The organism is Leifsonia sp. NPDC058194 (genome assembly GCF_042883605.1).
GTDB lineage: Bacteria > Actinomycetota > Actinomycetes > Actinomycetales > Microbacteriaceae > Leifsonia.
On record NZ_JBHVVL010000001.1, the window covers coordinates 1,357,743 to 1,408,475 of the forward strand.

Annotated in this window: 48 protein-coding genes (1 of these 48 cut by a window edge); 23 read left to right on the plus strand and 25 right to left on the minus strand. The window is 71.1% G+C overall.

What is annotated here, in order from left to right; all coding sequences use genetic code 11:
- The 4 genes from ACFVU2_RS06535 to ACFVU2_RS06550 form a co-directional block, all read left to right on the plus strand.
- Window positions 1-1,115 carry the 3' portion of a glycoside hydrolase family 26 protein gene (locus ACFVU2_RS06535; RefSeq protein WP_387872288.1) on the plus strand. Its footprint begins 367 nt before the window's first position, so the window shows 1,115 of its 1,482 coding nt (coding positions 368-1,482); its start codon lies off the left edge, out of view; the stop codon is at window positions 1,113-1,115.
- Between the two features lie 29 nt (window positions 1,116-1,144).
- On the plus strand, window positions 1,145-2,548 hold the full coding sequence (locus ACFVU2_RS06540; RefSeq protein WP_387872290.1) for a UDP-glucose dehydrogenase family protein: 1,404 nt from the start codon (window positions 1,145-1,147) through the stop codon (window positions 2,546-2,548).
- Between the two features lie 37 nt (window positions 2,549-2,585).
- The gene (galU, locus tag ACFVU2_RS06545; protein ID WP_387872292.1) at window positions 2,586-3,623 is read left to right on the plus strand and encodes a UTP--glucose-1-phosphate uridylyltransferase GalU; all 1,038 of its coding nucleotides are present in this window, start codon (window positions 2,586-2,588) and stop codon (window positions 3,621-3,623) included.
- A 161-nt stretch (window positions 3,624-3,784) separates the two neighbouring features.
- Window positions 3,785-4,459 carry a DUF6518 family protein gene (locus ACFVU2_RS06550; protein WP_387872293.1) on the plus strand — a complete coding sequence of 225 codons (675 nt, stop codon included), beginning with the start codon at window positions 3,785-3,787 and terminating at the stop codon, window positions 4,457-4,459.
- Window positions 4,460-4,485: 26 nt separating this feature from the next.
- Here ACFVU2_RS06550 and ACFVU2_RS06555 read toward each other — a convergent pair whose 3' ends face one another.
- Window positions 4,486-4,794: a hypothetical protein gene (locus ACFVU2_RS06555; RefSeq protein ID WP_387872295.1), complete on the minus strand. Its 309-nt coding sequence runs from the start codon at window positions 4,792-4,794 to the stop codon at window positions 4,486-4,488.
- Window positions 4,795-4,855: 61 nt separating this feature from the next.
- Here ACFVU2_RS06555 and ACFVU2_RS06560 point away from each other — a divergent pair, with 61 nt between their 5' ends.
- Window positions 4,856-5,686: a GNAT family N-acetyltransferase gene (locus ACFVU2_RS06560; protein ID WP_387872297.1), complete on the plus strand. Its 831-nt coding sequence runs from the start codon at window positions 4,856-4,858 to the stop codon at window positions 5,684-5,686.
- Between the two features lie 7 nt (window positions 5,687-5,693).
- Here the strand turns inward: ACFVU2_RS06560 and ACFVU2_RS06565 are convergent, their stop codons facing one another.
- The gene (locus ACFVU2_RS06565; protein ID WP_387872299.1) at window positions 5,694-6,200 is read right to left on the minus strand and encodes a hypothetical protein; all 507 of its coding nucleotides are present in this window, start codon (window positions 6,198-6,200) and stop codon (window positions 5,694-5,696) included.
- A 54-nt stretch (window positions 6,201-6,254) separates the two neighbouring features.
- Here ACFVU2_RS06565 and ACFVU2_RS06570 point away from each other — a divergent pair, with 54 nt between their 5' ends.
- The gene (locus ACFVU2_RS06570; RefSeq protein WP_387872301.1) at window positions 6,255-6,854 is read left to right on the plus strand and encodes a TetR-like C-terminal domain-containing protein; all 600 of its coding nucleotides are present in this window, start codon (window positions 6,255-6,257) and stop codon (window positions 6,852-6,854) included.
- A gap of 455 nt (window positions 6,855-7,309) precedes the next feature.
- Here ACFVU2_RS06570 and ACFVU2_RS06575 read toward each other — a convergent pair whose 3' ends face one another.
- Genes ACFVU2_RS06575 through ACFVU2_RS06585 form a run of 3 tightly spaced genes read right to left on the minus strand, consistent with a single transcriptional unit; the run spans window position 7,310 to window position 10,505 of the window.
- Window positions 7,310-8,383, minus strand: a complete 1,074-nt coding sequence (locus tag ACFVU2_RS06575) for a threonine aldolase family protein (protein ID WP_387872302.1) — start codon at window positions 8,381-8,383, stop codon at window positions 7,310-7,312.
- A complete protein-coding gene (locus tag ACFVU2_RS06580; protein WP_387872304.1) occupies window positions 8,380-9,063 on the minus strand; it encodes an SDR family oxidoreductase in 684 nt (227 codons plus the stop codon). Before ACFVU2_RS06580 ends, ACFVU2_RS06575 begins: the two co-directional genes overlap by 4 nt.
- Window positions 9,060-10,505, minus strand: a complete 1,446-nt coding sequence (locus ACFVU2_RS06585) for a DUF6421 family protein (protein ID WP_387872306.1) — start codon at window positions 10,503-10,505, stop codon at window positions 9,060-9,062. Before ACFVU2_RS06585 ends, ACFVU2_RS06580 begins: the two co-directional genes overlap by 4 nt.
- A gap of 197 nt (window positions 10,506-10,702) precedes the next feature.
- Here ACFVU2_RS06585 and ACFVU2_RS06590 point away from each other — a divergent pair, with 197 nt between their 5' ends.
- Complete coding sequence (locus ACFVU2_RS06590) at window positions 10,703-11,437, plus strand: DNA alkylation repair protein (protein ID WP_387872308.1); 735 nt, start codon at window positions 10,703-10,705, stop codon at window positions 11,435-11,437.
- A gap of 26 nt (window positions 11,438-11,463) precedes the next feature.
- On the opposite strand, the gene ACFVU2_RS06595 is transcribed toward ACFVU2_RS06590, so the two are convergent.
- Window positions 11,464-12,696, minus strand: coding sequence for an MFS transporter (locus ACFVU2_RS06595; protein WP_387872310.1), 1,233 nt, complete (start codon window positions 12,694-12,696; stop codon window positions 11,464-11,466).
- A 113-nt stretch (window positions 12,697-12,809) separates the two neighbouring features.
- On the opposite strand from ACFVU2_RS06595, the gene ACFVU2_RS06600 reads away from it, so the two are divergent.
- Complete coding sequence (locus ACFVU2_RS06600) at window positions 12,810-13,706, plus strand: SDR family NAD(P)-dependent oxidoreductase (RefSeq protein ID WP_387872312.1); 897 nt, start codon at window positions 12,810-12,812, stop codon at window positions 13,704-13,706.
- Between the two features lie 21 nt (window positions 13,707-13,727).
- Here ACFVU2_RS06600 and ACFVU2_RS06605 read toward each other — a convergent pair whose 3' ends face one another.
- Both ACFVU2_RS06605 and ACFVU2_RS06610 read right to left on the minus strand, forming a co-directional pair.
- Window positions 13,728-14,627, minus strand: a complete 900-nt coding sequence (locus ACFVU2_RS06605; RefSeq protein ID WP_387872313.1) for an arginase family protein — start codon at window positions 14,625-14,627, stop codon at window positions 13,728-13,730.
- A gap of 46 nt (window positions 14,628-14,673) precedes the next feature.
- Window positions 14,674-15,261 carry a TetR/AcrR family transcriptional regulator gene (locus tag ACFVU2_RS06610; protein WP_387872315.1) on the minus strand — a complete coding sequence of 196 codons (588 nt, stop codon included), beginning with the start codon at window positions 15,259-15,261 and terminating at the stop codon, window positions 14,674-14,676.
- Window positions 15,262-15,379: 118 nt separating this feature from the next.
- Between ACFVU2_RS06610 and ACFVU2_RS06615 the strand changes: the two genes are divergently transcribed.
- Together ACFVU2_RS06615 and ACFVU2_RS06620 are read left to right on the plus strand one after the other, a co-directional pair.
- Window positions 15,380-16,174: an SDR family NAD(P)-dependent oxidoreductase gene (locus tag ACFVU2_RS06615; protein WP_387872316.1), complete on the plus strand. Its 795-nt coding sequence runs from the start codon at window positions 15,380-15,382 to the stop codon at window positions 16,172-16,174.
- A 101-nt stretch (window positions 16,175-16,275) separates the two neighbouring features.
- Window positions 16,276-17,679, plus strand: a complete 1,404-nt coding sequence (locus ACFVU2_RS06620) for an APC family permease (RefSeq protein ID WP_387872318.1) — start codon at window positions 16,276-16,278, stop codon at window positions 17,677-17,679.
- A 22-nt stretch (window positions 17,680-17,701) separates the two neighbouring features.
- Here ACFVU2_RS06620 and ACFVU2_RS06625 read toward each other — a convergent pair whose 3' ends face one another.
- From ACFVU2_RS06625 to ACFVU2_RS06640, 4 genes are all read right to left on the minus strand, one after another.
- On the minus strand, window positions 17,702-18,622 hold the full coding sequence (locus ACFVU2_RS06625) for an ABC transporter permease (RefSeq protein ID WP_387872319.1): 921 nt from the start codon (window positions 18,620-18,622) through the stop codon (window positions 17,702-17,704).
- A gap of 7 nt (window positions 18,623-18,629) precedes the next feature.
- Window positions 18,630-19,676, minus strand: coding sequence for an aliphatic sulfonate ABC transporter substrate-binding protein (locus tag ACFVU2_RS06630; protein WP_387872321.1), 1,047 nt, complete (start codon window positions 19,674-19,676; stop codon window positions 18,630-18,632).
- A gap of 149 nt (window positions 19,677-19,825) precedes the next feature.
- Window positions 19,826-20,692, minus strand: coding sequence for an ABC transporter ATP-binding protein (locus tag ACFVU2_RS06635; RefSeq protein ID WP_387872323.1), 867 nt, complete (start codon window positions 20,690-20,692; stop codon window positions 19,826-19,828).
- Between the two features lie 94 nt (window positions 20,693-20,786).
- Window positions 20,787-21,635 carry an exodeoxyribonuclease III gene (locus ACFVU2_RS06640; protein ID WP_387872324.1) on the minus strand — a complete coding sequence of 283 codons (849 nt, stop codon included), beginning with the start codon at window positions 21,633-21,635 and terminating at the stop codon, window positions 20,787-20,789.
- Between the two features lie 42 nt (window positions 21,636-21,677).
- Here ACFVU2_RS06640 and pyrE point away from each other — a divergent pair, with 42 nt between their 5' ends.
- Both pyrE and ACFVU2_RS06650 read left to right on the plus strand, forming a co-directional pair.
- A complete protein-coding gene (gene pyrE, locus ACFVU2_RS06645) occupies window positions 21,678-22,226 on the plus strand; it encodes an orotate phosphoribosyltransferase (protein WP_387872326.1) in 549 nt (182 codons plus the stop codon).
- Window positions 22,226-24,532 carry a septum formation family protein gene (locus ACFVU2_RS06650; RefSeq protein WP_387872327.1) on the plus strand — a complete coding sequence of 769 codons (2,307 nt, stop codon included), beginning with the start codon at window positions 22,226-22,228 and terminating at the stop codon, window positions 24,530-24,532. Before pyrE ends, ACFVU2_RS06650 begins: the two co-directional genes overlap by 1 nt.
- Window positions 24,533-24,560: 28 nt before the next feature.
- On the opposite strand, the gene ACFVU2_RS06655 is transcribed toward ACFVU2_RS06650, so the two are convergent.
- Together ACFVU2_RS06655 and ACFVU2_RS06660 are read right to left on the minus strand one after the other, a co-directional pair.
- The gene (locus ACFVU2_RS06655; protein ID WP_387872328.1) at window positions 24,561-25,112 is read right to left on the minus strand and encodes a DUF4303 domain-containing protein; all 552 of its coding nucleotides are present in this window, start codon (window positions 25,110-25,112) and stop codon (window positions 24,561-24,563) included.
- A 4-nt stretch (window positions 25,113-25,116) separates the two neighbouring features.
- Entirely contained in the window at window positions 25,117-25,917 is an 801-nt protein-coding gene (locus tag ACFVU2_RS06660) for an HAD-IIA family hydrolase (protein ID WP_387872330.1), read from the minus strand.
- A gap of 65 nt (window positions 25,918-25,982) precedes the next feature.
- Here ACFVU2_RS06660 and ACFVU2_RS06665 point away from each other — a divergent pair, with 65 nt between their 5' ends.
- Entirely contained in the window at window positions 25,983-26,612 is a 630-nt protein-coding gene (locus tag ACFVU2_RS06665; RefSeq protein WP_387872332.1) for a TrmH family RNA methyltransferase, read from the plus strand.
- Window positions 26,613-26,699: 87 nt separating this feature from the next.
- Here ACFVU2_RS06665 and ACFVU2_RS06670 read toward each other — a convergent pair whose 3' ends face one another.
- The 8 genes from ACFVU2_RS06670 to ACFVU2_RS06705 all read right to left on the minus strand — a co-directional run bounded on the left by ACFVU2_RS06670 (window position 26,700) and on the right by ACFVU2_RS06705 (window position 37,108).
- Complete coding sequence (locus ACFVU2_RS06670) at window positions 26,700-27,122, minus strand: DUF3052 domain-containing protein (protein ID WP_387872333.1); 423 nt, start codon at window positions 27,120-27,122, stop codon at window positions 26,700-26,702.
- Window positions 27,119-27,964, minus strand: a complete 846-nt coding sequence (locus tag ACFVU2_RS06675; protein WP_387872335.1) for a metallophosphoesterase — start codon at window positions 27,962-27,964, stop codon at window positions 27,119-27,121. Before ACFVU2_RS06675 ends, ACFVU2_RS06670 begins: the two co-directional genes overlap by 4 nt.
- Window positions 27,965-28,049: 85 nt before the next feature.
- Window positions 28,050-29,903, minus strand: coding sequence for a YhgE/Pip family protein (locus ACFVU2_RS06680; protein ID WP_387872337.1), 1,854 nt, complete (start codon window positions 29,901-29,903; stop codon window positions 28,050-28,052).
- On the minus strand, window positions 29,900-30,598 hold the full coding sequence (locus tag ACFVU2_RS06685) for a hypothetical protein (protein ID WP_387872339.1): 699 nt from the start codon (window positions 30,596-30,598) through the stop codon (window positions 29,900-29,902). The genes ACFVU2_RS06680 and ACFVU2_RS06685 overlap by 4 nt, the downstream gene beginning before the upstream one ends.
- On the minus strand, window positions 30,595-31,272 hold the full coding sequence (locus ACFVU2_RS06690) for a TetR/AcrR family transcriptional regulator (RefSeq protein WP_387872341.1): 678 nt from the start codon (window positions 31,270-31,272) through the stop codon (window positions 30,595-30,597). The genes ACFVU2_RS06685 and ACFVU2_RS06690 overlap by 4 nt, the downstream gene beginning before the upstream one ends.
- Before the next feature lie 51 nt (window positions 31,273-31,323).
- Complete coding sequence (locus ACFVU2_RS06695; protein WP_387872342.1) at window positions 31,324-33,288, minus strand: YhgE/Pip domain-containing protein; 1,965 nt, start codon at window positions 33,286-33,288, stop codon at window positions 31,324-31,326.
- Window positions 33,285-36,065: an MMPL family transporter gene (locus ACFVU2_RS06700; protein WP_387872344.1), complete on the minus strand. Its 2,781-nt coding sequence runs from the start codon at window positions 36,063-36,065 to the stop codon at window positions 33,285-33,287. The genes ACFVU2_RS06695 and ACFVU2_RS06700 overlap by 4 nt, the downstream gene beginning before the upstream one ends.
- 65 nt (window positions 36,066-36,130) lie before the next feature.
- The gene (locus ACFVU2_RS06705; RefSeq protein ID WP_387872346.1) at window positions 36,131-37,108 is read right to left on the minus strand and encodes a LacI family DNA-binding transcriptional regulator; all 978 of its coding nucleotides are present in this window, start codon (window positions 37,106-37,108) and stop codon (window positions 36,131-36,133) included.
- Window positions 37,109-37,255: 147 nt separating this feature from the next.
- On the opposite strand from ACFVU2_RS06705, the gene ACFVU2_RS06710 reads away from it, so the two are divergent.
- From ACFVU2_RS06710 to ACFVU2_RS06730, 5 genes are all read left to right on the plus strand, one after another.
- Window positions 37,256-38,764, plus strand: coding sequence for an ADP-ribosylglycohydrolase family protein (locus ACFVU2_RS06710; protein ID WP_387872348.1), 1,509 nt, complete (start codon window positions 37,256-37,258; stop codon window positions 38,762-38,764).
- A 50-nt stretch (window positions 38,765-38,814) separates the two neighbouring features.
- Entirely contained in the window at window positions 38,815-40,155 is a 1,341-nt protein-coding gene (locus ACFVU2_RS06715) for an ABC transporter substrate-binding protein (protein WP_387872349.1), read from the plus strand.
- Window positions 40,156-40,215: 60 nt separating this feature from the next.
- A complete protein-coding gene (locus tag ACFVU2_RS06720) occupies window positions 40,216-41,175 on the plus strand; it encodes a carbohydrate ABC transporter permease (protein WP_387872351.1) in 960 nt (319 codons plus the stop codon).
- A gap of 1 nt (window position 41,176) precedes the next feature.
- Window positions 41,177-41,968 carry a carbohydrate ABC transporter permease gene (locus ACFVU2_RS06725; protein WP_387872353.1) on the plus strand — a complete coding sequence of 264 codons (792 nt, stop codon included), beginning with the start codon at window positions 41,177-41,179 and terminating at the stop codon, window positions 41,966-41,968.
- Window positions 41,969-42,083: 115 nt separating this feature from the next.
- Window positions 42,084-43,370 carry an adenylosuccinate synthase gene (locus ACFVU2_RS06730; protein ID WP_387872355.1) on the plus strand — a complete coding sequence of 429 codons (1,287 nt, stop codon included), beginning with the start codon at window positions 42,084-42,086 and terminating at the stop codon, window positions 43,368-43,370.
- Window positions 43,371-43,437: 67 nt separating this feature from the next.
- Here ACFVU2_RS06730 and ACFVU2_RS06735 read toward each other — a convergent pair whose 3' ends face one another.
- Window positions 43,438-44,724, minus strand: a complete 1,287-nt coding sequence (locus tag ACFVU2_RS06735) for a GNAT family N-acetyltransferase (RefSeq protein ID WP_387872357.1) — start codon at window positions 44,722-44,724, stop codon at window positions 43,438-43,440.
- Between the two features lie 129 nt (window positions 44,725-44,853).
- On the opposite strand from ACFVU2_RS06735, the gene ACFVU2_RS06740 reads away from it, so the two are divergent.
- Genes ACFVU2_RS06740 through ACFVU2_RS06755 form a run of 4 tightly spaced genes read left to right on the plus strand, consistent with a single transcriptional unit; the run spans window position 44,854 to window position 48,161 of the window.
- Window positions 44,854-45,576 (plus strand): ABC transporter ATP-binding protein, encoded by a 723-nt coding sequence (locus tag ACFVU2_RS06740; RefSeq protein WP_387872358.1) that lies wholly within the window; start codon window positions 44,854-44,856, stop codon window positions 45,574-45,576.
- Window positions 45,573-46,901, plus strand: coding sequence for a permease (locus tag ACFVU2_RS06745; RefSeq protein ID WP_387872360.1), 1,329 nt, complete (start codon window positions 45,573-45,575; stop codon window positions 46,899-46,901). Before ACFVU2_RS06740 ends, ACFVU2_RS06745 begins: the two co-directional genes overlap by 4 nt.
- 17 nt (window positions 46,902-46,918) lie before the next feature.
- Entirely contained in the window at window positions 46,919-47,233 is a 315-nt protein-coding gene (locus ACFVU2_RS06750) for a chorismate mutase (protein WP_387872362.1), read from the plus strand.
- 7 nt (window positions 47,234-47,240) lie between these two features.
- Window positions 47,241-48,161, plus strand: a complete 921-nt coding sequence (locus ACFVU2_RS06755; RefSeq protein ID WP_387872364.1) for an SDR family NAD(P)-dependent oxidoreductase — start codon at window positions 47,241-47,243, stop codon at window positions 48,159-48,161.
- Between the two features lie 19 nt (window positions 48,162-48,180).
- On the opposite strand, the gene ACFVU2_RS06760 is transcribed toward ACFVU2_RS06755, so the two are convergent.
- Window positions 48,181-48,477, minus strand: a complete 297-nt coding sequence (locus ACFVU2_RS06760; protein ID WP_387872366.1) for a hypothetical protein — start codon at window positions 48,475-48,477, stop codon at window positions 48,181-48,183.
- A gap of 82 nt (window positions 48,478-48,559) precedes the next feature.
- On the opposite strand from ACFVU2_RS06760, the gene ACFVU2_RS06765 reads away from it, so the two are divergent.
- Window positions 48,560-48,979 (plus strand): organic hydroperoxide resistance protein, encoded by a 420-nt coding sequence (locus ACFVU2_RS06765; RefSeq protein WP_387872368.1) that lies wholly within the window; start codon window positions 48,560-48,562, stop codon window positions 48,977-48,979.
- 83 nt (window positions 48,980-49,062) lie between these two features.
- Here ACFVU2_RS06765 and ACFVU2_RS06770 read toward each other — a convergent pair whose 3' ends face one another.
- Window positions 49,063-50,541: a glycosyltransferase gene (locus ACFVU2_RS06770; RefSeq protein WP_387872404.1), complete on the minus strand. Its 1,479-nt coding sequence runs from the start codon at window positions 50,539-50,541 to the stop codon at window positions 49,063-49,065.
- Window positions 50,542-50,733: the final 192 nt, after the last annotated feature.

Here is a 50,733-nt window from a genome sequence, read left to right on the forward strand (position 1 = left end):
ACAGCGTGAAGGCGCAGCTCGCCGCGGCCAACGCCAAGTCGGCAGCGGGCTCGAAGGGCTCCGGCAGCAGCGCCTCGGGCTCGGGCTCCGGCTCGTCCGGCTCCGGAGGGGGCACCACGACGCCGATCACCGCTCCGGCCCGTTCCGACCTCGTCTCGCCGACCAGCCGCTACTACGGCATGTACACCGAGCAGGCCCCGTTCAACTGGGCGACCTTCGACGCCACCAGCGCCAAGGTCGGGGTCGCCCCCAACCTCGTCGGCTACTTCAGCGGCTGGGACGAGACCTTCCGCGCCAACGCGGTGACCCGCGCCTGGGCCCAGGGGCGCATGCCGATGATGACGTGGGAGTCGCGGCCGATCAACGCGGGCAACGACTCCAACGTCGCCCCGGAGTACTCCCTGCCGAAGATCATCGGCGGCGACTTCGATGCCTACCTGCACCAGTACGCCAAGGACATCGTGGCGACCGGGCTGCCTCTCGCGATCCGCCTCGACCACGAGATGAACGGCATCTGGTACCCGTGGTCCGAGACCGACGGGCAGGGCAAGTCGATCAACGGCAACAACGTCGGCGACTACGTGAAGATGTGGCGGCACGTCCACGACATCTTCCAGGCCGAGGGCGCGAACGACCTGGTCATCTGGGTGTGGGCGCCGAACATCGTCAACAACCTGCCCGCCACGCACAAGGTCGACGGCTACCTCGAGAACCTCTATCCCGGCGACGGGTACGTCGACTGGGTCGGGCTCTCCGGCTACCTGCGACCGCCCTACAAGGCCGACAACGACTTCAGCTTCGACTACACGTTCAAGCCCAGCCTCGACAAGCTGCGCGCGATCACGAAGAAGCCCATCATCCTGGCCGAAGTCGGCGCCTCCGAGACCGGAGGCGACAAGCCGAAATGGGTGACGTCGTTCTTCGAGGCGCTCGGCAGACCCGAGAACGACGACATCATCGGCTTCTCCTGGTTCAACCTCGCGATCACCACGTATGTCGAGGGCGTCCGCGCCACCAACGACTGGCGCATCGACTCCCGGGCCGACACCCTCTCGGCGTTCATCGCCGGGCTGACGAGACCGGAAGACCGCTTCACCCTCACCCCGGCACCCTGATCTGCTCCACCGCACCGGAAGGACATGACATGACCACCAGCAAGAAGTCCCCGAAGGAGCAGCCCGCTCCCCGTCTCAGCGTCATCGGCACCGGATACCTCGGCGCCACCCATGCGGCGGCCATGGCCGAGCTCGGCTTCGACGTCATCGGCGTCGACACCGACCCGCACAAGGTCGCCGAGCTGAGGGAGGGCCGCGCGCCCTTCTTCGAGCCCGGGCTGCCCGAGCTGATCCGCTCGAACGTGGCGGCCGGCCGCCTCGCCTTCACGACCGACATCGCCGAGGCCGTCGCCACCGCCGATGTGCACTTCATCTGCGTCGGTACGCCGCAGCAGTCCGGCTCCTTCGCCGCCAACCTCGCCTACGTGGAGGCCGCGGCCCGGGGGATCGCCGAGAACCTCACCCACGACGCCGTGATCGTCGGCAAGTCGACCGTCCCGGTCGGCACCGGGGCGCGACTGCGCGCGATCGTGGCCGAGGCCGCCCCGGCCGGCGTGACGGTCGAGCTCGTCTGGAACCCGGAGTTCCTGCGCGAGGGCAAGGCCGTCGACGACACGCTCCACCCGGACCGCCTGGTCTTCGGCGGCACCACGGAGGCCTCCGAAGCGCTGCTCCGTCGCGTCTACGCCACCCCGATCGCGGAGGGCACCCCGGTGCTCGTCGCCGACCTCCCCACCGCGGAGCTCGTGAAGGTCAGCGCCAACGCGTTCCTCGCGACCAAGATCTCGTTCATCAACGCGATCGCGGAGGTGTGCGACGCCGCCGGTGCGGACGTCTCTCTGCTGGCCGACGCTCTCGGGCACGACAAGCGGATCGGGCGGCAGTTCCTGAACGCGGGGCTCGGCTTCGGCGGAGGCTGCCTCCCGAAGGACATCCGCGCGCTCATGCACCGCTCCAACGAGCTGGGTGCGCACGCCGCAGTCGGTCTGCTGCAGCAGGTCGACGAGATCAACATGGGGCGCCGCCAGCGTGTGATCGACCTGGCGCTGAAGGCTCTCGGCGGTTCGGTGCTCAACCGGCGGATCGGCGTCCTCGGGGCCGCCTTCAAGCCGGAGACCGACGACGTCCGCGACTCGCCCGCGCTGAACGTGGCGGCCGCCTTGCACCTGCGCGGCGCGCAGGTCGTCGTCTACGACCCGCAGGCGCGTCAGACAGCGCAGCGGCTCTTTCCGACTCTCGGATACGCCGATTCGATGGACGACGCCGTCACCGGCGCCGACCTCCTCGTCGTGCTCACCGAGTGGGACGAGTTCACCGGTGCCGACCCGGCGGCTCTGCGCGAGCTGGCCGCCGGCCGCACGGTGATCGACGCCCGCAACTGCCTGGACCCGATCACCTGGTCGGCCGCCGGCTGGGAGGTCCTCGCGATGGGGACCGTGCCGGCGCTCGCCCCGCTGGAGCGCGACCTGGCCGCGCTCGCCCCCGTCCGCTAGTCCCGTCACCCTGCTTCATCCGATCGAAGGAACCGACATGACCAGTTACGTCACCAAGGCCGTGATCCCCGCGGCGGGGCTCGGCACCCGCTTCCTCCCGGCCACCAAGGCCATGCCCAAGGAGATGCTCCCCGTGGTGGACAAGCCGGCCATCCAGTACGTCGTCGAGGAGGCCGTCTCCAGCGGTCTGCACGACGTCCTGCTCATCACCGGCCGCAACAAGAACGCGCTCGAGAACCACTTCGATCGCAACACCGAGCTGGAGGACACGCTCGTCCGCAAGGGCGACACCGACAAGCTCCAGAAGGTGAGCCACTCCACCTCCCTCGCCGACATGCACTACGTGCGCCAGGGCGACCCCAAGGGACTCGGCCACGCCGTGCTGCGCGCCAAGATGCACATCGGTCACGAGCCGTTCGCCGTGCTCCTCGGCGACGACATCATCGACGAGCGCGACCCCCTGCTCGCCCGCATGCTCGAGGTGCAGCACGCGCTCAACACGACCGTCGTCGCGCTCATGGAGGTGCCTCCGGAGTCCATCCACCTCTACGGCGCAGCGGCCGTCGTCGAGACGGACGAGGACGACGTGGTGCGCATCACGGGACTGGTCGAGAAGCCGAGCCGCGAGAACGCTCCGTCCAACTACGCGGTGATCGGCCGCTATGTGCTGCGTCCCGAGATCTTCGACATCCTGGAGAAGACCGAGCCGGGCAAGGGCGGCGAGATCCAGCTGACGGACGCCCTGGAGGGTCTGGCCACGGCTCCGTCCTGGACCGGCGGCGTGCACGGCGTCATCTTCCGCGGGCGTCGCTACGACACCGGTGACCGCCTCGACTACATCAAGGCCATCGTGCAGCTGGCCTCGGCGCGCGAGGACCTCGGCCCGGGCCTCGTGCCGTGGCTGCGGGAGTTCGCCGACTCGATCGCGCCGGTGGCTCCCGTCGAGCCGGTCGCGTCTCCCGTCGCAGCACCCGCCCCCGAGCCCGCCCCCGCGGTGCCCGTCCGGCCCGCTGCCAAGCAGACCAAGCCCGCGCCGAAGCGCGAGCGGGAGCTGCTCCCCGTCGCCGGCGCCTGACCCCCTCCGTCCCGCCGCACCGCAGTCCCGAGCGACTGCGGTGCGGCGGGACGTCCGCGGTGCGGCGCCCGACCGCAGACGTCCCGAACCGCAGCAGTCGCGGGCGGATGTCCGTCGTGAGAGGGACGCGTGAGAGGGAGCCGGGTTCGTAGGGTCGGGGTATGACCAGCGCGACACGGCCGGCGGCGGCCCCGGCTCCGGCTCCGGCTCCCGGTGGATGGTCGCCGTGGATCCGCCGGGCGACGAGCGTCGCGGGAGTCGCGATCGTCTCGCTCCTGGTCGGCGGCCTGACCAGCTTCGGCCAGCAATACCTGCCCTCCTGGTTCTCCTCGCTGGCCAACTCCGCCGGAGGGTGGGCGATGCTCGCGTTCGCGATCGTCTGGCTCAGCCGGGCGGGCCCGGCACTCGGCGCGGTGCTCGGGGCGCTCTCGTTCCTCCTGATGGTCGACGGCTACGGCCTGGTCTCGGCCTGGCGCGGGTACTTCTTCGCGGACCCGTTCTCCAGTGTCTGGACGGCGATCGCCCTCGTCGCCGGACCGGTGCTCGGGGCGTGTGCGGCGCTCGTCCGCCACGGCTCCGGACTCCGGGCGGCGATCGCGGCGGTGCCGCTGTCGGCCGTGCTCCTCGGCGAAGGAGTGTGGGCCCTCCTCCGCATCGCCGGCACCACGAGCCCGGTCTACTGGGTCATCGAGATCGTGCTCTCCGTCGTCGTCGTCGCCGTGGCCATCGGTCGCAACCGCCTCACCGTTCGCCAGGCGGCCGCCGTCGTCGGCGCTTCCCTCGTCGCCGCCGCCGTCTACGCCGCGCTCTGGATGCTCCTCGATACGTGGCGGTGAGCGCGCCGCACGCACGGCCGGACGGCTCAGTCCAAGCCGAGCCGCTTGAGTGTGTGCTTCTCGCTGTGGCCGGCGTCGGTCTCGATCTCGTCGACGGCGATCGGGATGTTCGGGCCGACCGCCAGCCAGACGAAGCCGTCGCGGTGCACGAGCGGCACGAGGTCGGTGGTGCCGTCGCGCAGCAGGGTGCGCACGCGCTTGAGCAGGGCGTAGCCCTCGGAGGGCCGCGTCACGTACGTCTTCCGGCGGTAGTGGACGACGTGCGCGACGGTCTTGGCGCTGAGCCCCGCGACCTCGCTGTCGGGAAGGGGGTCGGCGTGCTGCGTGTCGGTCATGGTGCGGACGGTACGCCGTCCTCGGCCCCGCGGGCAGGGGTGCGCCGGGTAGCGTGATCGGATGGAGCTCCCCCTGCCCGCCGCCCTCGACCGCCTCGCCGACCGGGGCTGGCCGGCCCTCGAGCGCGAGGCGCTCGGGCCGTGGGTGCTGCGGGCGGCCGGTGGTGTCACGAATCGGGCGAACTCCGTGCTCGCGATCGGCGACCCCGACCCCGGCCCCGGCTCCGGCTCCGGTTCCGCCGACATCGCGGAGGCGGTGGATGCGGCCGAGCGCTGGTACGCGATGCGTGCCCTTCCCACGGTCTTCCAGGTGAGCCCCGCAGCGTCCGGCGCGCTGGTCCGCGAGCTCGGCAGGCGCGGCTACCGCGAGCACTCCGAGACCGCCGTCCTGGTGGCGGAGCGTGCCGCCGTGGCCGCGACCCTCGGGGTGTCGGCGTCGGGCCATGCCGCCGACGCCCCGGGTGCCGCCTCCGACGTTTCCGTTGCGACGTCGCCGTCGCGCGGCTGGCTCGACACGTGGTGGGCCGTCGATGGACGCGGCGGCGCAGCGGAGCGCGCCACGGTCGAGGGCATCCTCGCGGGCGGTCCCGCACTGTACGCCTGGGCGGGTGCGAGTGCGGATCCGGATGCCGTCGCACGCCTCGCCCTCGCCGACGACTGGGGCGGCCTCTACGCGGTCGCCACCCTCCCGCGCGCACGCCGGCGCGGCCTCGCCCGCAGGCTGGCGGTCGCGCTCGCCGGAGCCTCGGCATCGGCCGGCGTCGAACGGCTCTGGCTGCAGGTCGTCGCCGCCAACGCCCCGGCGCTCGCCCTGTACGAGGGGCTCGGGTTCACACCGGCCTCGCGCTACTCCTACTGGGAGCAGGCGCGCGGTCGGGAGCAGTGGCGCTGATCCCGCGTCACACCGCCGTCGGCCAGACCCGGTCCTCGCCGTCGGCCACGATCGCGACCGCGATGTTGTCCTCGAAGTCGGAGGCCGCCATGACCTGGTGCACGACCCCCTCCACGCCGAACCGCTCCTGGAACCACGCCGACAGCGGGCGCCCGCGCATGCCGCGCCAGCCGAAGAAGACGTTCTGCTTCTTGTCGCGCGTCTTCCACGCCGCCTTCTCGTCCGCACGGATGAGGTCGCGCGGCAGCTCTGCGATGACGGCGTACGCGATGGCGTCGAAGTCCGGTGTCGTGACAGCCGGATCCCAGTAGAGACCGACGAGCAGCCCCGTCCCGGTCCCGCCGGGCAGGGGGATGGCGCGGTAGGCGAGCACCTGCCGTGACGACGCGCTCTGCCAGAGCTCGTGCGCCCGGGCGGCCTGCTTCTTCGCCCCGAACACCCCGCTCTCGGTGCACAGCTCGAGGAACGCCTCGGGCGTGGTGAGCGAGTCCTGGATGGCGGTGAGATCGGTCATGGGTGTCCCCTCGTGGTCGCATGGATGCGGCATTAACCATACGATAGTCAGGTAATGAGCGACACCTCCCCGCCCCCACTGGGACGCCCGCGCAACGCGGCGATCGACGACGCCCTCCATCGGGCGCTCGAGGAGCTCGTCGCCGAGGCGGGCGTGACGAGTGTCACCGTCCACGACCTGATCGGCCGGGCGGGTGTGACGCGCGACGCCTTCTATCGCCGGTACAACTCGCTCGGGCACTTCCTCGTCGCGGTCGCGACCTCGCGCTATCGCGTCGACCCGTCGGAGGACACGGGGTCGCTGCGCGGCGATCTCCGTGTGGTCGTGGCGGACCAGGCGGCGATGTACACCGACGGCGTCTCGCGCGATCTGCTCCCGCTCCTGCTCGACGCGTGCGCACGCGACCGCGTCGTGGCCGACCTCTTCGAGTCGCGCTTCCTCCGATTGCAGCGCGAGTCGACGGCCCGGGTCATCGAGCGAGCCGTCGAGCGCGGCGAGATCCCGCCCGTGGACGACCTGCCGTACGTGCTCGACCTCGTCTACGGTCCGGCGCTCCTGCGGGCGGCGCTCCCAGGAAACGCCCCGCCCGACGACGCGTTCGTCGATCGCGTCGTGAACACCGTGGCGCGTGAGCTCGGAGCCGCTCCTGCCTGACCGGCGCGCGGCTTAACCCACGATGTCGGGCGGTATGGACACTAGGGTTAGTCCACACTGCCCGACATCGTTTCGGGGTTACGGCCGGTGGAGATTCGGGTTTCCCCGACCGCTTCTGAAGACTAGCGGAAAACGCAGCTTCCATGTGGGTCAAATGGAGGACAATTCTTGTACCCCTCTACCCCAATTCGGGGGAGGCGGCCGGTCGGTGTCGCGCCGGGAGGTTCGGTCGATACGACACCGTTAACCTACGATGCCGGGCGACGCGGAGACTAGGGTTCATTCCACGCTGCCCGGCATTCGCTCGGGGTTACGGCCGGTGGATATTCGGGTTCCCCCGGCCGCAGTTCGAGACTACCCGAACTGTCGGCATAATGGAGGACATTTTTGTACCCCGGCCTCACCCCAGAGCGAGGGGCACCGCTGCGAGGGGCACCGCTGCGAGGGGCACCCGATCAGGCGGCGGAGAGCTCCAGCACGAGGGCGGCGACGAAGTCGTCGATGTCCTGCTCCGAGGTGTCGAACGAGCACATCCAGCGCACCTCGTTGCGGGCCGCATCCCAGTCGTAGAACCGGAAGTGACCGCGCAGCCGGTCGGCGACGCCGGCGGGGAGCGTCGCGAAGACGCCGTTCGCCTGGGTCTCCTGGCTGAAGCCGACGCCCTGGATGCTGCCGTCGGCGATGCCGCGCTCGAGCGCCGTCCGCAGCCGGTTCGCCATCGCGTTCGCGTGTCCCGCCGACCGCAGGTACAGGTCGTCGGAGAGCAGGGCGATGAGCTGGGCGGAGATGAACCGCATCTTCGACGCCAGCTGCATGTTCAGCTTGCGCAGGTAGATCAGGCCCTCGGAGGCATCCGGGTTGAGCACGACCACGGCCTCGCCGTAGAGCATGCCGTTCTTGGTGCCGCCGAAGCTGAGCACGTCGACGCCGGCGTCCGTGGTGAAGGCGCGCAGCGGCACGCCCAGGGTGGCGGCCGCGTTCGAGATGCGGGCGCCGTCCATGTGCAGCTTCATGCCGAGCGCGTGCACGTGGTCGGCGATCGCGCGGATCTCCTCGACGGTGTACGCGGTGCCGAGCTCGGTGGTCTGCGTGATCGACACGACCAGCGGCTGTGCGCGGTGCTCGTCGCCCCAGCCCCACGCCTCGCGATCGATGAGCTCGGGAGTGAGCTTGCCGTCGGGCGTCTCGACCGGGAGCAGCTTGAGGCCGCCCACGCGCTCCGGCGCGCCCGCCTCGTCGGTGTTGATGTGGGCCGTCTTCGCGCACACGACGGCGCCCCAGCGGGGCACCATCGACTGCAGTCCGACGACGTTCGCGCCCGTGCCGTTGAACACCGGGAACACCTGGACGCCCTCGCCGAAGTGCTCGGCGAAGACCTCGTGGAGGCGCTCGGTGTAGACGTCCTCGCCGTAGGCGATCTGGTGGCCCTGGTTGGCCGCCGCGATCGCGTCGAGGATCTCGGGGTGCACGCCCGCGTAGTTGTCGGAGGCGAAGCCGCGCAGGTTCAGATCATGGAGTTGTAGCGTCACCCGTCCATCCTCGCAGGATTCGGGGTGAGCGGGATGCGCGTGCCGTTCACCTCGGCGGCCGGGCTCGCCCAGAGGCGCACGACCTCCTCGCCGAGCTGCTCCTCCAGGCCCGCGAGGGTCTTCACGACGAACACGACCGCGGCCGCGTCGGGCGCCTCCTTGCGGAAGCCCTGGGCGACGGCCCGGGTCCACGCGTCGGCCGCCGCCTTCGCCGCGGCGTAGTTCGCGCCTCCCGCGTACGGAGCATCGACGGCCGTCGACGAGACGATCGCGAGCCGCCCCGCGGGGGAGGCGACCAGGTCGTCGTAGAACACCCGCGTCGTGTTGCGCAGGGTGCGGAAGGAGCGCTCCAGCACATCCCAGTCCTCGTCGGTCTGACCGGCGAGGCCGCCGCCGCCGCGCCAGCCGCCGACGAGGTGGATCAGCCCGTCGATCGCGCCGAACTTGAGGTGGATGCGCATCGCCAGCTCGGCGACGGCGTCCCGGTCGGCCAGGTCGCAGACGCGGGTGTCGACGCCGGGGACCGCCGCGGCCAGCGCCTCCAGCACCTCCTCGCGGGTGCCGACGGCGAGGACCGTCGCGCCCGCCGTCGCCAGCGATCGCGCGACGGCCTCGCCGCTGGTGCTGGTCGCTCCCGCGATCAGCACCAGCCGGCCGTGCAGTGGCAGGGCGTCGGTCACTCGTCGTCCGTCGTGCCGGTGATCCCGGCGGTGGACTCGATGACGGCCGCCATCTTCTTGTTCAGTGCCTCGTAGAACATCGACAGCGGGAACTCGTCGTCCAGCACCGCGTCGGTGTAGCCCTTCGGCGCGCCGGCGAGGGTCTCGTCCGGGAGGCCGCGCGCCCAGTTGGAGGCGGGGTGCGGGGTGAGGGTCTGCGTCAGCATCTCGTACGCGGCGAGCCAGTGCGAGACCTTCGGGCGGTCGATCGACCGCCAGTAGAGCTCGTTGATCTGGTCGCTGAGGGCGACCACCACGTCCGGCACGGCCTCCCAGTCGATGGTGAGCCGGGTGTCCGTCCAGTGCAGCACGTCGTGCTGGTGCATCCACGCGAACAGCAGCTGGCCGCCGAGCCCGTCGTAGTTGCGCACGCGGCTGCCGGTGATCGCGAAGCGGAAGATGCGGTCGAAGATCACCGCGTACTGCACCAGGTGGGCGTGGTCGCGGATGGCGCGCTGCGCGTCCGACAGTTCGGCATCCGGGATCGCCGAGAGGGTCCGCTCCAGGCGCACCGACTCGCGGAACGCGGTCAGGTCGCAGCGCAGCTCCTCCAGGGAGTAGAGGAAGAACGGCATCCGCTGCTTGATCATGAACGGGTCGAACGGCAGGTCGCCGCGCATGTGGCTGCGGTCGTGGATGATGTCCCACATCACGAAGGTCTCCTCCGTGAGGTGCTGGTCGTCCAGCATCGCGGCCGCGTCGGCCGGCAGCTCCAGCTTGGTGATCTCGGCGGCGGCGCGCACCACCCGGCGGTACCGGGCGGCCTCGCGGTCCTGGAAGATGGCGCCCCAGGTGAACTGGGGGATCTCGCGCATGGCGACCGTCTCGGGGAACAGTACGGCCGAGTTGGTGTCGTAGCCGGGCGTGAAGTCGACGAAGCGCAGGGCGACGAAGAGCTTGTTGCCGTATTCGCCGGCCTCCAGCTCCGCCACGAACTCCGGCCAGATGACCTCGACGAGCACCGCCTCCACGAGTCGGTTCGCGCTGCCGTTCTGCGTGTACATCGGGAACACGACCAGGTGGCCGAGTCCGTCGACGCGGTGCTGCTGCGGCTGGAACTCGGTGAGGGCGTCGAGGAAGTCGGGGATGCCGAAGCCGTCGTCCGCCCAGCGGGAGAAGTCCCGCTGCAGCGCAGAGAGGTAGGAGGCGTCGTGCGGGAAGAACGGGGCCAGCTCGCCGACCGACGCGATGAGCGTGGCGACGTGGTTCGCGGCGGCCGGGCGGTCGGACTCCTGCTCGACCGAGCCGTCCTTGACCTGCAGCGCCTGCAGTGCGACGGCGGCATCCTTCAGACGGAGCCACGCGGGATGCGTCGCGACCGCGCGCACGGGGAGGGCGTCCTCGACGACCTCGGGTTCTCCGACAATCGCGTTCTGCGTGTAACCGGTTACGGACTGAGACATGTGACGAACCTCCCGTCATCGTTCGGCCGCGGGCGCGCGGCAGGATCGGACGCGCGAAATCGCGCCCTCACCCGAGCCTAACCGTGGATCGCGGACGTTTCTTTGACCGTTTCGGCAGAAAACTGCGCCACGCGCGGCGATCACGCATGATTCGACACCCGCCGCGCGCAGACCGTGCGTTCGCTAGTGTCGGCGGCATGACGATCGACGCGGCAGCGGTGCAGGAGGCGCTCGCCGCGATCGCCGACCCCGCGGACGCCGTCTTCCTCCAGCGCTTCTTCAAGACCGGCCCGGGCGAGTACGGCGAGGGCGACGTCTTCATCGGTGTGCGCGTGCCGCAGACGCGCGCGGTCGCGAAACGGTTCGAGGGTGTGCCGCTGGAGCAGATCGACGTGCTCCTCGACAGCGCGGTCCACGAGCACCGCCTCGCCGGGCTGATCATCCTGAACCGCGCCTTCGAGCGTGCGAGCCGCCCGCGCGGCCGGGACGACGAGGCGCGCGAGCGCATCGCCTCCTTCTACCTCGCCGCCGTGCGCCGCGGGTGCGTGAACAACTGGGACCTCGTCGACTCGTCCGCCGAGTTCGTGCTCGGCGCCTGGCTGTGGGACCGGTCGCGCGGGGTGCTCGACGAGCTGGCCGCGAGCGACGTGCTGTGGGAACGGCGGGTCGCCGTGCTCTCGACGTTCGCGTTCATCCGTCGTGGCGACGCGTCCACGACGCTCGCGCTGGCCGAGCGCCTGCTCGGCGATCGCGAGGATCTCATGCACAAGGCGGTCGGATGGATGCTGCGGGAGGTCGGCAAACGGGTCGACCGTGCCCTTCTCCTCGGCTTCCTCGACGAGCACGCGGCGCAGATGCCGCGCACGATGCTCTCGTACGCCACCGAGCACCTCGATCCCGAGACGCGTGCCCGCTACCGTGCGGCGCGCTGACCGGCGCCCCGATGGGCGCGTCGCCCCTATTCTCCGGAGGTGACCGGAGCCGGGACCGCGCGCGAGACCCGCGGCCGCAGCGCCGGGGCGCTGATGAACGCGGCCGCCATCAGTGCGACGACGAGCCAGAGCGCGCCGAGCAGGCCCGTGGAGTGCGCGACGAGGCCGAGCACAGGAGGGCCGGCCAGGTTGGCGACGTAGCCGATCGAGGCGACGACGCTCACACGGGCCGCCGCGTTGCCGCCGCCCTCGGCCGCGGCGGACATCCCGAGCGGGAAGCCCATCGAGACGCCCACCGCCCAGAGCACGACGCCGACGAGCACCATCCACAGCTCGCCGCCGAGGATGAAGAGGAGCAGTCCCGCGATCCCCAGCGCCGTCGTCCAGCGGATGGTCGCCACACGCCCCAGCCGGTCGACCACCGGTCCGCCGAAGATGCGCGTCGCAGCCTCGCTCGCGGCGAAGATCGTGAAGAACAGGGCGGCGATGGCGGCGGTCTGCCCGTGGTCGTCCTTCACCGAGAGGGTCAGCCAGGTGTTCGCGGAGCCTTCGCCGAGCTCGACGCCCAGCATGACGACGCCGATCACCAGCAGGCGCACGTCCATCCAGCCGCGCAGCCACTGCTTCACGCGCACCGCGACCGGCGGCCGGGCGGGTGCGTCCGCCGTCTCGGGGGCCGCGGCCGGGATGGCGCGCGCCATCGCCAGGGTCACGACGACGACCACGACGCCCAGCGCCATGAACTGCGAGGAGGGGGCGATGCCGAGGGCGGCGCAGGCTGCTCCGATCCCGGAGCCGATCGCAGCTCCCACGGACCAGGCCGCGTGCATCAACGGCATCAGCGTCTTCGCGGCGGCCTGCTCGATCGCCGCGCCCTCGACGTTGATGAGCACGTCGAGTGTGCCGATGCCGAGTCCGACCGTCACGAAGCCGATCGCGACCAGAGGGATCGACTGCAGGAGGAGCGCCCCGCCGAGGAGCACGAGCGAGCCAGCCACCGTGAGAAGGGCGGTCGACACGGCCCAGCGGCCGCCGAGCCTGCCGAGCAGCGGGGTCGAGATGCCGAGGCCGGCGATCGAGCCGACCGTGGAGCACGCGATGAGCACACCGACAGTGGGGGTGTCGATGTTCAGCTCACGCATCAGCTCGGGCAGCCGCGGTCCCCACGTGGCGATAGTCACGCCGCCGAGCCCGAAGGCGGCGGTGATCGCATTGCGCCAGCGGAGCAGGGTGCGGCGGTCGAGAACGGTCTGCGTCATCACAGGGACCTCGGATCGGGACGGGCGGGCAGAAGGTGAAAACCGACCGTCAGTCGGTGTTCTCGTCGATGGTACACGCCGCACCGGCCCCGCCCGCCTGCGATGATGGACGGATGGCGAGAACGGTTCGAGGCGCACGCGTGCTCATCACCGGGGCCGCGTCCGGGATGGGGCGGCTGTACGCGGAGCGCGCCGTGCGCGAAGGCGCCCGGGCCGTGGTCCTCTGGGATCGCGATGCCGCCGCACTGAACGAGCTCACCGACGCGCTGCGCGCCGAGATCCTCACCGGCCGCACCGCCACGGCGTGGGATGCCCCGCCGCGCTCGCCCTCGTCGTCGGCCGGGCGTCCGGAGACCAGCGTGCACCCGTACGTGCTCGACCTCGGCGAGCTCGGGGCCATCGCGCAGAGCGCTCAGGCCGTGCGCCGAGAGCTCGGCGGCATCGACGTGCTGATCAACAACGCGGGCATCGTGCGCGGCAAGTACTTCTGGGAGCACGACAACGGCGCCGACACCCGCCCCACCATGCAGGTCAACGCGCTGGCGCCGATGTACGTCACCCGCGAGTTCCTGACCGGGATGATTGAGAGCCCCCGCGAGGCGCGCATCGTCAACATCGCCTCTGCCGCCGGCACCCTCTCCAACCCCCGGATGAGCGTCTACGCCGCCAGCAAGTGGGCCGTCATCGGCTGGAGCGACAGCATGCGCCTCGAACTGGAGCAGCAGGGCTTCGGTCACGTCAAGGTGACCACCGTCGCGCCGAGCTACATCGACACCGGGATGTTCGAGGGCGCCCGCGGCCCGCTCCTCACCCCGGTCCTGACTCCCGAGTACGTGGTGGACAAGGTGTGGAAGGCCATGCTCGCCGGCCGCCCGCTGCTCATGCTGCCGTGGTCGGTTGGGTTCGCCCGTCTGCTCAAGGGCGTGCTTCCGACGCGGGCGTGGGATGCCGTGGCCGAACGGCTCGGCGTCTACCACTCGATGGACCTGTTCACGGGGCGGCGGCCGTAGGCACGTGTCAGCGGCGCGCCCTCAGCGCAGCGCGCTCCCGAGTGTGGTGAGCGGCGCCGCGAGCAGGTCGACGAGGGCGCGAGCGCAGCGTCCGTCCGGGTCGAGATCCGGGTCGAAGACCGTGATGGAGGCTCCGATCGCCCGGGGTGCCAGCTCCCGCAGCAGCGCGCCCAGCTCGCCGGTGTCGAGACCGCCCGGGTCCGGGCTGTCGACGGCGGGCATCACGTCCGGGTCGAGGATGTCGACGTCGAGCTGCAGCCAGTATCCGGTACCGGCGACAGCGTGGATCCGTGCGGCCGTCGTCGCGGATGCGGTCTGCCGGGCCTCGCGCGCGGAGACGACCGCGCCGAGCAGGTCGCGGGCCTCCGTCGCGCGCTCGTCGTCGTCCCGGTGGCCCAGGTGGGCCGTGCGTCCGGGGGCGAAGTACGGGCCGAGCCCGCCGATGTCGGCGATGGCCGGCCAGTGCAGCCCGACAGCCACGGCGAGGTCCTCGCCGGCGACGCTGGCGCACGCGCCGCTGTTGCCGGGATGCCGGAAGTCGGTGTGGCCGTCGAGGTGGATGAGGCCGGTGCCGCCGCGGCGGGCGAGGGCGACGCCGATCCCGACGAGCACGCTGCAGTCGCCGCCGACGACGACCGGCGCATCCCCGGCGTCGAGGATCGTGCCCACCCGGCCGGCGAGCCGGAGGGCGTGCGCGACGAGGGCGGACTCGTTGCGCACGCGGCCGGGAGGCCGCGTCGCGTCGTCGTCCACGTAGCGGCCGGGCACGATCGCCCCGGCCTCGCGCGCACCGCCCACCCGCAGCAGTTCGAACAGCCCGGCTTCCCGGAGCGCCTCGGGCGCCTTGGAGGCGCCGGGGACGCTCCCGGGCTGCGGCGGGCGCAGGCCCAGGTTCGTCGGCGCCGAGACGAGAGCGAGCATGTCCGACAGCCTGCCAGGGATGCGGCGGCCGGGCGAGACCTGCGCCTTACCGCGCCGCGATCCCGTTCCACAGCTGGTCGAGCGCGGCCTCCACGACGACGTCGGTCGCGTACTCCTCGAGCATCCCCTGCGAGGCGAGCACGGCGACCCCGTGCATGTGGGCGTGGACGACGACCGCGAAGACGCCGGGGTCGCCCTCCCGCACCTCGCCGGCGGCCTGTGCCTCCGCGATCAGGTCGCGGGCGACGAGCATGCCGCGGTAGCCGGTCTCGCGCAGGAGGTCGCTGGCGGCGTCGTCGTGCTTGGTCGTGTACATCAGCTGGAGGAGCTCGGGCCGGTCGGTGGCGAAGGTGACGTAGGCGCGGGCGGTGCGCTCGAAGCGCTGCCGGAAGTTGCCGGCGCTGCCCGCGGCCTCGGCGAGACGGGCGTTCATCGCCTCGAAGCCGTCGAGCGCGAGGGCGTCGAGCAGGGCCTGCTTGTCGCGGAAGTGCCGCGCCGGAGCGCCGTGGCTGACCCCGAGGTCGCGTGCGACCTGCCGTAGCGACAGTCCGTCGACGCCGACCTCGCGCAGCGCGGTCTCGGCCTGCGCGAGCAGCGCGGTGCGCAGGTTGCCATGGTGGTAGGCCGTGCTCATGGCAGCATCCTATCGCGAAAGTAGACGTTGACAACATTGCTGACAGTGTCTACATTGAAGATCCGGGATGCCGCAGGGGCATCCTGATCGGACAGATAGACGACGGACGGCGGAGACGATGGCCATCGATTTCACGGGGCGCACTGCCCTCATCACCGGGGCGAGCTCGGGACTCGGGGCGGAGTTCGCCCGGCGGCTCGCGGCGCGCGGGTCGGATCTGGTGCTCGTCGCCCGGCGCGGGGAGCTGCTCGAGGCGCAGGCGGCCGAGCTGCGCTCGCTGCACGGCGTGACCGTCACCCCGATCGCGATGGATCTCGCCCGGCCCGGCGTGGGCGCCGAACTCAGGGATCGGCTCGCCGAGCGCTCCATCGCGGTGAGCACCCTGATCAACAACGCGGGCTTCGCGACCTACGGCGCGTTCATCGACGAGGACCCGGACCGGATCGCCGCCGAGATCCAGCTCGACGTCGCGACCCTCGTCGATCTGACGCGCGCGTTCCTGCCCGAGCTGGTCGCCGACGGCACGGGTGCGCTGGTCAATGTCGCGAGCACGGCGGCCTACCAGCCGCTGCCCGGCATGGCCGTCTACGGGGCGAGCAAGGCCTTCGTGCTGTCGTTCACCGAGGCGATCGCCGTCGAGACGAAGTCCTCGGGTGTCAGCGTGCTGGCCCTCAGCCCGGGTGCGACGCGCACCGAGTTCTTCGACGTCGTCGGCACGGAGGCGGCTGCGGTCGGCGGGTACCAGACTCCGGAGCAGGTGATCACCACGGCGCTGAAGGCACTGGACAAGCGGCGCACCCCGGCCTCCGTGGTCTCGGGCCGGGCCAATCGGTTGAGCTCGACGTTCGCCGCACTCGCGCCGCGCTCGCTCGCCGCGGCGACGGCCGGACGGATGCTCGCCTCGGGAGCCTGACCCGATCGAACGGATCACCCCCGAACAGGTGGCAAATCTGAGAGAACTCACATAAAGTCTCCTCTACGCACGACATCGCCGTCGCGACGAAGGGAGCACACGTGAGCGATCCGTCCTGGACCCAGGTGGTCAAGACCGTCGAGCCCGAGCAGCCCGAGCTCAAACGGGCGCTCGGGCCCGGTCTGCTGCTGCTGTTCATCGTCGGCGACATCCTGGGCACGGGGGTGTACGCCCTCACCGGGCAGGTGGCGGCGGAAGTGGGCGGCGCGGCCTGGCTGCCGTTCCTTCTCGCCTTCGGCGTCGCGACGCTCACCGCCTTCTCGTACCTGGAGCTGGTGACCAAGTACCCGCAGGCCGCCGGCGCCGCGCTCTACACGCACAAGGCGTTCGGCATCCACTTCCTGACCTTCATCGTCTGCTTCGTGGTGATGACGTCGGGGATCACCTCGGCGTCGACGGCGTCGCGGGCGTTCGCGGTGAACCTCGGGATCGGGTTCGGCCTCCCGGACGACAACCTCGCGACGATGCTCGTCGCACTCGCCTTCATCATCCTGATCATGCTCGTGAACCTGCGCGGGGTGACGGAGAGCGTGTGGCTCAACGTCGTGCTGACTCTGGTGGAGCTGTCCGGCCTGCTGCTCGTGATCTTCATCGGTCTGTGGGCGGTCTCCGGAGGCAACGCCGACTGGTCGCGGGTGGTCGCGTTCGAGACCCCGGAAGACAAGAACGTGCTGCTCGCGGTGAGTACCGCGACGTCGCTGGCCTTCTTCGCGATGGTCGGTTTCGAGGACTCCGTCAACATGGCGGAGGAGACGAAGAACCCCAGCAGGATCTTCCCGAAGATGATGCTGAGCGGTCTCGGGATCGCCGCGGTGATCTACGTGCTGGTCTCGATCACCGTCGTCGCGCTGGTCCCGATCGGCGAGCTCGCAGGCAGCGAGACGCCGCTGGTGATGGCGGTGGAGGCCGGCGCTCCCGGTTTCCCGATCAACGACCTGCTGCCGTTCATCTCGATGTTCGCCGTCGCCAACACCGCCCTCATCAACATGATGATGGCGAGCCGGCTGCTCTACGGCATGGCCAAGCAGGGGGTGCTCCCGCCGTTCCTGGCGAAGGTGTCACCGAAGCGCCGGACGCCGTGGACGGCCATCCTGTTCACCTCCGCACTCGCGGTGGGGCTCATCGCCTACGTCTCGCTCGACCCGCAGGGGTCGATCGTGGCGCTCCTGGGCGGGACGACCTCGCTACTCCTGCTCGTCGTGTTCGCGGTCGTGAACATCACCGTGCTCGTGCTGCGCCGTCAGCCGGTGGAACACAGGCACTTCCGCACGCCGACGGCACTGCCGGTCATCGGGGCGATCACGTGCCTGTATCTGGTGTTCCCGTGGACGTCGGGACGCCCGGGAGGCCAGTACGGCATCGCCCTGGCTCTGCTCGCGATCGGGGTGCTGCTCTGGGTGATCGAGCGCGTCTACTCGGCGGTGAAGCGCCGCTCGGAGGTGTGAGGCCGCGCGGCCTCCGCGCGGCTCACGCCCAGCGGCGGTTCGCCCAGCGCTCGAAGAGGCCGACAAGGGAGTCGGTCGCCTTGCCGAGCAGGGCGAGCAGGATGATCGCGAGGAAGAGTCGGTCGGTGCGGCCGTTGTTCTGCGAGTCGCTCAGCAGGAACCCGAGGCCCATCGAGGAGGCGATGAGCTCGGCCGCCACGAGGAAGAGCCATGCCTGGGCGAGGGCGAGCCGCAGGCCGGAGATCACCGAGGGCAGCACGAAGGGGAGCTGCACCGTCGTGAACAGGCGCACGCCGTTCAGCCCGAAGGCGCGCCCGGCCTCGACGAGGTGGCGGTCGACGTGCTTCAGCGAGGCCGCGACCGTCGTGTAGACGGGGAAGAAGGCGCCGATGGCGATCAGGATGATCTTGGAGTCCTCGCCGATCTTGAACCAGAGGATCAGCAGCGGCACCCATGCCAGCGACGGCACCGCGCGCACGGCCGCGAGCGTGGAGCTGAACAGGATGTCCGCGAGCCGGGACAGCCCGACCACCGCGCCGAGCAGCAGGCCGAGCGCCGCGCCGCAGGCGAAGCCGATCAGGACGCGCTGCGTCGAGATCGCGATGTAGAGCCCGAGCAGGCCCCGCTGGGCGAGGTCGACCGCTGCCTCCCAGACCATGGCCGGGGACGGCAGCTGCGCGGACGTGAACGCACCGGAGGTGCTGGCGATCTGCCAGACCGCCAGGATGATCGCCGGCAGGACGAGCCCGCCGGTGATCCGCACCCAGCGCCTCGACAGGAACGGGGTGCGCGCGGTGAGCGTGCCATCCTCGGTCACCACCGACGGCCGCGCAGGCGGACGCGGCGTCTCGCGCGCGACCGAGGTCGCACTCCCGACCTCGCCGCCCGGGCCGCCGACCACGATCAGCGGTCCGTCGCCCTCCGGTGCGTTCTGATACGACATGACGGGGTCAGCCTCCGATGGCGCTCGGGTCCGCCTTCTTCGCGAAGGTCGGGTCGAGCAGGCTCTTCAGGGCGGCGTCGATGTTCGACTGGGAGGCCACGTCGCCGGTCTGGACGAAGATCGGGCCCACCTTCTTCAGCACCTTGAGCTGCGCGTCGCCGGGGATCGGCGAGACGTCGAGGTTGGTGCGCTCGGTGATGACGGTCGTGGCGACCGGCAGCGAGATGCTGGCGGCGTCCGCGAGGATCTGCGAGGTCTCGTCCTGGTGCTTCCGGGCCCAGGCACGGGCGTACTCGTAGGTGTTCACGACGGTCTGCGCCACGTCGGGCTTGCTCGACACGAACGACTCGGTGGCGTTGAGGAACCCGTAGGTGTTGAAGTCGACGTTGCGGTAGATCAGCTTCGCGCCCGAGGCCTGCGCGTTCGCCATGATCGGGTCGAGCCCGGCCCACGCGTCGACGGAGCCGTTCTGCAGGGCGGCCCAGCCGTCGGCGTGCTGGAGGTTCTGGATGGTGACGTCGTCGGCCGAGAGCCCGTTGGCCTCCAGCGCCTGCAGCAGGAAGAAGTACGGGTCGGTGCCCTTGGTGGCCGCGACCTGCTTGCCCTTGAGGTCCTTCACGTCGGTGACTGTCGAGTTCGGGCCGACGACGAGCGCCGACCACTCGGGCTGGGAGAAGATGTCGATCGTCTTGATCGCGGAACCGTTCGAGCGGGCGAGGAGTGCCGCCGAGCCAGCGGTCGAGCCGACGTCGATCGCGCCGGAGCGCAGCGCCTCGTTGGCCTTGTTGGAGCCGGCCGACTGCACCCAGTTGACGGTGATGTCCTGCTTGGCGAGGGCCTTCTCGAGCCAGCCCTCCTTCTTGATCACCAGGCTGAGCGGGTTGTAGGTGGCGAAGTCGATGTTGAGCGTTCCGCCCTTCGTGACCGTGCCCGGCGTGCTGCTGGCGGCGGCCCCCGACGCGGAGCCCTCCCCGGCGACGCAGCCCGTGAGCAGCAGGGTCGCCGCTGCGGCGGCGGCCGCGAGGGCCGTGACGATGGTGGGTGTGCGGCGCATGAGGCCTCCTGGTCTGTGGCTCCGTCGAGCCGTGCTGTGTGGGTGCGGTGCTGAGGTGCGATTGCTGCGGTGCGAGTGGTGCGGATGGTGCTGAGTCGAGCCTCCCGTGCGGTGCTGTGCCGCGCGGGCGGGAGGCCGGATCCGTGGAGTCAGACCAGGCTGGCCTCGGCTGTGGAGGACATTCGGCCGTCGGTCGCGGGGGAGTCGTCGTGCGCGTTGCCGTGGAGGTCGATGCCCAGGCCGTCGAGCAGCTCGGCGCGCAGCCCTGCGAGCTCCGCAGATCCGCGATCCCGCGGTCGCGAACCCGGCACGGTCGTGATGCTGCGGATGGTCGCGCCCGCGCGTCCCTCCTCGGCGCCCAGCAGGATGATGCGGTCGGCGAGCTGCAGAGCCTCGTCGACGTCGTGGGTGACGAGGAGGATGGTCGTGGGGGCGGCGGCGTGCACATCGACGAGCAGGTCCTGCATCTTGAGCCGGGTGAGCGCGTCCAGCGCGCCGAACGGCTCGTCGAGCAGCAGGACGCCGGGGTTCCGGGCGAGGGCGCGGGCCAGGGACGCCCGCTGGGCCATCCCTCCCGACACCTCGCGCGGCCGCAGTGCTGCCGAGGCGGACAGTCCGACGAGATCGAGCAGTCGGGCGACACGCTCGCGCCCGGACGCGCGGTCCAGTCCGCGGGGGAGTCCGAGCGCGACGTTGTCGGCGAGCGAGCGCCAGGGCAGGAGTCGCGGCTCCTGGAAGCCGACCGCGCAGCGCGGGTCCACGCCGGCGACGGGCGAGCCGTCGATCAGGGCCGAGCCGGCCGTGGGCCGGTCGAGGCCGCCCGCGATCCGCAGCAGCGTCGACTTGCCGCACCCGCTGGCGCCGAGGATCGCGACGACTTCACCGGCGTCGACGCGCAGCGACACATCACGCAGCACGGGCCGGATCTCGCCCGTGCGGCCGCGGCGCTGAGGGGCCGCGAAGGCGCGACCGACCCCGGCGAACTCGACGGGGTAGGCGGACGATGTCTCGGACATGGTGCTCCGACGCTACCGAAGCGCTCGGGGGCGTGCCCGCGCGATGAAACCTGGCGTAACGAAAGCTTGCCGCCGGCCCTTCGGCCGACCGGCGTCAGCCGAAGATCATCGGCCGGTCCTCGTCCTCGTCGTCACCGGGAGCGTCGGTGAGGTCGACCAGCACCGGCACGTGGTCGCTCGGGGCGTCGCCCTTGCGCTCGTTGCGGTGGATGGAGGCTCCCGCCACCCGGTCGGCGAACGCCTCCGACCCCATGATGAAGTCGATCCGAAGACCCTCGTTGCGCGGGAACCGCAGCTGCTTGTAATCCCAGTACGTGTAGCCCTCAGGCACGAGCGGCCGCACGACGTCGGTGAGTCCCGCCGCCTCGAACGCCGAGAACGCCGTGCGCTCCGGGGGGGAGATGTGGGTCGAGACGCCGGGGATCAGAGTCGGGTCGCCGACATCGGAGTCGAGCGGTGCCACGTTCCAGTCGCCCATCAGGGCGAGCGGGAGGTGCGGGTTCTCGGCCAGCCAGCCGCGGGTGTCCTCCGCCAGCGCGGCGAGCCAGTCGAGCTTGTAGTGGTAGTGCGGGTCGTCCAGCGCCCGTCCGTTGGGCACGTACAGGCTCCAGAGCCGCACGCCGTCGACCGTGGCCCCGATCGCGCGGGCCTCCTTCGGCAGATCCGGGCCCTCGTGGCCCTTGAGGAAGCCGGGCATGTCGGGGAATCCGACCTGCACCTCGTCGATCGGCAGCCGGCTCGCGATGGCGACGCCGTTCCACTGGTTGAGACCGTGCAGCACGACCTCGTATCCCGCCTCCTCGAAGGGCCCGTATGGGAACTGCTCCGGCTTGCACTTGATCTCCTGCATGGCCAGCACATCCACGTCCTCCCGGACGAGCCAGTCGACCACGCGGCCGACGCGGGTGCGGATGGAGTTGACGTTCCAGGTGGCGACACGCATGCACCGATCGTATCGGGGGGTCCGTCCCCATAGAATCGGGACGTGACCGACGCACGACAGCAGCTCATCGACTACATCTCGGCCGAGGCCGTCTTCCACGGGGACTTCACGCTCACGAGCGGCAAGAAGGCCACGTACTACGTCGACCTGCGCAAGGTCAGCCTCGACCACCGGGTCGCTCCGCTGATCGGCCAGGTCATGCTCGACCTCATCGCCGACATCCCCGACGTCTTCGCCGTGGGCGGGATGACCATGGGCGCCGACCCCGTCGCCGCCGCCATCCTGCACCAGGGCGCGGCACGCGGCGCGGGCTACGACGCATTCGTCGTGCGCAAGGAGCCGAAGGACCACGGCCGCGGCAAGCAGGTCGAGGGCCCGGACCTCGAAGGCAAGCGCGTCATCGTCCTCGAAGACACCTCCACCACGGGCGGCTCGCCGCTCAAGGCGGTCGAAGCCCTGAAGAAGGTCGGCGCCGAGGTCGTGGCCGTGGCCGTGGTCGTCGATCGCGACACCGGTGCGCGTGAGGTCATCGAGGCGGCCGGCTACCCCTACTTCGCCGCCATCGGCCTGAAGGATCTGGGGCTGGAGTAGTGGCCGACCACCGCGATCCGGCGAGCGGCGACGGCGACGCCGAGGCGTCGTCGAGCTCTGCTGCGCCGGGCGCGGAGGAGCCCGAGTTCGGCAGCCCCGAATGGCTGTTCCGTGAGCTGGGGACGCAGTACGAGACGCACGACGACCTCGACGACGGTCAGGACGACGATGCTGAGCCGTCGTCGTCCGCGGAGGCCGGGCCGATCGAGGCGGTGGGGACCGGTCCCGCGCCCGAGGCGGCGACGCCTTCCGCGGCGCCGTTCACCTGGAACCTGACGCCCGGCGCGGGGGACGATCCGTTGGTGCGCAGCGATCCGTCCGCGCCGCTCATCCCGGCCGTCCCGGTGGAACCTGAAGCGATCGCGCCCGCGTCTGCTCCTGCGTCCGAAGCCGAGCCTGTGCCGGTCGAGCCGGAACCCGTCGCGACGGTGGCGCCCGAACCGGTGCTGCCACCCCCGCCGGTGTTCAGCGCGCCCGACCCGGCTGCGCCGGTGCTCCCGGTACTTCCCGAGCCCCCGGCGACCGTGACGCCCCCGGCAGCCGCCACGACGCCGCCGGCAGCCACCACGCCGACGGAACCGCCGAGCTTCCTGGCGTCGCTCCGGATGCCCAAGCCGCCCGAGTGGGACGAGCCCGCCGCCGTGCCGGAGGCCGCCCCGGCGACATCCCCCGTCGCCGACGAGTCCGCTCCCGGGCAGCCCGCGACGACGGAGGAGCCGGAGACCACTGCGCCGGAGCCGCAGAGTCACGGACTCGCAGCCCTGCTCGGTTACGGCACCCGGGAGACCGACGCGCCGGCCTCCCGCTCGGTGATCGGCGACACGACGGGGATCATCCCGGTCGTCCCCGGCTCCCTGACGACGCCCCCGCCGACCGTGCTGCCTCCCGCGACGGTCGTGCCGCCGCCGACCGTCCCACCCGTCGCGCCCCCACTCTTCACGCCCCCGCCGGCTGTTCCTCCCGCGTTCGCCGCACCGACGCCGCCGGCCGAGCCCGTCCTTCCCCCGCCGCATCCGTCCGAACTCGTCGAGCCCATGGCGGACGGCGCCGACGTGCCGACGACGAAGCTCGACACGGCCCAGATGGCGGCTCTGCTCGCGGCACGCGTCGGGGACCCGGATCCCCTCGTCCCGCCGAGGCACGTCGCGCCGCCCGAGTTCCCCACGACGCCGGTCGTGCCAGTCGTGTCCGTGCCGGAGCCCGAGCCGGAGCCTGAGCAGGCAGAGCCGATCGTGCCGGTGCCGGTGCCGGTGCCGGAGCCGGAGCAGGAGCCCGAGCCGGAGGAACCGCACGCTGCCGACGACGGTCTCGCCGCACTCTTCGGCGAGGTCGCAGAGCCAGAGCCAGAACCCGAGACCGAGCCCGACGGCGCCCCCTCATCCGATGCGCCGACGGAGCTCTTCCCGGGACTCGCCGCCGAGCCCGGCGCCGCCGTCGAGGGCCCGCAGTTCACCGAGCCGCTCTTCCTTCCACTGGAAGGCGCTCCCGCCGCACCCCTGACCGTGCCGCAGGAGACTCTTCCCGCGCCGGTCTTCGCCGCGGATCCGACCGTCGTGATCCCCGCGGCCGCCACCCCGCCCGTCGCGCCTCCCCCTGTCTCCCCGCCCGTCGTCCCGCCTGCCGGTGCCCCGGGCGCCGCTCCGGAGACCCCGGGAGGAGGCGCCGGGTCGTCGGCGGGCGGCCCTCCGCCGTCCCGTCCGCGCAACCCGCGCAACAACCGCATCCTCTTCATCGTCGCCGGCGCCCTCGCGGTCGTCCTCGTCCTGATCGGCCTGTTCGCGCTCGGAACGCGGTTGCCCGCCCTCTTCGGCGCCGCACCGTCGACGCCGAAGGCCTCGGCCGGCACGTCCGCCTCGGCGACCCCGACCCCGACGCCCACCCCGACGCCCACGGTCACGCCCAAGCCGGGAGCCCCGGCCGCCGCGGGCGTGGCGGCGTGGTCGGCTCTCGCCGGAGGCGAGTGCATCGAGCCGTACACGACGCCCTGGGCGGAGTCGTTCACCGTGGTCGACTGCGCGACGCCGCACACTGCGCAGATGGTTTACAGCGGCATCCTCAACCCCGACATCGCCGCCCCGTACCCGGGCGCCGATTCGCTGGCGCAGCAGATCAACGGCTGGTGCACGGCCGCCGGCGTGATCGACCTGAACGCCGCCGCCGCGTACACCGGCCTCCAGGTGCAGGGGACGTTCCCGGCGACCGAGGAGCAGTGGAAGAGCGGGCAGCGTTCGTACTACTGCTTCGCCACCCGCTCGACGGGCGAGCCGATGACCTCGTCGGTCGCCGGCCCCGGTCCGACCGGCTGATCTCGACCCGGCCGGTCGCCCGTTCCGCCTACTCGGCCCGGTCGGCCTCGTAGCGGACGAGTGCCGACGGCGGATTGAGGGCTCGCGCGGACTCGAGCAGGTCGTCCTTCTCGTCATGACCGGGCATGGTCACGTTCAGCACGACCGTGTCGCGCTCCGCGCCCGCGCCGAAGAAGCCTTCGGCGTCGAGGTCGGCGAGCGCGCCTGTGATGGTCTCGAAGAGCGCCTCGTTCACCTCGCGGGGCCGGTCGTACGGGTTTCCGAACGCGTCGAACAGGAGCTCGACCTCGGCGAAGCCGTCGTCGCCGAACAGGTCGTAGGGCGAGTCGTTCTCGGCCCAGCGGAGGTCGTCCGCGCTGACGGCCAGGTCGCGTGCACGGTAGTCGTCGAGTGCTCGGGCCTGGCCTTCGGTGGAGATCGCCGTCGGGGCCGGCCGGTGCGCGAGCGGTGTCGTCCACAGCCCGAAGTAGTAGAACGACTCGGGATGCTCGCGCCGCAGGTTCGTCCACGCGGTGCGCGCCGCATCCCGGATCGCCGCGCGCACCCGGTCGTAGGCGGCGGGATGATGCTCGAGGGTCACGCGGTCAGAGGTCGGATTCGACGGGCTCGGTCGCAAGCAGTTCGCGCACGCCACTCAGGATCTCGTCCGGGCGGAACGGATAGCGGTCGATCTCGGCCTGGTCGCTGATCCCGGTGAGCACCAGGATGGTGTGGAGGCCCGCCTCGATGCCCGCGACGACGTCGGTGTCCATCCGGTCGCCGATCATCGCGGTGTTCTCGGAGTGGGCGCCGATGCGGTTGAGCGCCGAGCGGAACATCATCGGGTTGGGCTTGCCGACGACATAGGGCTCCATGCCGCCGGTGGCCTTGGTGATCATGGCGGTCACGGCACCGGTCGCGGGCATGGGGCCTTCGGCGCTCGGGCCGGTCGCGTCCGGGTTGGTGGAGATGAAGCGGGCGCCCGCGCCGATCAGCCGCACGGCCTTCGTGATCGCGTCGAACGAGTAGCTGCGGGTCTCGCCCACGACGACGTAGTCGGGGTTCGTGTCGGTCATGATGAAGCCCGCCTCGTGGAGGGCGGTCGTGAGGCCGGCCTCGCCGATGACGTAGGCGCTGCCGCCGGGCTTCTGCGACTTGAGGAAGTCGGCGGTGGCGAGCGCGGAGGTCCAGATCGACTCCTCGGGCACATCCAGGCCGGAGGCGCGGAGTCGGGCGGCGAGGTCTCGCGGCGTGTAGATGGAGTTGTTGGTGAGCACGAGGAACGGGGTGCCGTTGTCGCGCCACTGCTGGATGAGCTCTGCAGCACCGGGCAACGCCTGGTTCTCATGGACGAGCACGCCGTCCATGTCGGTGAGCCAGCATTCGATCTCGTCGCGTCGCGCCACGCGAACCCCTTTCGATTGGAGACTGGACGCCACCAGCTTACGGGGCGGGCGGCTACGCTGGCGGAGTGGATCATCCCGGACCGTCGCACGAGCTCAGCACGCACGGAGTCGGGCCGTGGCCGGGCGAGTGGCCGGAGGACGATCGGTTCGATCCCGAGCTGCTGCGTCAGGGCGACACCCGCAACGTGATCGACCGCTACCGCTACTGGCGCATGGAGGCGATCGTCGCCGACCTCGACGAGCACCGTCACCCGTTCCACGTCGCGATCGAGAACTGGCAGCACGACATGAACATCGGGTCGATCGTGCGCAGCGCCAACGCGTTCGCCGCCGACACCGTGCACATCATCGGGCGCCGGCGCTGGAACAAGCGCGGTGCGATGGTGACCGACCGCTACCAGCACGTCGTCCATCACGACGACGTGGAGGCGTTCGTCGCCTGGGCGCGGGAGGCCGGCCTCCCGATCATCGCGGTGGACAACGTGCCCGGATCGGTGCTGATCGAGACGTTCGCTCTGCCGCGGGAGTGCGTGCTGCTGTTCGGCCAGGAGGGGCCGGGGCTGTCGCAGCCGGCGATCGACGCCGCCGACGCGGTGATCGAGATCTCGCAGTTCGGTTCGACGCGCTCGATCAACGCCTCCGCCGCTGCCGCCGTCGCGATGCACGCGTGGGTCCTGCAGCACGTACGCTTCTGAACCGCCTGCGATTCGTGCCGAATGTCGCGAATGGCACGCCCTTTCCCGCGATTCGTGCCGAATGTCGCGAAGGGTGCGGGCGAGGGGTCAGCGGTTCTCTCGGCGCCAGACGATCTTGAGGCCCGACCAGTCGGTGGAGATCGCGGCGACCTTCACGTCGACCAGGCCGCGGTCGAGCGCGGCGTCGCGGAGCAGGTTCTCATCGATGTCGCTCACATGCCCGGCGGCCTTACGCGGCCAGGCGGCCCACAGCATCCCGTCGGGCCGGATGCGCGCGCCGATCGCGTCGAGCTCGCCGAGGTACTCCGCGGCCTCCCGGTAGAACGCGAGCACGAGCTGGGCCGGGCCGCTGTCGTCCGGCGTCAGCCACTCCACGGGCGCGGGGGCGCCCGGCTCGTCCAGCGGGACGCGCCAGCCGGGATCCGCATGCAGCAGCTGGGCGACCATCCCGGGCTTCAGCCCGAGCTTCTTCCACAGCGGCGTGCCGGAGTACCCGGCCGGGGCGCTCACGGCTCTCCGTGCCAGCCGGAGGCCTCGGCGATGCGGGCGACGTCCGCCGCGTCGAGCTCGTAGACGGTCTCGCCGTCGCCGGGCGCGGGGACGGCGACGATGTGCGCCCGCACGGGCTCGTCGCCCGGGAGGTCGACCAGGGCGAATCCGGAGCCGCGAACCGCGCGCTCGCCGGGGGCCGGCCACAGCACGTCGGTGGTGTTCGCGACGGCCGGTGCGACGACGAGGGGGATGTATCCGGGATCCGTCTCGGTGACCAGCGCGTGGTGGTAGTGCCCGGCGAGGATCGCGCGCACGTCGCCCTCCCGGCACGCCTCGAGCAGCGCCTCGGCGTCCACGAGCCGCAGCGACTCGAACAGCCCGGTGGTGGGAGGTGTGGGCGGATGGTGCAGCACCACGACGGTGCCGTGGTCGGCCGACTCGCCGAGAATCTCGCGCAGCCGCTCCAGGCGCTCCTCGCCGACCTCGCCGTACCCGGCGCCGGCGACCGTGGAGTCCACGGTCACGATGCGCAGTCCGCGCACCTCGACGACGCTCTCGCGCTCGCCGAGGACCTCCTCGAAGCTCTCGGCGACGTCGTGGTTGCCCATCGCATAGACGACCTGCGCCCCGCGCGCGGCCGCCCAGGGTTCGAGCAGTCCGGACAGGATGCGGTACGACTCGGCCGAGCCGTCCTCCGACAGATCCCCCGACGCGACGACGGCGTCCACCGCGCCGAGCGAGGAGGCCCGCTCGAGCACCCGTTCGAGCGCCGCCCGAGTGTCGACGAGGTCGTAGTGCAGGCGGCCGTCGCCGTACAGGTGGGTGTCGCTGAGGTGCAGGAGGCGATGGGAGGCGGTCACGCGCCGAGCCTAGCGCGCACCGGTGACGGCACCTCCCGCCTCCGCCACGCGGGCCGGCCAGTCGGCCGGCCAGCCGGCCGGTCGGTCAGCCGATCAGCGACGGCCGCAGGTCGCGGAGCGTTCGGAAGTGCGTCATCCGCGTCACCCCGATCGCCGAGACCAGCAGCGCGATGAGCAGCCAGAGCCCGAGCACGCCCGCGTCCGCCCAGGCCGTCGCCGGGTTGCCGCCGTACATCAGCTGGCGTATCCCGTCGACCGCGTACGACATCGGCAGCACGTGGTGCAGGGCGGCCAGCGGTCCGGGCAGCGTCTGCCAGGGGAACGTGCCTCCCGCGGTCACGAGCTGGAGCACCATCAGCACCAGGCCGAGGAACTGCCCGACGCTGCCCAGCCAGACGTTGAGCGCGAGGATGATGGCGGCGAACGTCAGCGACGCCAACGCCATGAGCCCGTACATCCCGACCGGATTCTCGATCCGGAAGCCGAGGGCCCCCGCCACGATCGCGAACAGCCCGACCATCTGGATGGCGCCGAGCAGACCCGGTGTGAGCCAGCCGGCGAGGGTGATCTTGACCGGCGAGTGCAGGGCGGTGATCGCGCGGCGCGAGACGGGCTTCACGATCAGGAAGAGCGCGTAGATGCCGATCCATCCGGCGAGGGCGACGAAGAACGGGGCGAGGCCGGCGCCGTAGGTCCCGGCCGAGGTGATGCTGTCGTTCTTCAGGTTCACCGGGTCGGCGATCGTGGACGCCTGCTTCTTCTGCAGCTCGGGGGAGTTGTCCGGGATCTGCTTGACGCCGTCCTGGAGGCCGTTGCTCAGGGTGGTGGTGCCGTCGTGGAGGGTCGTGAGGCCGTCGCGCAGCTGTGCCGCGCCGCTGGCGGCCGTGCCCGCGCCGGTGGCGAGCTGGGACGCGCCGGCCTGGGCCTGCGCCGAGCCGCTCGCGACCTGGGAGGCGCCGCTGGCGACCTGGTCGGCTCCGGCCGAGAGCTGGTTGATCTTTCCGACGGCGGCCTGGATCTGGTCGTTGCCCGCCTGCACCTTGCTGTCGAGGTCGCCGAGCACCGCCTTCACCTGATCGAGCTGGGCCTCGGTCGCCCCGGCTTCCGCCAGGCGCGTGAGCAGCTCCTGCTGCGCGGCCGGGGCCTCCGTCGCGAGGTTCGCCGCGACCTGCCCGGCTTCGTTCGCCTTGCCTGCGAGCTCCTTGTTGCCGGTCGCGACCTGCGCGGCACCGTCGCTCACCTGCTGGGCGCCCGACGCGAGCTGGCCGAGCGAGCTCGCCAGGGTCTGCGATCCGGTCGAGAGCTGCGCCGTGCCGTCGGCGAGGGCGGAGGCGCCGGATTGCGCGGTGGCGCTGCCGTCGACGAGCTGGCCGGCTCCGTCCGCGGCCTTCACCAGGCTGGAGCGGATGTCGGAGAGGCCGAGGAGGAACTGCTCCGCCGCCTGCTGGTTGACCTGCTTGACGATGGAGGTGCGGATCTTCTCCGCCGCCTGCGTTCCGATCGTCGAGGCGAGGTAGCTGTTGGTGTCGTTCGTCGTGAGCGTCACGACGGCCCGGTGCGGGCTCGAACCGGAGGCGGAGGCCAGCGCCGACGAGAAGTCCGACGGGAACGTGATGCTGAAGTCGTACTTGGAGTCGTCGACCCCGCTCGCGGCGGACCCGGACTCGACGATGTGCCAGTCGAACGAGTCGTCGTCGACGAGCTGGTCGGCGACCTGGTGGCCGTAGTTGATGTCCTTGCCGTCGACCGTCGTGCCGGTGTCGTCGACCACGATCGCCGCCGGGATCTTGTTGAGGTTGGCGTACGGGTTCTGGTTGGCCCACAGGTACAGCCCGCCGTACAGCACCGGCACGGCCATCAGGGCGATGAGCGCCACGATGGCCATCGGGTTGGCGGTCAGGCGGCGGAACTCCGCCGCGATCATCTGCGGGATCTTCATGCGTTCTCCACGATCAGGTCGGGAAGGTCATCGGTGTCGTCGCGGCCCGGGTCCTCGTCGAAGGTCGCGGGGGCGGAAGCGGTCTCGTCGAGTCGCGAGACGAGGGAGGCGGCGGCGATGGCCGCGGCGGAGGCGTCGCCGGCCACGACGAGCACGGCGATGCCGCGGCCCGCGAGCTCGCGGGCGAACGTCCACCATTCGGTCGGGTCGCCGCCGTGGCGGTCGGGTGAGACGATCACGAGGCCGTCGACGCCCTCCCGCATCAGCGCGAGCTCGGCGAGCAGACGGATGCGGACTGTCGGCGGGACCGTCCCGATGCCCCAGCGCGCGTATTCGGAGGCGCCCAGCTCGTTCAGTCGCTTGTTGACGGCGATCGGGTGGGAGGCGCGGCCGGCGAACATGAGCTCTTCGGCCACGATCCCGGCGACGGTGACGTCGGCTGCGGGCTCGCACACGTCGGGTGCGTCGATCAACGCGATCCGTCGGCGCATGGCGCGGTAGTCCGTCGAGCCGTCGATCGTGACGACTCCCGCGTCGGGGCGCATGCGCCCGGAGGCGATCAGGCCGAGCACCGTCGGCCGCTGCTCGGTCTCGGCGCGTGCGAGCACCGCCTGGCCGTTCGCGTAGGCGACGCTGGTCGGCGGCAGGGCCGCGTTGCGCGGTCCCTTCGAGACCGAGTCGAGTGCGATCTTCATCGGGCCTCCTCCGGGCCGGGGCCCTGGTGCGGGATGCGGTCGTCGTCCGGGACGAAGGCCAGTTCGGGTGTGGTGTCGATGAGGGCGTCGGCCTCCTGCCAGCCGAGGCCGGCGGCGGCGAGGCCGGCCAGCATGACCAGGCGGTGCCCGGCGGCGCGGGAGAGGCCCGCGCGGGTGGCCTCGTCGAGGACGGCGACGGCGGCGTTCTCGATCAGGCGGGTGACGGTCTCTCGGTCGAGGTCGGTGCGCACCTGACCGGCGGACATGCCGCGCTCGACGGTGGAGCGCAGGCGCTCGCGTGCCGGGTCGAGCGCCGTGGCGACCATGTGCCGGTGCGGCCCGCGGACGGCGAGGGCGGCGCTGACACGGATGTGCTCGACCTCGGCCCAGAGGGTCGCGCCGAAGAGGGCGATCTCGACGCGGGCGTCGGGATGCGACACCGGGTCGAGCAGGGCGGCGAGCCGGGCGGCGCCGCGCGTGAAGACGTCGACGAGCAGGTCGTCGCGGTTGGCGAAGTGGCCGTAGAGGGCGCGGCGGCTGAGGCCGGCGCGCGCGGCGATGGTCTCGAGGGAGGCGTCGATGTCCTCGTTCAGGGCTGCGGCCGCGGCGACGAGGAGGGCCTCCCGGTTCGCGGCGGCATCGCGTCGCGGGGCACGGGTGGGGGAGGCGGGCATGCCTCGATCCTACGCTTCTTGCACACCGATGTGCAACTTAATGGATGATCGTCAGAGCGGCTGCGGCGCGAGCTCCCGGAGCCGGACCGTGCGCCGTGCCCCGATCGCGGCGAAGAGCAGCGCGAACGCCGCCACCGCCGTCAGGAGCAGGAGTCCCACATCCCCCCACGACCCTCCGGCCGACCCCGAGGCGATCGCGCGCAACGCGGACAGCGCGGGTGCGGTCGGCAGTGCGGCGGCAAGGGAGGCGACCGGTGGAGGGACGGTCGACGACATCCCGGCCACCAGGGCCAGCAGACCGGCGATCAGGGCGAGCAGCCGTCCGACGCCCCCGAACGCCGCCGCCAGCGCCTGGTTGATGAGGCAGAAGACCGCGCCGATCACGGCCCCGGCGATGGCCAGCTCCAGCCAGATGTCCGGTCGCAGGCCGAGCCAGAACTGGGCGAGGCCGGCGGCGAGCAACCCTTCTCCCGCTCCGATCAGCGCCGTGACGCCGGCACTGCGCAGTGCGATGCGCAGCGAGGGGAGCGTGGTCATCAGATCGCGGCCCGGGACGGCGCGGCGCGCGTAGGCCGTGACCAGGGCGCCGATCCAGAGCGCGAGCACGAGGAACAGCGGCACGGTCGCGACCCCCGGAGGCGGTGCCTTCTGGGTCGCGACCACGGGCTGCGACACCACGCCGGTCAGCGTGGCGATGTCGGCGTCCGAGTAGGTGGGGATGCTCTTCACGGCGGTGTCGAGACCGCCCGCGAGCTGCTGCGCCCCGGTGTCGACCTGCGCGGCCCCGGCCGCGGCCGAGGCGGCGCCGGTGCTGAGGGAGGCCGCGCCGCTGCTGGTCTGGGCGGTCCCGCTCGCCAGCTGTGCGGCTCCGCTCGCGGACTGGTCGATCCCGTCCACCACGCGCGGGAGCGCCGCGGCGAGCTGCTGATTGCCGGTCGCGACGCCGTCGGCGACCGTGTCCAGCGTCCCGATCCCGTCGCTCGCCGCCGTCGCCGTCGTGAGCGCGTCCGTCACCGCTGAGCAGAGCGGACCGGGGCAGACCTGCGACTGGACCTGGGTGAGGGAGGCGACGGTCGCGCTCGCCTTCGCCGCTGCGGCATCCGTCGCCCCGGCCACGGCCGCAGCTCCGCGCGCGAGCTGCGCGGACTGTGCCGGGAGCGCCGCGGTCTGATCGCTCAGCGTCGCGAGCCCTGCCGCGAGCGATTGCGCTCCCGCATCGAGTGTCTGCGTTCCCGTGGCGAGACTCGCGGCCCCGGAGGCGAGCTGCTGCGTGCCCTGGTTCAGCGAATCGGCGCCGCTCGCCAGGCTCGTCGCGCCCGAGGCGGCCGTTCCGATCTGCGCGTTGATCGTGTTGAACCCCTGGTAGACGTTGGTCAGGTACTGCACGGTGAGCTGCCGCCCGAGCGCCGCGGTCGCGGTCTGGGTGAGCGCGGCGGTCAGAGCGGGGTCGAGCAGGGAGACGGCGGCGCCGGTCCGCACGGTGATCGACGCCTGTTTCGCCTGGGTGGGCGGCCCCGAGAACGACAGCGCGTTCGCCGAGAAGGACGAGGGGATGGTGACGACCGCCGCATAGCGTCCGCTCGCCAATCCGGTGGCGGCCTCGCCGTCGTTGGTGAGCACCCAGTCGAAGTTCTGCGCGTCGTCCGAGGGCGGCGGTTCGGCGACGGAGCCCGCCGGTGCCGCGGAGGCTGTGGCGGAGGGCGCGGCGGAGGGAGTCGCCGTGGGTGTCGCCGTCTGCGTCGGGCTGGGCGACGACCCTCCCGACACGGCGGCGCTACCGCCGGAGAGCAGGGCGCCGGCGAACTGCCGGCCGAGCGGCACGGTCTGCCCGTCGACGGTCACGGGGGTGTCGTCGTTGACGATCGCCGCGGTCACGCGGTCGAGGTCCTGACCGGGAGCCCAGAGCGCCCAGGCGAGCACGCCGAGGGCGACCAGGGGGACGAGCGCGAGTCCGACCAGGGTCAGCGGTGCGAGACGTTCCGTCCCGGCTCGAGCGGAGAAGGGTGTGCGTCTCATGGCTGGAGCTCCGGTTCCTCGAGGGGTGCGACAGGAGTCGACGAGAGGTGGCGCACCGCGCCGAGCGGCACGAGCGCGTCGAGATCGACGGTCGGGCCGCCGCCGAGCACGAGCGTGAGCGGTCGGCCCGCGTCGCGGGCGTCGGTCCAGGCCTGGTCGAGGGCGACGGCGAGCTCGGCCCAGGCGGCCTCGCCCGCGGTGCGGTCGGCCCCGACGACGACGAGGATGCGCGGGTCGCCGGTGAGCGCGATCCGCACGGCGACGATCGGGTCGGCGCCGTCGCCGACGCGCGCGACGCCGACGCGGGCGCGCACCGCACTGCGCCGCACCGGCAGCAGCAGGCCGGCCACCTTGAGCCGCCCGCCCGACACCGGCCCACGGCCCGCGAGCCCGAACAGCGCCGCCTCCACCGAGGCGGGATCCTCCTCCCGCACCAGCAACACGTCCCCCGCCGGGACGACTGCGTCGACGGTCGCGAGCGCGCGGTCGTGCCCGCCCATCCGCGCTCCCTCGGCCGCGATGGCGATGCGCTCGCCCGGCTCGGGCCAGTCGGCCGCCTCCAACTCCTGCCGGAGGGTGTCCCCCTCGATGTCGAAATGGGGGAGGGCCCGCTCGAGCCACCGCGGCATCCACCAGGCCGTGCGCCCGAACAGCACGAGCACGGCCGGGATGAGCGTCATGCGCACGACGAACGCGTCCACCACGACGCCCACCGCCAGGCCGACGGCGATGGGCTGGATGGAGGCGTCGCCCTCGGGGACGAAGGCGGCGAAGACGGCGAACATGATCGCGGCGGCGGCGGTCACGACCCGGGCGGAGCCGACGAATCCGCCGTGGACGGCCTCTTTCGGCGTCGCTCCGCGCACGTGCTCCTCCCGCATCCGGCTGGCCAGGAACACCTCGTAGTCCATCGCGAGCCCGAACAGCACGCCCATCAGGATGATCGGCATGAAACTGATGATCGAGCCGACGTGCGCGACGTGGAGGGGGCCCGCCAGCCACCCGCTCATGAACACCAGGCTCGACACCCCGAAGGCCGCACCGATGCTCAAGAGATAGCCGAGAGCGGCGGTCACCGGCACGACGATCGACCGGAACACCATCGCCAGCAGCACGAGCGAGAGCCCCACCACGAGGAGGGCGAACGGGAGCAGGGCGCCCGCCAGCCGCTCGGAGATGTCGATGCCGGCCGCGGTGTAGCCGGTGACCGAGAGGTCGATGCCGAACTCCCGCTCGAAGTGGTCGTGCATCGAGCGCAGCGTCGCGACGAGGGTCTGCGTCTGCTCGGAGTCGGGTGCGCCCGTCGGGACGACCTGCGCGATCCCCGTGTCGCCGTCGGGGTTGGGTGTGGCGAGCGGTACGGCGGCGACACCCGGCACCGCGCGCAGCTGCTCGGCCAGCTGGTTCATCAGTCCGACGGGATCGCTGCTGCCGATGACCGATCCGGTGACGATCAGGGGGCCGTTGTATCCCGGGCCGAAATGATCGGCGATGAGGTCGTAGGTGATGCGGGCGGGCTCCTGCTCGTCCAGCGAGCCCGCGTCGGGAAGGGACAGCCGCAGCGATGCGGCCGGCACCGTCGCCAGCCCGAGCAGCACGACGACCGCCAGCACGGTGACGAGCGGCCAGCGGGTGATCGTGCGCACCCAGCCCAGGGCGATGGGATGCTCGGAGCGTGGTCGCTTCGGTGCCGCCGCCTTCGCCCGGTTCTGCCGTCGCTTCTTCGGAGCCCGGGGCGGTCCGCCGCGGTACCGTTTGGCCACCACTCTGATGCCGCCGAAGCCGAGCAGCGCCGGCGTGAGCGTGGTCGAGAGCAGGACGGCGACGGCGACGCCGAGGGCCGCGGCCACCCCCATCGTCGTCAGGAAGGGGATGCCCGCGACCGCCAGACCGAGCAGGGCGATGATGACCGTGACGGCCGCGAACACGACCGCGGAGCCGGCCGTCGCCACGGCCCGGGCGGCGGACTCCTCCGGATCCATCCCGTGCTTCAGCTGCTCCTGGTGCCGGGAGATGATGAACAGCGCGTAGTCGATGCCCACCGCCAGACCGAGCATGAGGGCGAGCAGGGGCGTGGTGGACGCGATGGTGAGCCAGTGCGTCGCCGCGAAGATCAGCGAGAGCGAGATCAGCGATCCCAGCAGGGCCGTCACGAGCGGCATCCCCGCCGCGACGACCGAGGCGAACGTGAAGAGCAGGACGACGAAGGCGACGAGGATGCCGAGCAGTTCCGTCACGCTGATGCCCGCAGCGGACTGCGAGAAGACCTGACCGCCGACCGCGACCTCCGACCCGGCGGGCAGCTGCTTCAGGAGGTCTGTGCCGGCCTGCTGGAGCGCATCCATCGTCGCCGGCTGCACAGCGGTGGCGGCGACAGAGAGCTGGATCGGCACGAGTGCCGCCGAACCGTCCGCACTGACGTTGCCCGTCGACGGGCCCGTGTAGGGCGACGACGCGCTCGTCACCTGCGGGATGCGCGCGATCGCCGCCACCGACTGTCCGACGGCCGACTCGAACGCGGGGTCCTCGACGCTGCCGCCCGGCGGTGCGACGGCGATCAGCTGTGCGGACGCACCGCTGACTTCGGGGAACGTGCGGGCCAGGGCGTCCAGCGCCTCCTGCGACTCGGTGCCCGGGATGCTGAACGTGTTGTCGGTGCCGTGGCTCAGCAGCGCGCCCCCCGCGCCGATCAGCAGCGCGACCAGCAGCCAGAGCGCGAGGACCCTCCGGCGCCGCCGGAAGGCGAACCGGCCCAGCGCGTACAGGAAGGACGCCACGGCGCCAATGTAGAACTTTCCTCAGCTCCGCGGCAATGGGCCAGGCGGACGACCCGCGCGGCGCCTCACGTGGACTCGCGCACCACCAGACGAGGAGGCGAGACCGGCCGGAGGTCCTCGTCCAGCCCGAGTGCGAGCGCGGCGGCGTGGGCGCCGAGCTCCCGGCCGGAGTGGTGCACGGAGGTCAGAGGCACGACGGCCGAGATCGCGTCGTCGATGTCGTCGTATCCGATGATCGCCAGATCCTGCGGGACACGGATCCCGCGGCGGAGCGCGGCGGTCTCGAGCGCGAGGGCGAGGAGGTCGTTGGCGCAGATCGCCGCGGTCGCGCCGTCAAGGTCGTCGAGCAGCGTCTCGGCCGCGCGCAGGCGTGACGCCATGTCGTTCCCGGTCGCGTCGAACCGGGAGATCTCGACCGTCGCGCCGGCATCGCGGACGGCGTCCTGGATGCCGTCGAGGCGCTCGGTGATCTGCGGCGCGGCTCCCGGGCCGCCGAAGAACACGCAGCGGCGGTGCCCGCGGTCCAGGAGGTGCTGCATCGCGAGGTAGCCGGCGAGCGGATTGTCGATGTTCACCGAGATGTACTCGTTCGAGTGCGATCCGACGAGCACGACGCGCGCACCGCTGTCCTTCACCAGCTGCAGGGGCTCGCCCTCCGCCGTCATCGCCATGGTGATGGCACCCGCCACCCGCATCTCGGCGAGCACCTGGGCGAACCGCTGCTCGCGGTCGAGGTCGCCGTCCGTGTTGCAGGTGATGACGATGTGACCGCGCTCGAGTGCGACGTCCTCGATCCCCCGACTCACCTCGGCGAGGAATGGATTGGAGAGATCGGGGACGAGGAATGCCAGGGCCGGGCTGCGTGCGCCCTGCATCACGCGGACGGCCGCGTTCGGAATGAAGCCGAGGTCGTCGATGGCGGTGCGGATGCGCTCTGCGGTCGCAGGGGCGATCGGCTTCGTGTCGTTCAGGTAGTTCGACACGGTGCCGATGGAGACGGCAGCCCGCTCGGCGACGTCGCGGATGCTGGATCGTGCCGCCATCGCTGCCCCTTTCCTCTGCGGAACCGTCGCGGAGAGCCGGGTCGGCGCATCCGTACGTTGACAGGATAGCGGTGTCGGTGAAATGATTCACCACATCGACGGTGAAATGGTTCACCGCCGCATCGGCAGTCCGTTCGAAGGAGAACCATGACGACACTCGCCCCGACCGATCTGATCCCTTCGGTGCGTGATCGCATCCAAGGATGCTGGCTCGGCAAAGCCGTGGGAGGGACGCTCGGGCAGACCTTCGAAGGGCTGTCCGGTCCGATCGATGCCGACTTCTACTTCCCCGTCCCCGACGAGATGGTGCCGAACGACGACCTCGACCTCCAGGTCGTCTACGCGGCGGTGCTCGACGCGCTGGACGTGCCCCGCGTCGACCGGCACATCCTCGCCGACGCCTGGCGCAAGCACGTGCTGTTCCCCTGGAACGAGTACGGCGTCGCCGTCCGCAACCTGGCGGAGGGGCTCGAGCCGCCGTACACGGGCTCGTTCGACAACTGGTTCACCTGCGGCGAGGGTGCGGCGATCCGCTCGGAGATCTGGGCCTGCCTCGCGCCGGGCGACCCCGATCTCGCGGCGGCCTACGCCTACGAGGACGCCTGCTTCGACCATGACGGCGACGGCGTCTACGCCGCGCAGTTCCTGGCCCGCCTGCAGTCGCTCGCCTTCGTCGAGTCCGACGTGGATGCGCTCATCGACGGCGCCCTCGCCGGGATCCCGGGCGACAGCGGCATCGCCTCCGTCGTCGTCGACACCCGCCGCTGGGCGCGCGAGCACACCGATTGGCGCGACGTGCGCGCCCTCATCGTCGAGAAGTACGGCAGTCAGGACTTCACGGACGTGCGCCAGAACACCGGCTTCGTGATCCTCGGCTGGTTGCACGGCCGCGACTTCTCGGAGGCCATCCTCATCACCAACAACTGCGGAGAGGACTGCGACAGCTCGACCGCGTCGGTCGGCGCGCTGCTGGGCATCCTCGACCCGACCGGCATCGAGGAGCGCTGGCTCGCGCCCATCGGCAACGACCTCGTGCTCAACTCGGAGATCGTCGATCTCGAGCACCCCGCAACGCTCGACGAGTTCACCGATCTCGTGCTGAGCCTCGGCACGCGGCTGGGGGGCGTCGCGCCCGACGCCACGAGCGCGCCGTTCGATCCGGCCAGCCGGCGCATCCCGGTCCGACTCGCGCACTTCAACACGGTGTTCTCCGCCGAGCGCTGGGACCAGCGCGACCAATCCGAGCTCCCGCAGATCGGCGGAGCCCTGCCCGAGCTCGACTACGTCGACGCCCAGCTGCCGGGAACGTGGGTGCGCCGCGCGCGTACCGACTTCGAGGACCGCCTGCTCATGGTCGAGTACGCGCTCGACGGCCACGGCCGCCGCGACGTCCGGCTGATGGTCAACAGCACCGAGGACTACCGCGTCTGGATCGACGGTGAGTTCCTGCACGGCGCGCAGGGCAGCGCCCTGTTCTTCCCGGCGCCGCACATGGCTCCAGTCGGGCAGTATGTCGACTTCGAGCTCGCGGATGGCGCCCACACCCTGTCGATCGCGTTCAAGCGTCCTCCGCAGCACCGCGAGGCGGCCGAGTGGGTCACGGCGCTCGTGGAACGCCCGAGCATGCTCTGGATCGAGAACGCTCTCCGCCCCTGAGATGAACCTTCCCCTCGCACCATCCCCTACAACGAAGTAATGGAGACAGCATGGAATCCCGCACCCGTAAGTGGCTCACCCGGGCGGTCGCGGCCGCCGCGGCGGCGACCGTCGCCATCGGCGGTATGACCGCCTGCTCGTCGAGCGGCTCGTCCGACACGTCCGGCGGCAAGACCACCGTCAACTGGTGGTCCTGGAACCCGGACGACACCCAGGACAAGCAGTGGATCACGGCGTTCGAGAAGGAACACCCGGACATCACGATCAAGCACCGCTTCATCCAGTACAGCGACTATGTCAACGCCGTGCGTCTGGCGGCGACCAGCAACTCCGGTCCCGACGTCTTCGGGCTGCAGGTCGGCGCCCTGACGACGCAGTTCGCCCCGCTCGCCACGGACCTCGCCCCGCTGGCGGCGAAGAACATCGGCGCCGACTGGAAGGACCAGCTCCTGGAGACGCAGCAGCTCGCCGTCGACGGCAAGCAGGTCGGCCTCCCGTGGATGATCACCGGCGGCGGACTCCTCTGGTACAACAAGAACATCCTCGACCAGGCCGGCGTGAAGCCGCCCACCACGCTCGCCGAATGGAAGGACGCCTGCACGAAGATCACAGCGCTGGGCAAGACCTGCTTCGTGCAGGGAGCCAAGGACGACTGGGTCAACATCGACGTCTACCAGTCGATCATCAACCAGATCACCCCCGGCACGTTCTACAAGGCGGTCCAGGGCAAGGCGAAATTCGACAGCGCCGACTTCGTCAAGGCGTTCGCGGTCTGGAAGCAGCTCTTCGACGACGGCATCGTCCAGCCCGGAGCCCTCGGCCAGACCGAGTACCCCGACGTGAGCGACATCTTCAGCAAGGGCGACGCGGCGATGATCGCCCTCGGCACCTGGAACGACGACCACATGACGAAGCCGACCCTCGCGTCCCTCGCGCCGACCTACGGCGACCAGATCACCTCGCAGGTGTTCGTGCCGACGGCCTTCCCCGACGTCGTCGGGGGCGCGAAGGAGACCGGCCGCCTGTTCGGCGGACCGGACGTCGGCTGGGCCATCTCGGCCAAGAGCAAGGTGAAGGAAGCCGCGTTCACGCTCGTCCAGTGGCTGACCTCCAGCAAGACCGCCCAGACGATGATCGGGAAGACCCTGCAGACGCCCGCCCTGAAGTCGGTGCCGGTCGACGCGAGCGAGCTCGCAGCTCCCGACGTGCAGAAGCCCGCGCTCGAGGACCAGGCGAAGCAGATCACCGACCTGATCGGTGCGCGCCAGATCCAGGACGCCGACGTTCAGACGGCGCTCGGGCAGGCGCTCTCCTCGGTCGCGAGCGGTCAGATGAGCCCGGAGGACGCCGCGGCGAGCGTCCAGAAGGCCATCGACGCCATCGCGAAGTAGCCGCTACCGGATCAGGAAGGACGGGGTGCCCGCGCACGCGGGCACCCCTCGGAGACGCACATGACAACGACCGTCACGCACCGCCCGCCCCGCGCCGAGCCTGCTCCACCCGAGGTGAGGCCGCCCCGCCGCCGGCGCACCGGGATCCGCACGATCGGACAGCGGCCGCTCACGCCCTGGCTGTACATCCTCCCCGCCCTCCTGCTGGTGGTCGGGATCATCTACGTGGGCATCGGCTACACGGGATGGGTGTCGACCCTCGACTGGAACGGCATCGACGACAGCCAGAAGCAGATCGGCTTCGGCAACTACCTCGCGATCGCCCAGGACCCGGTCTTCTGGACGGCGGTCGGGCACGTCGCCGTGTTCGGCGTCATCACCGTCGTGGTCCAGATGGCGCTCGGACTCGTGATGGCGGTGCTGCTCGCCAGTGACTCGGTCCGCGGCCGGGCGATCTACAAGATCGTCATGTTCCTCCCCGTCGTCCTCGCGCCCGCCGCCGTCGCGACGGCGTTCCGGGAGATCATGAGCCCGGACGGCGCGCTCAACCAGCTGCTGCGATCGGTCGGCATCGACGCGCACACCGCGTGGCTGGCCGACCCGAACCTCGCCCTCTACTCGATCGCCGCCATCAACATCTGGCAGTGGACGGGGTTCAGCTTCCTGCTCTACCAGGCCGCGATCTCCCAGCTCGATCAGAGCCTCTTCGAGGCCGCAGCGATCGACGGCGCGGGCGGCCTCCAGATCGTCCGGCGCATCCTTCTCCCCCAGCTCAAGGGCACCCACGCGACCCTCGCGCTCACGGGCTGCATCGGTGCGCTGAAAACGTTCGACCTGGTGTACCTGACCACCGGTGGAGGTCCGGGCCGCAGCACAGAGTTCCTCACCACCTACATCTACAAACAGGTCGTCGAGCAGTACCACGCGGGCTACTCGGCGGCCCTCTCGATCGTGCTGCTGGTGATCGCGCTGATCTTCACCTCGATCCAGATCCGCGCTTACCGCTTCGGAGAGGACTGACATGTTCGGACGACCGACGACGCTGTCCCGCGTCCTGTGCCAGCTCGTGGCGACCCTCGTCGCCATCCCGTTCCTGCTCCCGCTCGTCGCGATCGTCGCGAAGTCGTTCGAGGGGGAGGGAGCGGCGGCGAACTACCTCGCCGTGCTCACCAAGACGCCCTTCCTGCAATCGATGGGCAACAGCCTGATCATCTCGGCCGGGGTCATCGTGCTGGTCTACGTCTTCACCATGCTCGCCGCCTACGCGTTCGGCAAGATGAACTTCCCGGCGAAACGCCTCGTCTTCAACGCCATCCTCGTCGGGCTGGTGCTCCCGACGATCGCGCTGATCGTGCCGCTCTTCGTCATGGTGCAACGGCTGGACCTGTTCAACAACTACCTGGCCGTGATCATCCCGCTCGCGACGACCATCGTCCCCTTCACCCTCCTCTTGACCCGCAACTACATCGCAGGGATCCCGGAGGAGGTGCTGGAGGCGGCGAGGATCGACGGCTGCAACAGCTTCACGGCCCTCGTGCGGATCGTGCTGCCGCTGTCGAAGCCGATCACCGCGGTCCTGATCGTGTGGACGTTCCTCCAGGCCTGGAACGAATTCTTCCTGCCGCTGCTCTTCCTGCCCGATCCGTCGATGCAGACGGTGACGACGATCCCGCTCTACTTCACGAGCACCTATGGATCGGACCAGCCCAAGATCTTCGCCGCCCTCGTGCTGATCTGCCTGCCCATCGTCATCGCGTACCTGAGCCTCCAGAAGTTCTTCGAGAAGGGGCTCTCGGCGGGGGCGATCAAGTAGAGGCGGCCGCCGTGGACGGCCCCGACCGCCCCCGCAGACGGGCCGCGATAGGATCGAGTGCAGCGGTCGTCCGTGTGACGCACCGGTGCGCCCATCCATCGAGAGGACGTGGACAGTGCCCGCGATCGTGATCATCGGCGCCCAGTGGGGCGACGAAGGCAAAGGCAAGGCGACGGACCTCCTCGGCAGCCGCATCGACTACGTCGTGAAGTTCAACGGCGGGAACAACGCCGGTCACACGGTCGTCGTCGGTGACGAGAAGTACGCGCTTCACCTTCTGCCGTCGGGGATCCTGACCGAGGGTGTGACCCCGGTCATCGCCAACGGCGTCGTCGTCGACATCGAGGTGCTCTTCGAGGAGCTGGACGGCCTGATCGCCCGCGGCGTCGATGTCTCACGCCTGAAGGTGTCGTCGAACGCGCACGTGATCACGCAGTACCACCGCACCATCGACAAGGTGACCGAGCGGTTCCTGGGCAAGCGTCAGATCGGCACCACCGGCCGCGGTATCGGCCCCACCTACGCCGACAAGATCAACCGGGTGGGCATCCGCATCCAGGACATCTTCGACGAGAACATCCTGCGCCAGAAGGTGGAGGGTGCGCTCGACCAGAAGAACCACCTGCTGGTGAAGGTCTACAACCGTCGCGCCATCTCGGTCGACGAGATCGTCGAGCAGCTCCTGAGCTACGCGGACCGCCTGCGCCCCATGGTCGCCGACACGTCGCTGCTGCTGCACGAGGCCCTGGTCGACGGCAAGTACGTGCTCTTCGAGGGCGGCCAGGCGACGATGCTGGATGTCGACCACGGCACCTACCCGTTCGTCACCTCCTCCAGCTCGACCTCCGGCGGCGCGGCGATCGGCTCCGGCATCGGGCCGAACCGCATCGACCGCGTCATCGGCATCGTCAAGGCGTATACCACCCGCGTCGGCGCCGGCCCGTTCCCGACGGAGCTGTTCGACGAGTGGGGCGAGTTCCTCCGCGAGCGCGGCTTCGAGTTCGGCACCACCACCGGCCGGCCCCGCCGCACGGGCTGGTACGACGCGCCCGTCGCCCGCTACACCGCGCGCATCAACGGCGTCACGGACTTCGTGCTGACCAAGCTCGACACGCTCACCGGCATCGAGCGCATCCCGGTCTGCGTCGCCTACGACGTCGACGGCGTGCGCGTGGACGAGGTCCCCGCGTCGCAGAGCGACTTCCACCACGCCGTGCCCATCTACGAGGAGTTCCCCGGCTGGACCGAGGACATCAGCGGTGCCCGCACCTTCGACGACCTGCCGAAGAACGCGCAGGACTACGTGCTCACACTCGAGCGCATGTCCGGCGCCCGCATCTCGGCGATCGGCGTGGGCCCGGCCCGCGACGAGATCGTCGTGCGCCACGACCTCGTCGACTGAGCCTCGCGAGAGGTGAGTGGATGCGGGTGCAGTCGCGGCCGCACCCGCATCCACTCACGTCTCGGCGTCAGAACCAGGTGCTGAGGCGCGGCGGCACGGCCGTCCGGAACAGGCGGTCGAGAGCGAGCACGTCACCCTCGATCTTGCCGGCGACCCCGAGGGCGCGGGCGAAGTCGTGGCCCAGGTACACGCTCCCGAGCGAGGCGACCGGCAGCGTCACGTCGGCCGCATCCGTCGTCTCGGTCACCGTCGCGACCCCGTCCGTCACCGACAGGCGGTAGCGGCCGCCGGCCAGGCCGAGGTCGTCCGTCACGTCGAGGACCAGCTCGCCGTCGTGCTCGTACGTGCGTGCCGTGAGCGCCGCCGGCACGTCCAGGATGCGCACCCACAGGTGGTCCTCGATGCTCGCCACCGCTGCGCCCCGCACATCCGACACCAGTGCAGGCAACGGCTCGTCGACGCCACGGGTGAACGCGCGCACCTCGGAGACGAGGTCGAGCTCGAGCAGGAAGCGCCAGAGCGCGGTGAGCGCCTCGTCGGTCGCGGCGGCGAGGTGGTTGACCTCCACGGTGTGCCGCACGAAGTCGTCGTGTCCCTTCACCCCGAAGCTGACGAAGCCCTCCGGTTCGCCCGTCGGGGAGTCGTAGCGCACCAACCGGTACCGCTCGGGGTTGTCGCTGCTCTTCAGCGGGCCGATCAGCCGGTCGGCCAGGTGGGCGGAGAGCCCGATCTCGCCCGGGCGTGCTGCCATCACGGCGTCGAGCACGGCTCGCCCGGTCTCGCGGTACTCCTCGGGCTCGGTGAACGAGAGCCGGCCGACGGTGGGACCACCGGCCCAGCGCACGCGCTTGGTGTCGATCCGCCACTCGCTGACGAACGTGGCGGGCCCGAACCCCCACCGGCCATAGATGACCGACTCCGACACGGTCAGGATGGCGAGCGGCACACCGAGCCGGTGCGCGGCGCGGAGCTCGCCGCCGAGCAGGGCGCGCGCGATGCCGCGGCGCCGGTGCGTGGGGGCGACGGTCACCGAGCTGATCGCCCAGCTGTTCACGCGGGCGCCGCCGGGCACCGTCAGGGGTGCGATCCACGAGTTCACAGTGCCGACGGGCTCCTTCGACGGGATGCCGTCGTCGTACACCGCGGTCGTGCGTCGGTCGGCGAGATGGCCGCGGGACTCCTCCAGCACCTCTTTCGACGGGGCGCCGCCGTGGAAACCGCGGAAGTCGGCGCGGATCCACTTGTCGAACGCCTCGGCATCGGAGGTGTCGACCAGGCCGAGCCGCAGGCCCGCCTCCTCGACCTCGCGGGCGGACTGCTCGTCGACGGGCACGTTCTCGTTGCTCTGGCTCACCCCTCCACCGTACCCACCGGCCGTCCTCCGCCGCGAGGACCGGTCGTCCATCGGGAGGATGACACCGGCGCCCGAGGATGACGCCGCCGCACGATGCGCCCCGCCGTGCCGTCGACGGAGCATGGGGGCATGAACACACTCGCCCCTGCCGTCCCGGCGCTCAGCGCCACCGGCCTCACCAAGACCTACGGCGCCGCCGCGGCACTCGCCGGAGTGGACGTCGCCATCGCCCCCGGCGAATCCGTCGCGATCATGGGGGCGTCCGGATCCGGCAAGACGACCCTCCTGCACTGCCTCGCCGGGATCGTCCGTCCGGACACCGGCTCGGTCGTGCTCGCGACCGCGCACGGGCCGGTGCAGGTCACGGCACTCGGCGAGGCGGAGCGCTCGCGGCTGCGTCGGGAGGCGTTCGGCTTCGTCTTCCAGCAGGGGCTCCTCCTGCCCGAACTCACCGCCGTCGAGAACGTCGCCCTGCCGCTCATGCTGGGCGGGGCGCCCCGTGCGGCCGCAGAGCAGGACGCCGCGACCTGGCTGGCGGCCCTCGGGCTCGCCGGTCTGGAGCAGCGCCGGATCGGGCAGCTGTCGGGCGGGCAGGCGCAGCGGGTGGCCATCGCCCGAGCCCAGGTCGGGGGTGCCTCCGTCGTCTTCGCGGACGAGCCGACCGGCGCCCTGGACTCGCGTACCTCCGCCGAGGTGATGGACGCGCTGATCGCCTCCACCACCGGCCGGGGACGCAGCCTCGTCGTGGTCACCCACGACGACGAGGTCGCCGCCCGCTGCGCCCGCGTGCTGCGGCTGGCCGACGGCCGCATCGTCGACGAGGCGGTCACGCGAGGGGAGGAGCCGCGATGACCACCCTCCGCCTGGCCTGGCTCTTCGCGCGTCGCGGCGCCGCGGACCGCTCGACCGTCTCCCTGCCCGTCGTGGCCTTCGCGATCGTCACATCCCTGCTGCTCATCGTCGCCGGAGGCGCGCAGGCGTTCTTCTCCTGGACGGGCGAGCTCGCCCCGCTCTACCAGGCGCTCGCCGTCATCGCGCTGGCCCTGCTGGTCGTCCCGCTCGTCGCCCTCGGCGGGTCGGCCGCCCGGCTCTCCGCACGCCGCCGCGACGACCGGCTCGCCGGCCTCCGGCTGCTCGGCGCGACCCCCGCCACGGTCACGGCGCTGACGGTGATCGAGTCGACCGCACTCGCCGTGCTCGGCGCGCTCGCCGGCGTCGTCCTCTACCTGGTCGCCGTGCCCCTCGTCGGCCTCATCCCTTTCCGGGGAGCGGCTCTCGGGATGTCGGTCCTGCTCGGTCCGGGATGGATCGCCCTCGCCGTCGCGGGCGTCGCGGCGCTCGCCGCGCTGAGCGCCGTCGTCGGGCTGCGCCGGGTAGTGCTCTCCCCGCTCGGCGTGCGGACCCGCCAGGACGCGCCGCGCACGCACTGGCTGCGCGTCGTGATCGCGGTCGCGGTCGTCGGCATCGTCTACGCCGTCATGAGCGCGCTGGGCAGCCTCGGCAGCGTCGCCGTCATCATCGCCGTGCTCGGCGCCGGTTTCGGTGGGGCCGTCGCGGTGCTGAACCTGGTGGGGCCGTGGGTGCTCCGCGTGCTCGCTGCCCGACAGGCGCGGCGAGCGGGTACCGCACGCCGGCTCCTCGCCGCGCGGAGCATCCTCGAATCGCCGAAGGCGGCGTGGCGGCAGGTCTCCGGGGTCGCGATGACCAGCTTCATGGCCGTCTTCGCCGGAGTGGGCGTCGCCCTCCTCGGCTCGGTGGGCGACGCGGATCCCCAGACCGCCCAGCTCGCCGCCGACATCCGCACCGGGGTGCTCATCACCGTCGTCGCGTCGTTCCTCATGGTCGCCTGCTCGGCCGGTGTCAATCAAGCCGCCGCGATCCTCGACCGCCGCGACCTCTACGTGAGCCTCGACCGGCTCGGGATGCCGGTGGGCGAGATGAATGCCGCACGCGGCCGCGCCGTGCTGTCGCCCCTGCGCATCACGACGATCGGCTCGGCTCTCGTGGCCGGCGTGGTGGTGTTCCCGCTCGCCGGGCTCAGCCTCATCCTGGCTCCCGCGAGCATCGCGGTGATCGTCGGGTGCCTCGCCGCCGGCATCGGCCTGGTGTGGCTCGCCTTGCTCGCCACCCGTCCGGTGCTGACGCGCGTGCTCACGGAACCGTCCCCGACCCTCTGACCCGGTAGTGTCGGAGCATGGGTGACACTGAGTCCGACGCCGCCGCCGTGGAGCGGTTGCACAGCATCCGGCAGAGCATCGACAACATCGATGCGGCGGTCATCCACATGTTGGCCGAACGCTTCAAGTTCACCCAGCAGGTCGGCGCCCTGAAGGCCGAGCACGGCCTGCCGCCGGCCGATCCGGAACGCGAGCGGGAGCAGATCCAGCGGTTGCGGGCCCTCGCGGAGGAAAGCCATCTCGACCCGGCGTTCGCGGAGAAGTTCCTGAACTTCATCATCGCCGAGGTCATCCACCACCACGAGCGCCTCGCCACCGAGAGCGGCAAGTAACACCGTGGTGTGGGATCCGACAGCGCTGCCGGACGCCCTCGGCCGCACCGTCGTCGTCACCGGCGGCAACGCGGGTGTGGGCTACTTCACGGGTGAGCAGCTGGCCCGGGCAGGCGCGCAGGTGATCCTCGCGTGCCGCGACCCCGAGCGCGCGGAAGCGGCGGTGTCGGCCATCCGGCGCCGGGTCCCCGGCTCCCGGGTGGAGGCCATGCCGCTCGACGTCACCGACCGCGCCTCGATCGACGCGGCCGCCGAGCATCTGCGGGAGCGGGAGCGGGTGGATGCCCTCGTGCTGAATGCGGGCATCGTGCACCCGCCGCGCGAACGCCGGACGGACGCGGTCGGCAACGAGCTCGTCCTCTCGACCAACGTCATCGGCCATGTCCGGCTCGTCGCGGGGGTCCTCCCCGTGCTGGAGCGCACGCCGGGCGCGCGGATCGTGTCGCTCGGCTCGCTCGCGACCCGGCTCGGGAGGCTGCGGCTCGACGACCTCCAGCTCGAGCGCTCCTACACCTCGTGGCGGGCGTACTCGGGGTCGAAGATCGCCGCGCAGGCGTTCGGGTTCGAGCTCGACCGCCGCTTGCGGGCCGCCGGGAGCGGTGTGACGAGCCTGGTGGTGCATCCCGGGTACTCGACCTCCGGGCGCACCCCGGGGATCCGCGGGGTCAACCAGCCGACCCGGGTCAAGAGGTTCGTCGACAACCTGCAGGCCGGATGGACGCAGGGCAAGGATCACGGCGCCTGGGCGCCGGTGCGCGCGGTGCTCGACGCCGAGCTCACGGGCGAGGACTACATCGGCCCGGTCGGCCGCACCAAGGGCATCCCGACCCACCTGCACCCGACGCGCGCGTCGCGCTCGCCGCGCGTGGGCGCGCGATTGCTGCCCTTGCTCGAGGACGCCGCCGGGGTCGATCTGCCGCTCGGCTGACGCCGCGGGCCGGACTGCGCTACTCGGAGACGACCGTGATGGACAGCAGACGCTGACCCTCGGGCACGGTCGCGCGCAGGGCGTCCCGGGCCGAGGTGTAGTCGGTACCGTCGGCCTCGATCTCGGTGACGGCCGCAGGCCTGATCAGTCCGGTCGAGATCACCCGGCCACCGCGGGGCATCGCGTTGTGGACCCGTAGCAGCTCGTAGCCCTCCGGCACCTGCTCCTCGACGAGCGAACGCGCGGTCTCGGCATCCTCCGCCTCGGCCGTCAGCTCGCTGGTCTCGCTGCTCTGCACCATTCCGCGGACCTTCATGTCTCCACGCTATCGCCTTATACACCCGCACTGTTCACGCGGCTCCCAGTCGCCGTTCAGACCGGGGGAGTGGGCTGAGCACATGGAAATCGCATACACCGCCATCGCCCACGCATCCGGAGGTGGCCGCGATGGCCATGTCCGCAGTGAGGACGATCTGCTCGATCTCGACACCCGTCCGCCGAAGGAGCTCGGCGGCTCCGGAGAGGGCACCAACCCGGAGCAGCTCTTCGCGGCCGGTTACGCCGCATGCTTCCTGAGCGCCCTCCACGCGGTCGGCCGCGCCGAGAAGCAGAACACCACCGACGCCGCCGTCTCGGCCAGCGTCGGCATCGGCCCCAACGGCGAGGGCGGGTTCGCGCTGGAGGTCGAGCTCGACGTCTACGTGCCCAACGTCAGCCGTGAGGTCGCCGAGGAGCTCGGCGAGAAGGCCCACCACGTGTGCCCCTACTCCAACGCCACCCGTGGCAACATCCCCGTGATGATCACCATCGTCGACTGACCCCTGCGTGTTCCGCGAGAGGTGAGTTCTCGCGGGTCGCAGCCCCTCGCGACCCGCAACCGCTCACCTCTCGCGAGCCGGCCTCAGACGGCGACGCGGCCGACCTTCTCGGTCTTGTCCCAGCGGGCCTCGGCGCCGGCGAGCTCCTTGAAGTAGGAGTCGAGGGTGATCGCGCAGAGCAGCGAGCCGTACCCGGCCAGGTAGATGAAGACCGGAGCCAGCCAGCGCAGGCCCTTGCGCTTCTCGACCAGCCGCGCGAGCCAGGCGACGAGCATCGAGAACGGGATCCAGATGTAGATCAGCAGGGTCAGCACGAACACCGTCGAGTCGCTCAACGTCGCGCCGAAGAGGCCGGGAAGCCACACGAGCATGAGCTTCGGGAAGAGCGCTGTGACCATCACGAGCATGTTGATGATGCCGGGGAACAGGACGACGTGGCCGATCGCGCGTCTCGTGGTCCTGCTGTCGGTCAGCGAACCCAGTATCAGCACGAAGAGGTACGCGAGTGCCGCGCTGATCCAGAGGGTGCGGAACACCCCGGTCGCGAACGGCGACTGCAGGAAGAGGAGGCCGGCGAGGCCGATGGCCGAGAGCACCATGATCAGCGGCAGCAGCCAGAGGCTGAACCAGACGATGCCGAAGGTCCAGGCACCCAGGTGGTGCACCTTCGACGGCCGGAACCACACTTTCGAATAGCGCGCCGTCACCGTGACGTTGCCTCGGGCCCAGCGCAGACGCTGCTTCCACAGCGCGTCGACCTTGCTGGGCTCCTCCGCCAGGACGTGCGCGTGCGGTTCGAAGACGACCTTGCGTCCGTGCAGCTGGGTCTCGAAGGTCGTGATCGTGTCCTCGGCGAGCGACGACGTGTCGATGCGACCGCCGATGGCGACCAGATTCTCGCGGGTATGCAGCTGGGCGCCGCCCGCAAGGCAGGCCTGCGCGCCGAGCACGTTCTGTGCGCGACGGGCGGCGGGCTGCGAGAGCACGTACTCCACACCGATGAACTTGGTCAGGTAGTTGCGCCCGATGCTGCTGCCCTCGCGGATGTACGCCGAGACGGCGCCCACTTCGGGATCGGCCAGGTGCCGCGTCATGCGGCGGAGCGAGTCGGGCAGGTAGATGACGTCGGCGTCCATGACGAGGAGCGCCTCCATCCAGTCCTCGTCGAGGATGCGGGTGATCCCGTGGTTCAGTGTGTGCGCCTTGCCCTGGCCGCCCTGCTCGCGGCGCAACAGGAACACGTTGCCCGGGTACCGCGCCTCGCGGTCACGCACGACATCGGGGGTCTCGTCGGTGGAGGCGTCGTCGACCACGTAGATGCGCAGCGCTTCTTTGGGGTAGTCGAGCTGCATCAGGCGGTCGATGGAGGCGCCGATCACCGCGCCCTCGTTCCAGGCCGGGACGACGATCGCCACGCGGGGCAGGTAGGGGGCGGCCTTCTTGTAGTGGTTGATCCAGGCGTGGAACGGGATGACGAAGAACGTCGCCGCCGCCGCGATCACGGGGATGAACCCGGTCAGCGCGAGGATCAGGCAGACGATGACGCCGACCCACTGCAGCACGCCCACGACATCCACCAGGAAACTCCCCTCGTCTACCCGCAACCCTACAGCGGCGGTGCTCCGGGCAGACAGAAGCGGGGCCCGGGGGGGGGGGGGGGGGGGCGCGGCCCCGGCCGGGGACAGCGGGGGGGGCCCCCGGAGGGCGCCCCCCCCCCCCACCACAAACACCAGAGAACCGGAGAAACCGGAACA

What these genes read in the sequence shown, in the direction of transcription:
- ACFVU2_RS06540 (WP_387872290.1), top strand. Translation starts at nt 1,145, where the DNA reads ATGACCACCAGCAAGAAGTCCCCGAAGGAGCAGCCCGCTCCCCGTCTC.
- galU (WP_387872292.1), top strand. Translation starts at nt 2,586, where the DNA reads ATGACCAGTTACGTCACCAAGGCCGTGATCCCCGCGGCGGGGCTCGGC.
- ACFVU2_RS06550 (WP_387872293.1), top strand. Translation starts at nt 3,785, where the DNA reads ATGACCAGCGCGACACGGCCGGCGGCGGCCCCGGCTCCGGCTCCGGCT.
- ACFVU2_RS06555 (WP_387872295.1), bottom strand. Translation starts at nt 4,794, where the DNA reads ATGACCGACACGCAGCACGCCGACCCCCTTCCCGACAGCGAGGTCGCG.
- ACFVU2_RS06560 (WP_387872297.1), top strand. Translation starts at nt 4,856, where the DNA reads ATGGAGCTCCCCCTGCCCGCCGCCCTCGACCGCCTCGCCGACCGGGGC.
- ACFVU2_RS06565 (WP_387872299.1), bottom strand. Translation starts at nt 6,200, where the DNA reads ATGACCGATCTCACCGCCATCCAGGACTCGCTCACCACGCCCGAGGCG.
- ACFVU2_RS06570 (WP_387872301.1), top strand. Translation starts at nt 6,255, where the DNA reads ATGAGCGACACCTCCCCGCCCCCACTGGGACGCCCGCGCAACGCGGCG.
- ACFVU2_RS06585 (WP_387872306.1), bottom strand. Translation starts at nt 10,505, where the DNA reads ATGTCTCAGTCCGTAACCGGTTACACGCAGAACGCGATTGTCGGAGAA.
- ACFVU2_RS06590 (WP_387872308.1), top strand. Translation starts at nt 10,703, where the DNA reads ATGACGATCGACGCGGCAGCGGTGCAGGAGGCGCTCGCCGCGATCGCC.
- ACFVU2_RS06595 (WP_387872310.1), bottom strand. Translation starts at nt 12,696, where the DNA reads ATGACGCAGACCGTTCTCGACCGCCGCACCCTGCTCCGCTGGCGCAAT.
- ACFVU2_RS06600 (WP_387872312.1), top strand. Translation starts at nt 12,810, where the DNA reads ATGGCGAGAACGGTTCGAGGCGCACGCGTGCTCATCACCGGGGCCGCG.
- ACFVU2_RS06605 (WP_387872313.1), bottom strand. Translation starts at nt 14,627, where the DNA reads ATGCTCGCTCTCGTCTCGGCGCCGACGAACCTGGGCCTGCGCCCGCCG.
- ACFVU2_RS06610 (WP_387872315.1), bottom strand. Translation starts at nt 15,261, where the DNA reads ATGAGCACGGCCTACCACCATGGCAACCTGCGCACCGCGCTGCTCGCG.
- ACFVU2_RS06615 (WP_387872316.1), top strand. Translation starts at nt 15,380, where the DNA reads ATGGCCATCGATTTCACGGGGCGCACTGCCCTCATCACCGGGGCGAGC.
- ACFVU2_RS06625 (WP_387872319.1), bottom strand. Translation starts at nt 18,622, where the DNA reads ATGTCGTATCAGAACGCACCGGAGGGCGACGGACCGCTGATCGTGGTC.
- ACFVU2_RS06630 (WP_387872321.1), bottom strand. Translation starts at nt 19,676, where the DNA reads ATGCGCCGCACACCCACCATCGTCACGGCCCTCGCGGCCGCCGCCGCA.
- ACFVU2_RS06635 (WP_387872323.1), bottom strand. Translation starts at nt 20,692, where the DNA reads ATGTCCGAGACATCGTCCGCCTACCCCGTCGAGTTCGCCGGGGTCGGT.
- ACFVU2_RS06640 (WP_387872324.1), bottom strand. Translation starts at nt 21,635, where the DNA reads ATGCGTGTCGCCACCTGGAACGTCAACTCCATCCGCACCCGCGTCGGC.
- ACFVU2_RS06680 (WP_387872337.1), bottom strand. Translation starts at nt 29,903, where the DNA reads ATGAAGATCCCGCAGATGATCGCGGCGGAGTTCCGCCGCCTGACCGCC.
- ACFVU2_RS06685 (WP_387872339.1), bottom strand. Translation starts at nt 30,598, where the DNA reads ATGAAGATCGCACTCGACTCGGTCTCGAAGGGACCGCGCAACGCGGCC.
- ACFVU2_RS06690 (WP_387872341.1), bottom strand. Translation starts at nt 31,272, where the DNA reads ATGCCCGCCTCCCCCACCCGTGCCCCGCGACGCGATGCCGCCGCGAAC.
- ACFVU2_RS06695 (WP_387872342.1), bottom strand. Translation starts at nt 33,288, where the DNA reads ATGAGACGCACACCCTTCTCCGCTCGAGCCGGGACGGAACGTCTCGCA.
- ACFVU2_RS06705 (WP_387872346.1), bottom strand. Translation starts at nt 37,108, where the DNA reads ATGGCGGCACGATCCAGCATCCGCGACGTCGCCGAGCGGGCTGCCGTC.
- ACFVU2_RS06710 (WP_387872348.1), top strand. Translation starts at nt 37,256, where the DNA reads ATGACGACACTCGCCCCGACCGATCTGATCCCTTCGGTGCGTGATCGC.
- ACFVU2_RS06715 (WP_387872349.1), top strand. Translation starts at nt 38,815, where the DNA reads ATGGAATCCCGCACCCGTAAGTGGCTCACCCGGGCGGTCGCGGCCGCC.
- ACFVU2_RS06720 (WP_387872351.1), top strand. Translation starts at nt 40,216, where the DNA reads ATGACAACGACCGTCACGCACCGCCCGCCCCGCGCCGAGCCTGCTCCA.
- ACFVU2_RS06725 (WP_387872353.1), top strand. Translation starts at nt 41,177, where the DNA reads ATGTTCGGACGACCGACGACGCTGTCCCGCGTCCTGTGCCAGCTCGTG.
- ACFVU2_RS06740 (WP_387872358.1), top strand. Translation starts at nt 44,854, where the DNA reads ATGAACACACTCGCCCCTGCCGTCCCGGCGCTCAGCGCCACCGGCCTC.
- ACFVU2_RS06745 (WP_387872360.1), top strand. Translation starts at nt 45,573, where the DNA reads ATGACCACCCTCCGCCTGGCCTGGCTCTTCGCGCGTCGCGGCGCCGCG.
- ACFVU2_RS06750 (WP_387872362.1), top strand. Translation starts at nt 46,919, where the DNA reads ATGGGTGACACTGAGTCCGACGCCGCCGCCGTGGAGCGGTTGCACAGC.
- ACFVU2_RS06760 (WP_387872366.1), bottom strand. Translation starts at nt 48,477, where the DNA reads ATGAAGGTCCGCGGAATGGTGCAGAGCAGCGAGACCAGCGAGCTGACG.
- ACFVU2_RS06765 (WP_387872368.1), top strand. Translation starts at nt 48,560, where the DNA reads ATGGAAATCGCATACACCGCCATCGCCCACGCATCCGGAGGTGGCCGC.